Annotated in this window: 45 protein-coding genes; 19 read left to right on the plus strand and 26 right to left on the minus strand. The window is 69.5% G+C overall.

What is annotated here, in order from left to right; genetic code table 11:
- Window positions 1-348 precede the first annotated feature (348 nt).
- Entirely contained in the window at window positions 349-1,689 is a 1,341-nt protein-coding gene (locus tag A3CU_RS49420; protein WP_169739758.1) for an MFS transporter, read from the plus strand.
- Between the two features lie 129 nt (window positions 1,690-1,818).
- Here A3CU_RS49420 and A3CU_RS0142035 read toward each other — a convergent pair whose 3' ends face one another.
- From A3CU_RS0142035 to A3CU_RS0142085, 11 genes are all read right to left on the minus strand, one after another.
- Window positions 1,819-2,688, minus strand: a complete 870-nt coding sequence (locus A3CU_RS0142035) for an AAA family ATPase (RefSeq protein WP_027947284.1) — start codon at window positions 2,686-2,688, stop codon at window positions 1,819-1,821.
- An 11-nt stretch (window positions 2,689-2,699) separates the two neighbouring features.
- Window positions 2,700-3,254 (minus strand): nucleotidyltransferase family protein, encoded by a 555-nt coding sequence (locus tag A3CU_RS0142040; protein WP_245617561.1) that lies wholly within the window; start codon window positions 3,252-3,254, stop codon window positions 2,700-2,702.
- Between the two features lie 178 nt (window positions 3,255-3,432).
- Window positions 3,433-4,224, minus strand: coding sequence for an IclR family transcriptional regulator domain-containing protein (locus A3CU_RS0142045; protein ID WP_027947286.1), 792 nt, complete (start codon window positions 4,222-4,224; stop codon window positions 3,433-3,435).
- Window positions 4,225-4,423: 199 nt separating this feature from the next.
- Window positions 4,424-4,819 carry a 4-carboxymuconolactone decarboxylase gene (pcaC, locus tag A3CU_RS0142050; RefSeq protein ID WP_027947287.1) on the minus strand — a complete coding sequence of 132 codons (396 nt, stop codon included), beginning with the start codon at window positions 4,817-4,819 and terminating at the stop codon, window positions 4,424-4,426.
- A complete protein-coding gene (pcaD, locus tag A3CU_RS0142055) occupies window positions 4,812-5,591 on the minus strand; it encodes a 3-oxoadipate enol-lactonase (RefSeq protein ID WP_027947288.1) in 780 nt (259 codons plus the stop codon). Before pcaD ends, pcaC begins: the two co-directional genes overlap by 8 nt.
- Window positions 5,588-6,946 carry a class-II fumarase/aspartase family protein gene (locus tag A3CU_RS0142060; RefSeq protein ID WP_027947289.1) on the minus strand — a complete coding sequence of 453 codons (1,359 nt, stop codon included), beginning with the start codon at window positions 6,944-6,946 and terminating at the stop codon, window positions 5,588-5,590. The genes pcaD and A3CU_RS0142060 overlap by 4 nt, the downstream gene beginning before the upstream one ends.
- Window positions 6,939-7,484 (minus strand): protocatechuate 3,4-dioxygenase subunit alpha, encoded by a 546-nt coding sequence (gene pcaG / locus A3CU_RS0142065; protein WP_027947290.1) that lies wholly within the window; start codon window positions 7,482-7,484, stop codon window positions 6,939-6,941. Before pcaG ends, A3CU_RS0142060 begins: the two co-directional genes overlap by 8 nt.
- Before the next feature lie 70 nt (window positions 7,485-7,554).
- A complete protein-coding gene (pcaH, locus tag A3CU_RS0142070) occupies window positions 7,555-8,286 on the minus strand; it encodes a protocatechuate 3,4-dioxygenase subunit beta (protein ID WP_027947291.1) in 732 nt (243 codons plus the stop codon).
- Between the two features lie 60 nt (window positions 8,287-8,346).
- Window positions 8,347-9,522, minus strand: a complete 1,176-nt coding sequence (locus A3CU_RS0142075; protein WP_027947292.1) for a thiolase family protein — start codon at window positions 9,520-9,522, stop codon at window positions 8,347-8,349.
- Window positions 9,519-10,304 (minus strand): CoA-transferase subunit beta, encoded by a 786-nt coding sequence (locus A3CU_RS0142080; RefSeq protein WP_027947293.1) that lies wholly within the window; start codon window positions 10,302-10,304, stop codon window positions 9,519-9,521. The genes A3CU_RS0142075 and A3CU_RS0142080 overlap by 4 nt, the downstream gene beginning before the upstream one ends.
- Window positions 10,301-11,149, minus strand: a complete 849-nt coding sequence (locus A3CU_RS0142085; RefSeq protein WP_027947294.1) for a CoA transferase subunit A — start codon at window positions 11,147-11,149, stop codon at window positions 10,301-10,303. Before A3CU_RS0142085 ends, A3CU_RS0142080 begins: the two co-directional genes overlap by 4 nt.
- Before the next feature lie 84 nt (window positions 11,150-11,233).
- On the opposite strand from A3CU_RS0142085, the gene A3CU_RS0142090 reads away from it, so the two are divergent.
- Both A3CU_RS0142090 and A3CU_RS0142095 read left to right on the plus strand, forming a co-directional pair.
- Window positions 11,234-12,190, plus strand: coding sequence for a 2-hydroxyacid dehydrogenase (locus A3CU_RS0142090; RefSeq protein ID WP_043844366.1), 957 nt, complete (start codon window positions 11,234-11,236; stop codon window positions 12,188-12,190).
- 25 nt (window positions 12,191-12,215) lie between these two features.
- Window positions 12,216-12,908: an HAD family hydrolase gene (locus A3CU_RS0142095; protein WP_027947296.1), complete on the plus strand. Its 693-nt coding sequence runs from the start codon at window positions 12,216-12,218 to the stop codon at window positions 12,906-12,908.
- A 72-nt stretch (window positions 12,909-12,980) separates the two neighbouring features.
- Here A3CU_RS0142095 and A3CU_RS0142100 read toward each other — a convergent pair whose 3' ends face one another.
- From A3CU_RS0142100 to A3CU_RS0142115, 4 genes are all read right to left on the minus strand, one after another.
- Entirely contained in the window at window positions 12,981-13,292 is a 312-nt protein-coding gene (locus A3CU_RS0142100) for an iron-sulfur cluster biosynthesis family protein (RefSeq protein ID WP_027947297.1), read from the minus strand.
- A 202-nt stretch (window positions 13,293-13,494) separates the two neighbouring features.
- A complete protein-coding gene (locus A3CU_RS49425) occupies window positions 13,495-13,851 on the minus strand; it encodes a WhiB family transcriptional regulator (protein WP_211246648.1) in 357 nt (118 codons plus the stop codon).
- Between the two features lie 208 nt (window positions 13,852-14,059).
- Window positions 14,060-14,812 carry an SDR family NAD(P)-dependent oxidoreductase gene (locus tag A3CU_RS0142110; RefSeq protein WP_027947298.1) on the minus strand — a complete coding sequence of 251 codons (753 nt, stop codon included), beginning with the start codon at window positions 14,810-14,812 and terminating at the stop codon, window positions 14,060-14,062.
- Between the two features lie 100 nt (window positions 14,813-14,912).
- Window positions 14,913-15,389, minus strand: a complete 477-nt coding sequence (locus A3CU_RS0142115) for a GNAT family N-acetyltransferase (RefSeq protein ID WP_027947299.1) — start codon at window positions 15,387-15,389, stop codon at window positions 14,913-14,915.
- A gap of 100 nt (window positions 15,390-15,489) precedes the next feature.
- Here A3CU_RS0142115 and A3CU_RS49430 point away from each other — a divergent pair, with 100 nt between their 5' ends.
- The gene (locus A3CU_RS49430; RefSeq protein WP_052373146.1) at window positions 15,490-16,119 is read left to right on the plus strand and encodes a TetR/AcrR family transcriptional regulator; all 630 of its coding nucleotides are present in this window, start codon (window positions 15,490-15,492) and stop codon (window positions 16,117-16,119) included.
- Here the strand turns inward: A3CU_RS49430 and A3CU_RS0142125 are convergent.
- Window positions 16,067-16,567, minus strand: coding sequence for a metallophosphoesterase family protein (locus A3CU_RS0142125; protein ID WP_027947300.1), 501 nt, complete (start codon window positions 16,565-16,567; stop codon window positions 16,067-16,069). The two genes, A3CU_RS49430 and A3CU_RS0142125, sit on opposite strands and share 53 nt — an antisense overlap.
- 94 nt (window positions 16,568-16,661) lie before the next feature.
- Between A3CU_RS0142125 and A3CU_RS0142130 the strand changes: the two genes are divergently transcribed.
- Entirely contained in the window at window positions 16,662-18,434 is a 1,773-nt protein-coding gene (locus A3CU_RS0142130; RefSeq protein WP_027947301.1) for a VanW family protein, read from the plus strand.
- Between the two features lie 176 nt (window positions 18,435-18,610).
- Here the strand turns inward: A3CU_RS0142130 and A3CU_RS50500 are convergent, their stop codons facing one another.
- A complete protein-coding gene (locus A3CU_RS50500; RefSeq protein WP_027947302.1) occupies window positions 18,611-19,273 on the minus strand; it encodes a TetR/AcrR family transcriptional regulator in 663 nt (220 codons plus the stop codon).
- 107 nt (window positions 19,274-19,380) lie between these two features.
- Here A3CU_RS50500 and A3CU_RS0142140 point away from each other — a divergent pair, with 107 nt between their 5' ends.
- The gene (locus A3CU_RS0142140) at window positions 19,381-19,560 is read left to right on the plus strand and encodes a DUF5302 domain-containing protein (protein ID WP_027947303.1); all 180 of its coding nucleotides are present in this window, start codon (window positions 19,381-19,383) and stop codon (window positions 19,558-19,560) included.
- Here A3CU_RS0142140 and A3CU_RS49440 read toward each other — a convergent pair.
- Window positions 19,557-21,161, minus strand: a complete 1,605-nt coding sequence (locus A3CU_RS49440; protein ID WP_169739759.1) for an MFS transporter — start codon at window positions 21,159-21,161, stop codon at window positions 19,557-19,559. The two genes, A3CU_RS0142140 and A3CU_RS49440, sit on opposite strands and share 4 nt — an antisense overlap.
- A gap of 127 nt (window positions 21,162-21,288) precedes the next feature.
- Between A3CU_RS49440 and A3CU_RS49445 the strand changes: the two genes are divergently transcribed.
- Both A3CU_RS49445 and A3CU_RS0142155 read left to right on the plus strand, forming a co-directional pair.
- A complete protein-coding gene (locus A3CU_RS49445) occupies window positions 21,289-21,792 on the plus strand; it encodes a MarR family winged helix-turn-helix transcriptional regulator (protein ID WP_052373150.1) in 504 nt (167 codons plus the stop codon).
- Window positions 21,789-22,556, plus strand: coding sequence for an alpha/beta fold hydrolase (locus A3CU_RS0142155; protein ID WP_027947304.1), 768 nt, complete (start codon window positions 21,789-21,791; stop codon window positions 22,554-22,556). The genes A3CU_RS49445 and A3CU_RS0142155 overlap by 4 nt, the downstream gene beginning before the upstream one ends.
- Window positions 22,557-22,634: 78 nt before the next feature.
- On the opposite strand, the gene A3CU_RS0142160 is transcribed toward A3CU_RS0142155, so the two are convergent.
- Window positions 22,635-23,699 carry a Glu/Leu/Phe/Val family dehydrogenase gene (locus A3CU_RS0142160; protein ID WP_027947305.1) on the minus strand — a complete coding sequence of 355 codons (1,065 nt, stop codon included), beginning with the start codon at window positions 23,697-23,699 and terminating at the stop codon, window positions 22,635-22,637.
- A gap of 364 nt (window positions 23,700-24,063) precedes the next feature.
- Between A3CU_RS0142160 and A3CU_RS0142165 the strand changes: the two genes are divergently transcribed.
- Window positions 24,064-25,992, plus strand: a complete 1,929-nt coding sequence (locus tag A3CU_RS0142165) for a S53 family peptidase (protein WP_027947306.1) — start codon at window positions 24,064-24,066, stop codon at window positions 25,990-25,992.
- A 74-nt stretch (window positions 25,993-26,066) separates the two neighbouring features.
- On the opposite strand, the gene A3CU_RS0142170 is transcribed toward A3CU_RS0142165, so the two are convergent.
- The 3 genes from A3CU_RS0142170 to A3CU_RS0142180 all read right to left on the minus strand — a co-directional run bounded on the left by A3CU_RS0142170 (window position 26,067) and on the right by A3CU_RS0142180 (window position 28,189).
- The gene (locus A3CU_RS0142170) at window positions 26,067-26,537 is read right to left on the minus strand and encodes a carboxymuconolactone decarboxylase family protein (protein WP_027947307.1); all 471 of its coding nucleotides are present in this window, start codon (window positions 26,535-26,537) and stop codon (window positions 26,067-26,069) included.
- Between the two features lie 17 nt (window positions 26,538-26,554).
- Window positions 26,555-27,478, minus strand: a complete 924-nt coding sequence (locus A3CU_RS49450) for a sigma-70 family RNA polymerase sigma factor (RefSeq protein WP_052373152.1) — start codon at window positions 27,476-27,478, stop codon at window positions 26,555-26,557.
- A 99-nt stretch (window positions 27,479-27,577) separates the two neighbouring features.
- Window positions 27,578-28,189 (minus strand): TetR/AcrR family transcriptional regulator, encoded by a 612-nt coding sequence (locus tag A3CU_RS0142180; protein ID WP_169739760.1) that lies wholly within the window; start codon window positions 28,187-28,189, stop codon window positions 27,578-27,580.
- Between the two features lie 102 nt (window positions 28,190-28,291).
- Between A3CU_RS0142180 and A3CU_RS49455 the strand changes: the two genes are divergently transcribed.
- The gene (locus A3CU_RS49455) at window positions 28,292-28,765 is read left to right on the plus strand and encodes a nuclear transport factor 2 family protein (protein ID WP_245617562.1); all 474 of its coding nucleotides are present in this window, start codon (window positions 28,292-28,294) and stop codon (window positions 28,763-28,765) included.
- 116 nt (window positions 28,766-28,881) lie between these two features.
- Here the strand turns inward: A3CU_RS49455 and A3CU_RS0142190 are convergent, their stop codons facing one another.
- Window positions 28,882-31,674 (minus strand): FAD-binding and (Fe-S)-binding domain-containing protein, encoded by a 2,793-nt coding sequence (locus A3CU_RS0142190; RefSeq protein WP_052373155.1) that lies wholly within the window; start codon window positions 31,672-31,674, stop codon window positions 28,882-28,884.
- A 121-nt stretch (window positions 31,675-31,795) separates the two neighbouring features.
- On the opposite strand from A3CU_RS0142190, the gene A3CU_RS0142195 reads away from it, so the two are divergent.
- Complete coding sequence (locus A3CU_RS0142195) at window positions 31,796-32,593, plus strand: 2-keto-4-pentenoate hydratase (protein ID WP_027947311.1); 798 nt, start codon at window positions 31,796-31,798, stop codon at window positions 32,591-32,593.
- A gap of 403 nt (window positions 32,594-32,996) precedes the next feature.
- Here the strand turns inward: A3CU_RS0142195 and A3CU_RS0142200 are convergent, their stop codons facing one another.
- From A3CU_RS0142200 to A3CU_RS0142210, 3 genes are read right to left on the minus strand one after another with little or no spacing between them, the layout of a single operon-like run.
- Window positions 32,997-33,434: an SRPBCC family protein gene (locus A3CU_RS0142200; protein ID WP_052373156.1), complete on the minus strand. Its 438-nt coding sequence runs from the start codon at window positions 33,432-33,434 to the stop codon at window positions 32,997-32,999.
- 58 nt (window positions 33,435-33,492) lie between these two features.
- Window positions 33,493-34,191 (minus strand): response regulator, encoded by a 699-nt coding sequence (locus A3CU_RS49460; protein WP_052373158.1) that lies wholly within the window; start codon window positions 34,189-34,191, stop codon window positions 33,493-33,495.
- Window positions 34,188-35,393: a sensor histidine kinase gene (locus A3CU_RS0142210; protein ID WP_245617563.1), complete on the minus strand. Its 1,206-nt coding sequence runs from the start codon at window positions 35,391-35,393 to the stop codon at window positions 34,188-34,190. Before A3CU_RS0142210 ends, A3CU_RS49460 begins: the two co-directional genes overlap by 4 nt.
- Before the next feature lie 110 nt (window positions 35,394-35,503).
- Here A3CU_RS0142210 and A3CU_RS0142215 point away from each other — a divergent pair, with 110 nt between their 5' ends.
- The 8 genes from A3CU_RS0142215 (at window position 35,504) to A3CU_RS0142250 (ending at window position 49,127) form a co-directional block, all read left to right on the plus strand.
- Window positions 35,504-36,067 carry a hypothetical protein gene (locus A3CU_RS0142215; protein WP_027947314.1) on the plus strand — a complete coding sequence of 188 codons (564 nt, stop codon included), beginning with the start codon at window positions 35,504-35,506 and terminating at the stop codon, window positions 36,065-36,067.
- Between the two features lie 241 nt (window positions 36,068-36,308).
- On the plus strand, window positions 36,309-36,584 hold the full coding sequence (locus tag A3CU_RS0142220; protein WP_027947315.1) for a hypothetical protein: 276 nt from the start codon (window positions 36,309-36,311) through the stop codon (window positions 36,582-36,584).
- A gap of 454 nt (window positions 36,585-37,038) precedes the next feature.
- Entirely contained in the window at window positions 37,039-41,568 is a 4,530-nt protein-coding gene (gene gltB / locus A3CU_RS0142225) for a glutamate synthase large subunit (RefSeq protein ID WP_027947316.1), read from the plus strand.
- Entirely contained in the window at window positions 41,561-43,012 is a 1,452-nt protein-coding gene (locus A3CU_RS0142230; RefSeq protein ID WP_027947317.1) for a glutamate synthase subunit beta, read from the plus strand. The genes gltB and A3CU_RS0142230 overlap by 8 nt, the downstream gene beginning before the upstream one ends.
- Before the next feature lie 239 nt (window positions 43,013-43,251).
- Window positions 43,252-43,866 carry a bifunctional adenosylcobinamide kinase/adenosylcobinamide-phosphate guanylyltransferase gene (locus tag A3CU_RS0142235; RefSeq protein ID WP_027947318.1) on the plus strand — a complete coding sequence of 205 codons (615 nt, stop codon included), beginning with the start codon at window positions 43,252-43,254 and terminating at the stop codon, window positions 43,864-43,866.
- Window positions 43,863-44,879 (plus strand): nicotinate-nucleotide--dimethylbenzimidazole phosphoribosyltransferase, encoded by a 1,017-nt coding sequence (gene cobT, locus A3CU_RS0142240; protein ID WP_027947319.1) that lies wholly within the window; start codon window positions 43,863-43,865, stop codon window positions 44,877-44,879. The genes A3CU_RS0142235 and cobT overlap by 4 nt, the downstream gene beginning before the upstream one ends.
- Window positions 44,880-44,910: 31 nt before the next feature.
- The gene (locus tag A3CU_RS0142245; protein ID WP_027947320.1) at window positions 44,911-45,630 is read left to right on the plus strand and encodes an adenosylcobinamide-GDP ribazoletransferase; all 720 of its coding nucleotides are present in this window, start codon (window positions 44,911-44,913) and stop codon (window positions 45,628-45,630) included.
- Between the two features lie 284 nt (window positions 45,631-45,914).
- Window positions 45,915-49,127 (plus strand): arabinosyltransferase domain-containing protein, encoded by a 3,213-nt coding sequence (locus A3CU_RS0142250; RefSeq protein WP_084144253.1) that lies wholly within the window; start codon window positions 45,915-45,917, stop codon window positions 49,125-49,127.
- Window positions 49,128-49,275: the final 148 nt, after the last annotated feature.

The raw sequence follows: 49,275 nt of genomic DNA on the forward strand, positions 1-49,275 counted from the left end.
CGGCCCTGCCCCGCGCGTGTCCCCGCCCCAGGACGCCGTGTCCCCGGTTCAGGACGCCATGTTCCCGCTTCAGGACGCCATGTCCCCGCTTCAGGACGCCATGTCCCCGCTTCAGGACGCCATGTTCCCGGTTCAGGACGCTATGTTCCCGGTTCAGCGACCTACCGTCGAAAGCAACTCGGGCGACAGGACCGAATCCGCCAGCCTCCCGGGACGTGCCGCGGTTTCCCCATAGCGGAAGACTGGGGCGCCAACCTTCACCCAGCCTGGCCTGACGTGTTTCCCTGCTTGCACCAGTCGCTGAAGTGAGCGGGAGGACAGATGTCGGCAACGAGGCCGATGGATGCCGTGGCAGAGCTCAAAAGCGCGAAGTTCGGTCGCTTCCACGCCGTGCTCGTCGTAGGCGTCATGCTGGCCCTGATCTTCGACGGATACGACACGCTGAACCCGTCGTACGTCCTGCACTACACCTTGGGTCCGTGGCAGCTCAGCCACGGCGCGGCCGGTTTCATGGTGTCTGCGGGGCTGATCGGTTTCGGGATAGGCGCGGTCGCGCACGGGCCGCTCGCCGATCGGATCGGTCGCCGCCCCGTGCTGCTCACCGCCCTGTTCTCCGCCGGCGTGCTGAGCCTGCTCACCGCGACCATGGCGACCGGCTTCATTTCGTTCGTGCTGCTCCGCTTCCTGACCGGGCTGTTCCTCGGGGTGATCTTGCCGCTGGGCACCGCGTTCATCAACGAGTTCGCCCCGGCACGCTCGGCCAACCGGGTTGTCGCCGTGACGGTGGCGGGATACACCCTGGGTGGCGTTCTCGCGTCCCTGATCGGGATCTATTTCACGCCCGTGCACGGCTGGCCCGTTCTTTACTGGATCGGCGCGGCCTCTGCTGTACTGGCTGTGCTGCTCATTCCGGTGTTGCCCGAATCCGTGCAGTTCGACGTGTTGCGGGGGCGGCACGAAAACGTAGCGCGCACGCTGGCCAAGCTCAATCGCGGCCGGTCGTACGACGGTGTCCGGTTCATCCAGCCCCGCGAGCGCGCGTCCGCACGGGAGATGATCGCCACGGTCGTGAATCCTCACTTCCGCCGCACAAGCATCGGGCTGTGGGTATGTGCCTTTCTGACCCTCTTCTGCATCTACGGGCTTTCCGGCTGGCTGCCTTCGGTTATGGAGAGCCGGGGCAACGGTTTCGCCGCGTCGTTCCTGTTCCTCACGATCCTGCAACTGGCCGGGATCGCGGGCGGCCTCACTGTTGCCGTGGTATGTGACCGTCGCGATGGGAACATGGCCGCCGGCCTGGTCGTGCTGATGGTCATCGCGACCGTGGCCATGGCACTGGTCGGGTTCGGAGGCGGTTCGGTGCTGCCGCTCGTGTGCACCGCGTTGGCCGGCTTCGGCATCATCGGCGGACAGTCGGTGCTGAACACGTTGTCGGCACAGACTTATCCGGTCCATCTCAGAAGCACGGGCACCGGCATGATGTTCGGGGTCGGGCGCATCGGCGGCATCCTCGGCCCGTACCTGATCGGCTGGCTGCTCGACTGGACCGGGGGCGCCACGAACGCGGTGTTCATCGCGATCGTGGTCGCCACCGTGGCGGCCGCGATCGGCGGCGGCGCGCTGATCGTGTTCCGCCGCGAACTCACTCGGCAGCGAGGAGAGCGCGAGTCCCACATTCCCGTCGTGTGAGTCCCACATTCCCGTCCTGCGAGTCCCACATTCCCGTCTACCGGAATGTGGGACTCACGCGACCTGAGCGTGGGACTCGCGCGACCTGAGCGTGGGACTCGCGCTACCTGAGCGTGGGACTCGCGCTGATCAGGCCAGCAAAGCGTCGAGCTTGGCGCGGACGCGTTCCATGTCCTCCGTGTACTTCAGGACCGCGCCCAGGGTGCGGGCCGCGGTCTCGGCGTCCAGCTCGTCGCGGTCGAGGGTGAGCAGCGCCTGCGACCAGTCCAGCGACTCCGCGATGCCCGGCGGCTTGAGCAACTCCAGATCGCGCAGGCGACGGACGGCGACAGCCACCTGTGTCGCGAGGCGCTCGCCGATCCCGGGCAGGCGCCGGCGCAGGATCGCGACCTCACGGGACAGGTCGGGATGCTCCAACCAGTGATACAGGCAGCGGCGCTTGAGGGCGTCGTGCACCTCGCGGGTCCGGTTGGAGGTCAGGATCACCAGCGGCGGCTGCGCGGCCCGGATCTCGCCGAACTCCGGGATGGTCACCGCGTTCTCGTCGAGCAGTTCCAGGAGGAACGCCTCGAACTCGTCGTCGGCGCGGTCGATCTCGTCGACCAGGAGGACGCACGGTGACGCGGTCAGCGCGCGCAGCAACGGCCTGGCCAGCAGGAAACGCTCGGTGTACAGGGACTGCTCGGCCGCGTTCACGTCGAGCGTCTCGCTACCCGCCTCCAGCGCCCGCAGGTGCAGCAACTGGCGCGGGAAATCCCACTCATAGAGCGCCTGGGCGGCATCGATGCCCTCGTGGCACTGCAGCCGGATCAGTGGCAGGTCGAGGGCTTTCGCCAGAGACACCGCGAGCGAGGTCTTCCCGGTCCCGGGTTCGCCTTCGCAGAACAACGGTCGTTGCATGCGCAGGGCGAGGAAGGCGGCCGTCGCCACCCCCTCGTCGGCGAGGTAGTCCACGCGCTCCAGCAACTTCGCGAGCTCTTCGGGAGAATTGACCGTCACAGTCGTCCAGCCTACGTGGTGAGATCCGATGGGGTGTCGACGTCGGCTCCACTGCCCAGGTCCGAGCAGTCGACCAGAAGCAGGTCCTCTCGGGTGGCGAGCCAGTCCCGCGCGCCCCGGTCGCCGCGCGCGCTGTCCGCGATGTCGGTCCACCACCGGCGTCCCAAGAGCACCGGGTGGCCGGGAACCCCGCCGTAGCTCGCGCGCGCCACGACGCCCGGCGACGCGAAGGCGCGTAGCCGGGAGATCACGTTCGCGTCGATCCCGGGTAAGTCGACGAGATGGACGAGGACCGCATCAGCGGGGGCGCTGTCCCGGGACAGCGCCCGCAGGCCGGCCCGCAGGGAAGCGCCCATGCCGGTCGCCCAGTCCTCGGCGTACACCGCGATCGACGGGTCGGGCAGCAGCGCGCGGGCCTCGGCGGCCTGCGCACCGAGCACCACACGGACGGGGTCGCAGCCGCCGTCGGTCAGCACCCGGAAAGCCCGCCGCAGCAACGGTTCCCCGTCGAGTTCGACCAGTGCCTTCGGCCGTCCGAACCGTCGCCCCGCCCCGGCCGCGAGCACCAGCCCCGCGCACCGGCCGGCCCTTTCGGCCGCCCGAACCGGGAACTCACGCGCCTGAACCGAGAACTCAGACGCCGGAACCGGGAACTCAGACGCCGGAACCGGGGACACAGGCGCCTGAGACGGGGACACGACGGCCTGGGGCGGGGGCGGGGGCGGGGGGGTCTGGACCGGGAAGTCAGGCATGGCGGGCTCGGTCGGGGGCGACGGCGAGGTCGGCTTCGATGCGTTTGGCGGCGGCGAGCAGTGGCTGGACCATCTCTTCACGCACCGACTCCCGCGTGTAGCGGCTCGCGTGGGTCGAGACGTTCACCGCGGCCACCACCCGGCCCCGCCGGTCACGGATCGGCGCGGCCACCGCACGCAGGCCCTCCTCCAGTTCCTGGTCCACCAGCGCCCAGCCCCGCGCGCGCACCTCGGCCAGCGCGGCACGCAGCGCGACGGGCGAGTTGAGCGTGTGCGCGGTGAGCCGCTCCAACGGGGTCCGGTCCAGATAGGCCGCGAGCGAGTCCTCGTCGAGCCCGGCAAGCAGCACGTGCCCCATCGATGTGGCGTAGGCCGGAAAACGCGTGCCGACGTTGATGCTCACGGTCATGATCCGCGTGACCGCGACCCGCGCGACGTAGACGATGTCACTGCCGTCGAGCACCGACACCGAACTCGACTCGTGCACCTCCGCGGAAAGCCGCTCCAGGTGCGGCTGCGCGACCTCGGGCAACGTCATGCTGGACAGGAACGCGTACCCCAGTTCGAGCACCCGCGCGGTGAGCGAGAAGAACTTGCCGTCGGTCCGCACGTAGCCGAGATCGACCAGCGTGAGCAGGAACCGCCGTGCCGCCGCCCTGGTGAGGCCGGTGGCACGGGCCACATCGGACAGTGTCAGCTCGGGCGTGCCCGAACCGAACGCGCAGATCACCGCGAGACCGCGTTCCAGTGACTGCACGTGATATGCCGGGCGTGTCCCGTCCATGACTCAAATGTAACCGTGCAAGGTAGGAGCGCCGTTCAAGGTCCGTGTTGGTGCGCCGGTGAGTGGCAGGCGCGCGGCCGGAGACTTCGCGAACGCGGCTGCGGGCCGTCCGACCGGCTGGCCGAATGCGCCTTGCCCGGTCACGGTCCGTAGGCGGGTTCGTCGACGCGTTTGGGACAGCACAGCAGGCATGGTCGTTTCACTCCCGGCTCGCCGACGGCTCGCCCATCTCGGCGAGCGTCCGCTGCGCGATGGCGAATGCGGAGTTGGCCGCGGGTACCCCGGCATAGACGGCGGTGTGCAACAGCACCTCTCCGATCTCGTCGGCGGTCAGCCCGTTGCGGATCGCCGCCCGCACGTGCATCGCGATCTCGTTCTCGCAGTGCAGCGCGGTCAGCACGGCCAGGGTGATGCAGCTGCGGGTCTTGCGGTCGAGTTCCTCACGGGTCCACACCGAGCCCCAGGCCGCTCGCGTGATGTAGTCGGAGAACTTGCGGGTGAAGTCGGTGGTGTTCGCCATAGACCGGTCGACATGCTCGTCCCCGAGCACCTCGCGCCGCACGGCCATGCCCGCGTCGAAAACCTCGTCACTCATGTCCAACCGCCTTGAGGTGTTCGATGATCAACCGGCTGAACTGCTCGGGCCGCTCGACGTTGCCCAGGTGCGCGGCCGGGCCGACGAGTTCGTACCGCGCGCCCGGCACACCAGCGGCGATCAGCCGCCCGTGCTCAGGTGGCAGGGCCTGGTCGTCCGAGCCCGAGATCACCAGGGTCGGCGCGGTGATGGCCGGCAGGTCCCCGGTGAGATCGAGGTCCGCCAGCACCTCGCAGCAAGCCGCGTAGCCCGCGGCCGGTGTGCGTGCGATCATCTCCCGCATTTCCCTTGCCAGTTCGGGGTTTTCCGCGCACCAGGCCGGGGTGAACCAGCGGCCGAGGGCGCCGTCGGCGATTTCCGCCATGCCGTGTGCGCGCACCGTGGCGGCCCGGTCGAGCCACATCTGCCGGTTTCCGGGCCGCGCCGACGTGCAGCACAGCACCAGGCTGCGAACGCGTCCGGGTGCGTGCCGGCCGAGCTGGATCGCCGTCATGCCGCCCAGCGACAGGCCCACGAAATGCGCCGAGGGGACGCCGATCCGGTCCAGCAGCGCGACGACGTCCTCGCCGAGTTCGCCGATGGTGTACGGCCCCTCGGGCACTACCGACCGGCCGTGGCCGCGTGTGTCGTAGCGGACGACGCGGAACCCGTTGTCCACCAAAGGTTTCACCTGCGGGTCCCACATGTGCAGGTCGCTGCCGAGCGAGTTGCTCAACACCACGACGTCGCCGTCCTCCGGCCCGTCGATCACATACTGAACCTCGACGCTCACTTCTTCTTGTTCTCCTCTGCGTGTGCGTCCAGGGCACGTTCGACGAACACCGGCGCGCTGCCCAGGTATCGCGCCGGGTCGAGCAGGTCACGGATCCGCTCCAGGGTCAGGTGCTTGCCCACCGCCTCGTCCGCGGCGAGCAGTTCGGCCAGGTCCGCCTCGCCGGCCAGCGCCCGCCTGGTGCACGCGCTCACCGCGTCGTGCGCGGCGAGCCGCCCGATCTGGGGCGCCAGTTCGGTGGTGATGCGCTCGGACAGCAGCGCTCCCCTGGTCACGTCGAGGTTGGCCCGCATCCGTTCGGGGTCCACCACGAGCCGGTCCAGGCTGGTACGCAGCCAGTGGACCGCGGAACCCGTGCTGCGGAACAACTCCGTGAGCGGGCGCCATTCGGCGTGCCACGCCCCGGCGGCCCGCTGATGTTCCTGCGCCATCGCGCCGAAGAGGGTGCTCATCAGTCCGGGCGCCTGCTGGGCGGCGGCCAGCGCGGCGATCGCGGCCACCGGGTTCCGCTTGTGCGGCATGGTCGACGACCCGCCCGCGCCGTCGGCCTCCTCGTACACCTCGGCCACCTCGGTCTGCGCGAGCAGCACGATGGTGCGGGTGATGCCGGCGACGATCCCGCTGGTCTCACCCAGCGCCGCGGCGAGCTCGGCGATCCGGCTGCGTTCGGTGTGCCAGGGCAGGACGGGCTCGGCCAGCCCCAGCCGGGCACTGAACGCGGTGAGCACGGCCGGGCCGCGCTCACCGAGGGAGGCCAGCGTTCCGGTCGCCCCGCCGAGCTGCGCCGCCAGACGCACCGAGCGCAGGCGCGCCAGCGCGGCGTCCAATCCGGACAGCCAGCCGGCCGCGGTCAAGCCGAACGTCACCGGCAACGCCTGCTGAAGCAGCGTCCGTCCGGCTTGCACGGTCGAGGCGTGCTCACGCGCCAGCTCGCCCGCGTGGTCGGCGCATGCCAGCAAGTCCGCACGCAGCGGTTCGAGCGCCCGCCGGGCGAGCAGCATCGCGGCGCTGTCCACCACGTCCTGACTGGTTGCTCCAAAATGGACGAACCGGGCGGACTCGCCGCCGGTCTTCGCGGTGATCTCGCGGACCAGCGGCGCGGCCGGGTTGCCGACCCCGACCGACCGCGCGCCGATCTCGGCCGCCGTGAAGTCGCCTTCCCGGCAGACCTCGGCGATGCGCTCGGCGTGCTCGCGGGGGATCACGCCCGCGTCGGCTTCCGCCTCCGCGAGCGCCGCCTCCACGTCGAGCAGTGCCCGCAGCCACGCCGCGTCGTCCACCTCGTCGCGCACGCCTCCCGCGGCCAGCAGCGGATCGAACAACTCCGAAGCAAGACGAGGACGTTCACTAGACATCGAAGAATACTGTCTCGTTTGTTCCTTGAAGCCGCACGTCGAACCGGTAACCGTCGTCCGTCTTGGTGGCGACGAGGGTGCCGCGACGGTCCTCGGGAACCGAGGCGAGCACTCCGTCCGCCGCGTTCGCCGCGGTGTTCTCCGGGAAGTAGATCCGGGTGACCGTCCGGTTCAGCATGCCCCGGGCGAACACCGAAACGTCGATGTGCGGTGCCTGGTCCTTGCCGTCGTTGCCGGGAACCACGCCGGGCAGCAGGGTCAGGATCGCGTAGTTGCCGTCGGGATCGGTCGGGCACCGGCCGAATCCCCGGAACCCCTCGACCCGGCCGCGCGGGTCGTCGGGATGGTCGAAGCGGCCCGCGGGATCGGCCTGCCAGGTCTCGATCAGCGCGTCCGGCACCGGCTCGCCCACCCCGTCGAACACCGTGCCACGGATCCACACCGCGCCGGGTGTGCCTTGGGGCACCACGGTCGGCCCGTCCTCCCACGGCAACCCGATCGCCAGGTAGGGGCCCACGGTCTGGGATGGAGTCGTCACTCGTCCTCCTCGGTAACCCGCGGGGCACCCGCACCCGGTCGGACGAGCAAGCAGGGGAAAAGATTGTGGCTCACTCGTCCTCCTCGAAGACCGAAGCCTCCCGGCCACGTACGACGATGTCGAACTCGAAGCCGAGTGCCCAGTGGTCGGTGGTACGGCTGTGGTCGTACCGCGAGATCATCCGCTGCCGCGCCTTTTCGTCCGGCACCGAGTTGTAGATCGGGTCCTGGTAGAACAGCGGGTCGCCCGGGAAGTACATCTGGGTGATCAGGCGCTGGGTGAATGCCGTGCCGAACACCGAGAAATGGATGTGCGCCGGGCGCCAGGCGTTGTCGTGGTTGCGCCACGGGTAGGCGCCGGGCTTGATCGTGACGAACTCGTAGCGGCCCTCGGAGTCGGTGACCGTGCGGCCGACGCCGGTGAAGTTGGGATCCAGCGGTCCGGGCCAGTTGTCGCCGGTGTGCCGGTACCGGCCCGCCGCGTTGGCCTGCCAGATCTCCACCAGCGAGTCCGGGATCGGCCGCCCGTCGCCGTCGAGCAGCCGGCCGTGCACGATGATCCGCTGCCCGAGCGGCTCGCCCTCGTGCTGGCGAGTCAGGTCGTTGTCGAGTTCGCCGATCCGCCCCGGGCCGAGCACCGGGCCGGTCACCTCGGTCAACTGTTGCGGCAGCAGCACCAGGGGCTGCTTCGGATGCCGCAACCCCGTCGATCGGTAGCCCGGGGAATCCAGCGGCGGATGGGTGCCCGCCGGATCCTTCCGGTACCGCGGCAGGATCAGCCGGTCACTCGCGGGAGCTGCCATAACCCTGTCCCTTCTGTGTTGTTCAGAACGTGCACCGGCCATGACGTCTGGAGCGATGTCTCACGCCTCGAGGACGACCGCCAGCCCCTGCCCGACTCCGATGCAGATCGCCGCGAGACCCCAGCCGCCGCCCCGCCGGCGCAACTCGTGCGCGAGCGTGCCGAGGATGCGGCCGCCGGAGGCACCCAGCGGGTGCCCGATGGCGATCGCTCCCCCGCGCATGTTGACGATCTCCGGGTCCAGCTTCGGCCAGTCGGCCAGGCACGCCAGCGACTGCGCGGCGAACGCCTCGTTCAGCTCCACCGCGACGAGGTCGTCCCAGCCGATTCCGGCCCGCTCCAGCGCGATCTCCGCGGCGCGAACCGGACCGATGCCGAACACGTCCGGGTCGACTCCCGCCGCGCCGCGCCCGGCGATCCGCGCCAGCGGCGCCCGGCCCAGCGCCTCGGCGGCCGCCCGGTCGCCGAGCAAGACGGCCGACGCGCCGTCGTTCAGCGGCGAGGCGTTGCCCGCGGTGATCGTGCCGCCGGACCGGAACGCCGGCTTCAGCTTCGCCAGTTTGTCCACTGTGGAATCCGGGCGGATGCCCTCGTCACGGGTCAGCTCCGTGCCGGGCACGGGTACGACGTGCGTGTCGTAGAAGCCCTCGTCCCACGCCTTGGCCGCGTTGAGGTGACTGCGCAGAGCGAACTCGTCCTGCTTCTCGCGGCTGATCTGGTAGCGCTCGGCCAGGCGCTCGGTGCTTTCACCGAGCGAGATCGTCCACTGCTCGGGCATCTTCGGGTTGACCATGCGCCAGCCCAGCGTGCTGGAGTACAGCGTCTGATTGCCCGCGGCGAACGCCTTTTCCGGCTTGGGCATGACCATCGGTGCTCGGGTCATGGACTCCACGCCGCCGCTGACCACCAGCGACGCGTCGCCGGTCTCGATGGCACGGCTGGCCTGCATCGCCGCGTCCAGGCCGGACCCGCACAACCGGTTGACCGTGCTGCCCGGCACGCTGGTCGGCCAGCCGGCCAGCAGCGTGGCCATGCGAGCGACGTTGCGGTTGTCCTCACCGGCCTGGTTCGCGCCGCCCAGCACCACTTCGTCCACTGTGGAGGGATCGAGATCGTTGCGGGCGGCGAGTTCGCGCAGCACGTGCGCGGCCAGGTCGTCCGGGCGCACCCCGGACAGCGCGCCACCGTAGCGCCCGAACGGGGTGCGGATCGCGTCGAGAAGGTATGCCTCGGTCATTTCGCTGCCTTCAGCTCTCGGAGGGCCTGCAGTTCGGTCTCGGTCGGGGCGAGAGTACGGGTCAACTCCGGGGAAACCTGCAAATCCCAACCGGTCGCGGCGCGCACCTGCTCGACCTCCACCCCGGGGTGGACCTGGGTGAGCACCAGCTCGGCGGTGTCCGGGTCGGGCCGGAGCACGCCAAGGTCGGTGATCACCAGGGTCGGGCCCGCGCCGCGCAGGCCGAGCTGCTCCCGGTCGCCCTTGCCCCGCCCGTGCCCGAAGGAGGTCACGAAATCGACCCGTTCGACGAAACTGCGCCTGCTCTGCCGGACCACCACGTACACCTCGCGGCAGGACGCGGCGATCTCCGGCGCGCCGCCGGCGCCGGGCAGGCGGACCTTCGGGCGCGTGTAGTCGCTGCCGATGACCGTCGTGTTGATGTTGGCGAACTTGTCCAGCTGCGCCGCGCCGAGGAAGCCGACGTCGATCCGGCCGGGCTGCAGCCAGTAGTTGAACACCTCGGGCACGCTGATCACCGCGTCCGCGGTCTCGGCCAGGATGCCGTCGCCGATGGACGCCGGCAGGCGGCCCGGCTTCGAGCCGAGCGTGCCGGACTCGTAGATGAGTACCAGGTCCGGCGCGTGGGTGCGGCGGGCGAGGTTGGCCGCCGTGGACGGCAGGCCGATACCGACGAAGCACCGCTGGCCCGCGGAGAGCGCTCGGGCGGCGGCGATCGACATCATCTCGTCGGCGGTGAAGGCCGGCTCCGTCCGGGTCGGCGCCTTCGTCCCGGTGGTCATTTCGCTGCCTCCTTCACGGCACTCCCACCGGCGGTTTCGGCCACGGAAAACACCTTCTCGTCGAGCCACTGCTCGAACGAGTCCCGTTCCCGCCCAATGGAATCCCAATACTCGTAATACTCGTTGTCACGCTCGTAGTAGCCCTGCGCGTAGGACGGGTGGGCGCCGCGGGGCACCTCGGCGACCGCCGTGACCGCCCACCCCGGCAGCACCATCCCGCCGGGCACCGGGGTCAGCTCGTCGACGATCTCCTCGACGGTGACGAGGCTCCGGCGGGCCGCCAGCACGGCTTCCTTCTGGACGCCGACCAGGCCCCAGAGCTGCACGTTGCCCGCCCGGTCGGCGCGCTGGGCGTGGATGATCGCGACATCCGGGTTGAGCGCGGGCACGGCCGCGAGCCGCTCACCGGTGAACGGGCAGGTGATCTGCTTGATCGTGTCGGTGTGCTCGGGCAGGTCGGTGCCGGTGTACCCACGCAGTACCGCGAACGGCAGGCCGGAAGCGCCGGCGACGTAACGGTTGGCCATGCCGGCGTGGCTGTGTTCCTCGATCTCCAGCGGCACCGGCCAGGAGTTCTGCACCGCGTCCCGGAAGCGGTGCAGCGAACCGACACCGGGGTTGCCGCCCCACGAAAAGACCAGCTTGCGCGCGCAGCCCGCGCCGATGAGCTGGTCGTAGACGATGTCGGGGGTCATCCGCACCAGCGTGAGGTCCCGGCGCCGCTGGCGGATGATCTCCTGCCCGGCGGCGTGCGGGATCAGATGCGTGAACCCTTCGAGAGCGACCGTGTCGCCGTCGCGCACCAGCCTGGCGACGGCGTCACTGAGCGCCAGTATCTCGGCCATCAACAACCCCTTGCGTTCGCATCCCGAACATAAGTTCTTCATATGAACTTACGTCCCCGGGCGGCCATGATGCAAGGTGTGCACATGCGGATCGTGGTTACGGGACGGATACCCGAGGCGGCACTGGAAACCCTGCGGCAGGCGGGCGAGGTTCGGATGCCGGAGACGAACCGCCCGCTGACGCCTGGCGAACTACGCGAGGCCGTCGGCGGCGCCAGCGCGATCGTGAGCATGCTGCACGACAAGATCGACGGCTCGGTTGCCGACGCGGCCGGCCCCGGCCTGCGCGTGGTCGCCAATGTCGCGGTCGGCTATGACAACATCGACGTCGCCGCACTCGCCGAACGGGGTGTGCTGACCACCAACACGCCCGGAGTGCTCACCGACGCCACCGCGGACCTCGCGTTCGGGCTGTTGCTCGCACTCACCCGGCGGCTCGTCGAGGGCGACCGCCTGCTGCGTGCCAGGCGGCCGTGGTCGTTCCATCTCGGCTTCATGCTCGGCTCCGGCTTGCAGGGCAAGACCCTGGGCATCGTCGGCCTCGGCCAGATCGGCCGGGCCGTGGCGCGGCGAGCCCGCGCCTTCGGCATGCACATCATCTACAGTGGACGGTCGCGGTCCGCGGCGGAGAACGAACTCGATGCTCGCTTCGTCACCCAGGACGAGCTGCTGGCCACCGCCGACGTCGTGTCGCTGCACTGCCCGCTCACGCCGGAAACCCGGCACCTGATCGACGCGTCCGCCCTCGCCGCGATGAAGCCGAGCGCGGTGCTGGTGAACACCACACGCGGCCCGGTGGTCGACGAACCCGCCCTCGCCGACGCGCTCGCACGCGGGGAGATCGCGGGCGCGGCCCTGGACGTGTTCGAGAAGGAGCCCGAGGTCGAACCGCGGTTGCTGGAACTCGACAACGTCGTCCTCACCCCACACCTGGGCTCGGCGACAGTGGAGACGCGTACCGAGATGGCCCTACTGGCCGCACACAATGTGATTTCGGTCCTGGGCGGCGGCGAGCCGGTGACTCCGGTACCAGCCGGTTGACTGGTACGACAGTACCATTCTGCACATGCGGTACACCGGGCAAGTTCTGATCTGCGACGCGGACGACACGCTTTGGGAAAACAACGTCGTTTTCGAACGTGTCATCGACGACTACCTCGACTGGCTCGCGCATCCCACGCTCGACCGTGGCGAGCTACGCGCGATCCTCGACGACGTCGAACGCGCGAACTCGGAAGCACACGGGTACGGCATCAAGGTCTTCCTGCGCAGCCTGCACGACTGCTTCGCCCGCCTGCGGGAGCGCCCCGCGACGGAACGGGAACGGCAGGAGATCCTGGAGCTGGCCGACGCCCTGATCAACCACCGCGTCGAGTTGATCCCCGGTGTCGCGGACACCCTCGACGAGCTGAAGGCACGGCACGAACTGCTCCTGCTCACCAAGGGCGACCCGGAGGAGCAGCAGCGCAAGATCGACGCGTCCGGGCTGGCGGGCCACTTCCAGAACGTGTACATCGTGCGGGAAAAGCACGCCGGGACCTACCTGCGGCTCGTCGAGCAGCACGGCTTCCCGCCCGGCCGTGCCTGGATGATCGGCAACTCACCGAAGTCCGACATCCTGCCGGCCCGCCGGGCCGGTATGAACGCGGTGTTCATCCCGAACGAGAACACCTGGGCCCTGGAGGAGGACGAACTCGACCCGGCCGACGACCGCGTCCTCCAGCTGGCCCGCTTCCCCGACCTGCTGGGGCACTTCTGAACCGCGCCCAGGTTCACCTCGCGGTAGACGCGCGTTCGCCCGCGAGGTGAACCTGGGGTCGCGCGAGTCCGGTCAGACCGGGCCGTCGGTGGACGGCTGCGGCACCACGGCGAAACTCAGCTGGCCCGAGTCGTCCTGCTGGACGTCGAGCACCTTGTCGTCGAGGAACTGGGCCGCCTGCGGTTCGAGGAACACCCGGGCACCGCTCTCGGTGCCGAGCACCTGGTCCCCGGCCTCCGGCTGGTCGGCCACGGAAAGCGCCAGTTGCGCACCCGTTTCCTGCTGGGCCTGGACCGCGAACCGCAGCCCGCCCGTTTCCTGTTTGCCTTCCTGGGCGGTCAAGGCGGTGATCGCATCGGCCGCGGCATCGGTCATAGCGAGCATGTCGTGTTCTTCCCTTCGAGTTACGTGCGCTCGTACCCCGACCGTAGGGGGCGGTCGCCTCACCCGCAGAACGACCCCTCCCGGGCGCGTCACCGCCGCGTCAGGGCGCCGAGCCAGCCAGCTCGCCCATGGGGGCGGAGTTGGGGGTCTGGGCTTCCCCAGCCGTGAGTACCGGCGCGGACGCGGGGCGTCGGAGACCTGTTCAGCGGGTGGCCGAAACAAACTCCTTCTTCCGTTCGCGTTGTTCGCGCTGTTCGCGCTGTTCGCGTTCGTGCAGCAGCTGCTTGCGGCGGGTGATCGCGGCGCGCCGTTCCGTCTCGTCGAGGCCGCCCCAGACCCCGAACGGTTCCTCCGCGGTGAGCGCGTGATGCCGGCATTCCACGATGACGGGGCAGGACATGCAGATTCGCTTGGCCCGAGCCACCCGGTCGGCTCGCGCGAATCCCCTTTCCCCGTCAGGATGGAAGAACACCGAGCTGTCCAGATTGCGACAGTTCCCGCGCCGTTGCCACTCCCAGGTTTCGGCGACCGGCGTGGGTAGCCGCGACGTGTCGGCCATGTCCTCACTCACCTCCGCGACCTACGGTTGCGGAGCAGGGCTACCCACCTTCACTTCCCGCTACACCTGCCGGTTACGGCAGATGGCGTACCGAACGCAGAGACCGAGCGACCGCCGCGCGCAACGGCGAAGTGGGATGAGTGACCCGTTACTGTCGAAATCCGGCACAAACGGGTCACTCATACACTTCGTCACTCATGTACTTCGGTCAGGATGTGGCGGGGCGCAGGCGAAGTCCCTGCATCCCGCCGTCAACGCCGAGGGCGACGCCCGTGGTGGCCGACGACAGCGGGCTCGCCAGATACGCGATGGTGTGCGCGACCTCGGCGGCGGTGACCAGGCGTCCCATCGGCTGCCGTGCGGCCAGCGCCAGCCGCTCGGACTCCGGGTCGGGCGCGGCGTCGAGGAGCCGGCCCACCCACGGGGTGTCCGCCGTGCCGGGGCACACGCAGTTGACCCTGATCCCTTCGCGCACATGGTCGGCGGCCATCGCCAGGGTCAGCGACAGGACCGCGCCCTTGCTCGCGGAATACAGCGCCCGCTGCGGCAGCCCCGCCGTCGCGGCGATGGAGCACGTGTTGACGATCGCGGCGTGCGCCGAGCGTCGCAGGTATGGCAGGACCGCCCGGCTCATCCGAGCCATGCCGACCACGTTCACGTCCAGCACCCGGTGCCACTCATCGTCGCTGTTCGCGGTCACGTCGCCCTGCGCGCCGATTCCGGCGTTGTTGACCAGAATGTCGATGCCCGCGAACCGCTCCACGACCGCGCCCACCGCGGCGGTGACGCCCGCGTCGTCGGTGACGTCACAGGAGAACCCGGCGAGCGGCTCGGGCACGTCCGGGTTGAGGTCCAGCACCGCCACCCGGGCGCCACGCTCGGCGAGTGTCTCGGCGGTGGCCCGGCCGATGCCCGACGCACCCCCGGTCACCACCGCCACCAGGTCACCGAACTCGCTCATGGTCACTCCTTCTGCATTGTCGCCGACAGACATCCGATGTATAGAGCAAGATTGTGCCGAACGCCACCCCTGTTCCCGCGAAGTTCCGTGAAAGATCCGATCAGAGCAAGGCCTTCTGGAAGCAGTGATCGACATACCGTCCGGTGGTGTACGGCTCGGTCTCGACGTATCCGTGCCGGGCGTACAGGCTCTTGGCCTCGGTCAGATCCTGCCGGGTGTTGAGGCACATGACCTCAGCGCCCAGCTCACGGGCGGCCCGTTCGGCGGCGAGCAGCAACTGCGAGCCGCCACCGCTCCCGCGTGCCGCGGGGCAGATGTACAGCTTCGTCAACTCGGCCGTTCGCGCGTCCAGGAGTTTCACGCCGACGCATCCGGTGATCGCGCCGCCTGCCCTCGCCAGCAGGAAGACTCCCGAAGGCGGCACGAGGTCATCAGCCGGTTCCGCCGCCAGCGCCCGGTCGACCTCCTCGGCGGTGGCGGGCCGCCCGTAGTAGCGGCCGGCGACGTCTTCGAGGTAGTCGCGCATCACGGCGGTGGCATCGGGATGATCAACCGGGCTCGGCTCGATGGTCCACATACCGGTCATGGTGCACCCGGATGCGGCCGGATCCGAGGCTTTTTCCGGGCAGGACAACGGTGGGTTGAACAGCGTTCAACGTCCGTCCTAGAGTAGCCCCATGCCCCGACTCACCCGCGCCGAAAGCCAGGTACACACCCGTGGCCGGCTCATCGCCACCGCGACCGAACTGTTCCTCCGCGATGGCTACTCGGGGACCTCACTGGACAAGGTCGCGGAGGCGGCCGGGTACTCCAAGGGCGCGGTCTACTCCAATTTCCGCAACAAGGACGAACTCTGCCTGGCCGTGCTCGAGCGGATCCGCTCGCGCAAGGACGCGGCGATGATCGAATCACTCGCCGCTGCCGACGGACCGGAGGCGTTGCTGGACGCGTTCACGTCCTGGTGGGAATCCACGGCCGAGGACGAGCCGTGGGTGGTGCTGGAGACCGAGTACCTGGCGCACGCGCGGCGTGATCCGGAGCTACGACGGGAAGTCGCCGCCCGCAACGCGCGGATCCGCCGCGCGATGACCACGCTGCTCACCGAGCATCTCGAGCGGTGTGACATCAAGCTGCCGCTGCCCGCCGAAACGGTGGCCACGGCGCTGTCCGGCATGTCCGTCGGGCTCGGCCTGCTGCGCTCGGTGGACGACGAACTCGATCTGGGTGCGCTGCCCGCGCTGGTCGAGGTGCTGGTCACCGCCGGCCGAGCGGATGCAGCTCGACATTCCGCAGCCGGCCGGCACTGATCCGCGCGGTCAGGTAGGTGCACGCCGGCTGCCGGCGGCGGTCGGTGGGCGAACCGGGGTTGAGCAGCCGCAGCCCGCCCTCGGCAACGGAATCCCATGGGATGTGGCTGTGCCCGAAGACCAGCACGTCGGTGTCCGGAAAGGCGTGCGCGCACCGCCGCTCCCGCCCCGCGGCCGGGCCGGTCTCGTGCACCACCGCGAGCCGGAGCCCGTCGAGCTCGGCACGCGCCACGGCGGGCAGCCTCGCCCGTAGTTCGGGACCGTCGTTGTTGCCGTAGACCCCGATCACCTCGCGGCATCGCGCGACCATCTCGTCCAGCAGGCCCACCTCGACCCAGTCGCCCGCGTGTACCACCACGTCGGCCTGCTCGGCGACCCGCCAGACCTCCTCGGGCAGCGCGCGAGCCCGCTTGGGCACGTGCGTGTCGGCGATGATGAGCAACCGCATACCTCAGGGTTACCACCCGGGCGCGGTCGGCAGGAGTCCGGATCGTAGTCTTCATCCCGATTGTCTGGATGGAGTGACCACAATGCGCCCCGAAATGTCCAACGACGAACGAACCGACATCCTGGACGCGGTCACCGAAGAGCTTCCGGTGACGCGGCGCCGCCGGCCGTGGCAGAGCTTGCCGTGGCGCCACTGGCCATGGCGCCGGATCGCCCTGATCGCAGGCTCGACGTTGGGTGCGCTCGCCGCACTGTACGCGATGGATCTGCTGATCTCCCAGGGCGACGTGCCACGCGGTGTGACCGTGGCCGGCGTCGACGTGGGTGGCCTCAAACGGTCCGACGCCGAACAGCGCCTACGCGAGCAGCTCGCGCCGCGACTGGCCGAGCCCGTCGCGGTCCAGGCCGGTGACGTCACGACGACGCTCGATCCGGCCTCGGCCGGGCTGGACCTGGACTGGCCGACCACCCTGGATCAGGCCGGCGAGCAGCCGCTCAACCCGTTCACCCGCATCTCTTCGTTCTTCACCCAGCGCGAAGTCGGCGTGGTGACCCACGTCGACCAGCCAAAGGTCACCAAGGCCCTGGAGCGCCTGCGCGAGCAGACCGACCGGGCCCCGGTCGAGGGCACGATCCGGTTCGAGGACGGGCAAGCGGTCGCCGTCGAGCCGCGAGCCGGGCAGATCCTGGACGTGCCGGCGGCCATGCAGGCAGTGGTGGCGGACTGGGCGCACGGGCGCACGGTGAACCTCCCGGTCAGCACCGCTGAAGTCACCGTCAACGCCGAAGCCGTGCGAACCGCGATGGAGCAGTTCGCGCAGCCGGCCGTGTCCGGACCGGTCGTGGTCCACGGCGAGGGCGCCAACGCCCGCCTCGACCCGCGGGCGATCGGGTCCGCGCTGTCCTTCGAACCAGCCGGCGGTGCGCTGACGATGAAGATCGACAACGCGAAGCTGATCGCCGCCGCCGGACCACAGCTGAAATCCACCGAGCAGGAGGGCCGGGACGCGCGGATCGTGTTCTCCGGCGGACGGCCGGCGGTCGAGCCGTCCACCGACGGCAAGGTCGTCGACTGGGACGCGACCCTGAAACCGATGCCGGAAGTGCTGAAACAACTCGAGCGGCGGGAGGTCAACGCGAGCTACCGGACGGAGCCCGCGAAGGTGACCACGGAGCAGGCCAACGGGCTGGGCATCTCGACCGTCATCGGCGAATTCACCACCGGCGGTTTTGCCGCGGATTCCGGGACCAACATCCGGGTCGTGGCCCAGCGGGTCGACGGTGCGATCGTCAAGCCGGGAGAAACATTCAGTCTCAACGGTTTCACCGGTCCGCGCGGCGCGGCGCAGGGATACGTCGAAGCCGGGGTCATCCAGAACGGCGCACCCGGCCGGGAAATCGGCGGGGGCATCTCGCAGTTCGCGACGACCCTGTACAACGCGGCGTATTTCGCCGGGCTGAAGGACGCCGGGCACAAGGAACACAGCTACTACATCAGCCGCTATCCGGCGGCCCGGGAAGCGACGGTGTTCCAGAACCCGAACGGGTCGAGCGTAATCGACCTCAAGTTCACCAACGACTCGCAGACCGGGGTGGTGATCCAGACGATCTGGACGCCGTCGTCGATCACGGTCAAGCTGTGGGGCACCAAACGGTACGACGTGGAATCGGTGCCGGGGCCGCGGACCAATTTCGTCGATCCGGTCGAGCAGCCGGGGCCGGCGGAGAACTGCCACCCGTCCAACGGCGCGCCGGGCTTCACCACCTCGGACACCCGCATCCTGCGGGCGACCGGCACGGGCCAGGAAGTCCGGCGGGATACCCGGACGGTGCACTACAACCCGCAGCCGAAGATCGTCTGCCCGTAGTTCGCGAGTCCCCCGTTCCCGTCACGCGTGTCCCCCACTCCCGTACTGCGAGTTCCCCATTCCCGTACTGCGAGTTCCACGTTCCGGGCGACCGGAAAGTGGGACTCGCGCTACGGGAACGTGGGACACGCGCTACGGGAACGTGGGACACGCGCCGCCTTCGTAGGCCGGCCTCGCTAATCCGGCAGTTGGCGGCCTTGGAGTACGGCGAGGCGGCAGGCGACCCCGTCCAGACAGCGTTCGACGGCGTAGTCGTAGAAGTCGGCGAAATAGTTCGACTGCCGGGGCCGATCGCTGAGCTGGTCGAACGGCGAGGAGTTCTTCGACTCGACGTTGCGGCGTTGCTCGTCCTCGGCCGAGACGAACAGGCAGGCCGTGTTCAGCAGCAGACGAAAGACCGTCGGCGCCTCCTCGCCGAACCCGGCGGCCCACAACGTCCGCACACCGCGGTCGACGAGAGTGGAGGCGGCCGACGAGGTGGCTTCGTAGAGGGCCAGCCGGCGCGCCACGCCGGGATAGCCGGTCAGCACCGATCGCAGGTCGGTCAGTAGCGCCCGGAACCACTCGCGCCAGGGCAGGTCCTCCTCGGGCACCGGCAGCAACTCGATCACTCGCTCGGCCACGGCGGCCACCACGGCCTCCCGGTCGCCCACGTGGTGATAGACGACCGCGGGGTAGGCGTCGAGCGCTCCGGCCAGCTGCCGCAGGGTCCAGCCGTCCAAGCCGTGGCGCGCCGTCAGGTCGATCGCGGAGTTGATGATCTTCTCCGGGGTGACGGCGGGTAAGCCCGCGGCGTCGCGGGAACGCGGGCGGCCACGCACCGCGGCAGACTTCACCATGCCGGTAACCCTAGTCTCCTCGCCGCGAGCTTATTAGCAGGTTGCCAGTTACGTGATCTAGCGAATATCCACTGGCGGCGGCCGACCGGTGATGACAGAGTTGCGCCATGCCGGAAAACGACTCTTCGGATCCGACCGACGACGTCAAGCGCAAGTTCCGCGAAGCCCTCGAGCGCAAGCAGACGAAGGCCAGGAACGGCTCTGCCCACGACAACGGCGGCGCCAAGAACGCCCACGCGCACGGACCCGCCGCGAGCAAGCGCACCTTCCGCCGCAAGTCCGGCTAGCCGCGGATCCCAGGACCGATCACCAGTCCTGGTCCCAGCCCCACCAACACGATTCGATACCAGTTGAGTCCATGAGTGACCCGTTCATGCCGCTGGGTTGCTCGGTTTCTTGACTTGGGTGTTTCCGGTTCGGCATGGTCCGGCCGGTAGTGGCGGGGCAGCAGGAAGCCGGCTGCCAGAGCGGTGACGAGCAGGCCGATGCCCAGCCACAGTGACATGGCGAAGGCATCGCCGACGTGCCGCGCTGGGGTCGCGGTCTGGACCGCTGTCGTAGCGTCCGGTGGGCGTAGTCCGGCGAAGAACACGGTGCCGATCACGGCGACCCCGATGGCGGCGCCGAGGTGGCTGGTGGTGTTGAACAGCCCGGAGCCGGTGCCCGCGTCGGCCGGCTCGAGGTCGGTCAGGGGCAGCACGGCCAGGGGTGAAGTCGCCAGCCCCATGCCGACGGCACCGACGAGGATGCCAGGCAGCAGCGCCGCCCACCCGGTACTCGGCGTGGCACTGGTCGCGGTGACGGCGAGCAGCGCGAAGCCGGCCGCGTTGAGGACCAATCCCGCTTGGACGGTCAGCCGGCCGAACCTGGGCAGCAGCACCGCGGCCGAAAGCCCGGCCATTACGGCCACGACGACCGACCAGGGCAGCAGCGTCAGCCCGGCAGCCAGCGGGCCGTAACCGAGCCCGAGCTGGAGAAACTGCATGAACACCAGGAAGAACCCGATGATGGCGGCGAGAAAAAGCAGCTGCACCACCAGCCCGCCGGACAGCGAACGGATCGCGAGCAGCCCGATCCGCAGCAGGGGGTCTCCACCGCGCGAAGCCAGGCGACGTTGGTGGACGACGAACCCGGCCAGCACCGCCAGACCGGCGATGACCGAGGCGGTGGCCCAGCCGGGCCACTGGGGCCGGTCGGCCGCGGTGATCAGCGGGTAGAGCAACAGCAGCAGCCCGGCCGTGGAGATCCCCACCCCGGCCAGATCCAGGCGGGCGGCGTGGGTCGCGCGGGCCTCGGGCAGCAGCCGCCAGGCGACCGGCATGGCGACGAGGCCGACCAGGACGTTGACGAAGAACACCAGCCGCCACCCGGCGCCGGCGAGGTCCCAGACCACCAGCACCGGCCCCAGGACCGTACCCATTGCGGCGGCCAGCGGGACCAGCGCGGAGTACGTGGCCATCGCGGGTCCCCGCTCGGCCGGGGTGTACATCAGCTGGATCTGGGAGAGCACCTGCGGAACCATGGCCGCGGCGAACAGACCCTGCAGCACCCGTGCGAACACCAGCATGCCCGGTGTCACCGACGCCCCGCAGAGGGCCGAGGCCACGACGAATCCCGCCATACCGGCCAGGAACACCCGTTTGTGCCCAAGCCGGTCACCAGCGCGGGCACCAATGATCAATCCCAGCGCCAGGGCCAGGGTGTAGCCCGACGACATCCACTCCACGGCGCTCGGGCCGGCGCGCAGGTCGGTCTGGATGGACGGCAGGACGACATAGAGGATCGTGACGTCCATCAGGTCCATGAACGCCGCCAGCAGGATCACCAGCAGCGCGACGGTCCGCGCGCGAGGAGAGATCGGCGGCGCGGCGGTCGAAGTGGCAGGCATGATTCCCATCCCTCGGAGATAGCCAGCTAACTGCACCACACAGTTGCTGCGTCGCGCAGCAAGTGCGCGGCGCAGGTTAACCGGCTAGGGTTCGTCCTCGCAAGTCAGCGGAGAGGACGGATGGCGCATGGCCGGGAAACAGGCAGCCGCAGCAGCCCAGCGAATCCTGGGGGCCATGCCCGACTGGGGGCACGCCATCGCCCAGCTCAACGCCGTGGTCGCCGAGCGGATGGGGGTCACGCTCAGCGACCTGGACTGCCTGGACGCGCTGAACAAGCACGGTCCGGCCACCGCGAGCACGCTGGCCCGATTCGTGGACCTGACGTCCGGATCGGTGTCCCGCATGATCGACCGGCTCGACGCGGCCGGCTGCATCAAACGCGTCCAGGACCCGCACGACCGACGCAAGGTGCTGATCGAACCCACCGCCGACGGACTGGAGCGCGTCCGGTCCTACTACGCCAGCCTGGCGGCCTGCACCCTGGACGATCTCGCCGAATTCACCGAGGCCGAACTAGCCGTGGTACAGCGATTCATCGACAAGGCACGCGAGAGCACGAATGCCGAACTCACCCGGCTCCGAAAGGCGTCATCAATCCGCCCAGGAAACAAGAAGGACTCCGCACGGTGACCGGGTTGTCCGTGCGTCGATTCCCCAGCCACGACGGGCTGGAACTGGCCTATCGAGAACTGGGCACCGGCCGCCCCCTCGTGCTGCTGCACGGCTTCACCGCCCACGGACCACAACTGATCGACCCCGGCCCCGCGGGCACTATCGCCGAGCGGGGCTACCGCGTCATCCTGCCGGACCTGCGCGGCCACGGTGACAGCGCCCGGCCGCACGACCCGGTGTCCTACCCGCCCGATGTGCTGGCCGACGACGGTCTCGCCCTGATCGAGTGGCTCGGACTCGACGACTACGACCTCGGCGGCTACTCCCTGGGCGCGCGGATCGTACTGCGCGTGCTGGTCCGCGGCGCCCAGCCGGCCCGCGCGATCGTGGCTGGTCAAGGTCTCACCGCGATCAGCCGCGCGAGCAGGCAGGGCGGCCGGTACCGCCGCGTGCTGACCGCGCTGGTCAACGGGCACGCTCTCGCACCCGGATCAGCGGACGCCGAACAGGCGCACTGGATCACCCAACTCGGCGGCGACCCGCAGGCGCTCCTGCATGTCCTCGACACGCACGTCCCGACATCCGAAGCCGCGTTGTCCCGGCTCACGACCCCCACGCTGGTGGCCGTCGGCGACGAGGACCACGCTTCCGCCTCCGCCGAAGCCCTCGCCGCCACGCTGCCCAACGCGCGATTCACCAAGGTTCCGGGCAACCACTTCACCGCACTAACCAGCCCGGAACTCGCGGCCGCGATCATGGCCTTCCTCGGTCGGCCATCCTGACATCGAGGCGCTCGACGCGGAGGCCGCCGCGAAGGCAGTGGGCGTGCGGAAGCTCCGCACGCCCACTCGAAATCTCGCTCAGGGCAGCAGGATGGACCTCAACCTGCCCACCTCGGACATCCGCCGCTCGGCGAGCCGGTCCGCGGCCGTCGCGGGCGGCACCCCCTCGGCACCGGCCAGTGCGAACACGGCCTTGGTGGTGTCGAAGATCGAGCTCGCGCGCTGCTTGGCGCGCTCGAAGTCGAAGCCGTGCAACTCGTCGCTCACCTGGATCACACCACCCGCGTTGACCAGGTAGTCCGGCGCGTACAGGACACCGCGCTCGGAGAGCAGCTTGTCGATGTCGGGATGGGCGAGCTGGTTGTTCGCCGCGCCACAGACGATCTCGGCCCGCAGCCTGGGCACCGTTTGGTCGGTGAGGACACCGCCGAGCGCGCAGGGCGCGAAGATGTCCAACTGCTGGCCGATCAGGTCGTCGACGACCGTGACCTCCGGGTGCGCGGCGAGGGTGCGCTCGATCGCGGCGGCCGAGACATCGCAGACCACCACTTCGGCGCCCGCGTCCAGGAGATGACCGACCAGTATGCGCCCGACCTTGCCGACCCCGGCCACGCCGACCCGGCGGCCGGCGAGATCCGGCGTGCCCCAGCGGTGTTCGGCGCAGGCGCGCATGCCCTGGAAGACCCCGAAAGCGGTGAGCACCGAGGAGTCACCCGCCCCGCCGTTGGCGGCCGAGCGCCCGGTGACGAACCGGGTTTCCCTTGCCACTACGTCCATGTCCGCGACGTAGGTACCCACGTCACAAGCGGTGATGTAGCGGCCGCCGAGGGACTGCACGAAACGCCCGTAGGCCCGCAGCAGCGCCTCCGTCTTGGTGGTCTCCGGGTCGCCGATGATCACCGCCTTGCCGCCGCCGAGATCGAGCCCCGCCAGCGCGTTCTTGTAGGCCATCCCCTTGGCCAGCGCCAGCACGTCGTCCAGCGCCTCGCTTTCGGCCTGGTAGGGGTAGAACCGCGTGCCGCCCAGTGCTGGGCCCAGCGCGGTGGAGTAGATGGCGATGATCGCCTTGAGGCCGGTCTGCGCATCCTGGCAGAACACGACCTGCTCATGGCCGCTGCCGCGGCCGAACACGACTTCCGTCACGGTCGGTGACTCCTCTTTCGAAACGCTTGTGGCGCCTGGTATATCGCTACCACGGAAAGGTCGTTTCCGCGTCTCAACCGTGCCACGCCGGTGAAACCTCTGGCAAGATCGGGTTGCGCGCGCCGGCTCGGTCGCGACCGGGCGCCGCCGGAGCAGCACACGGGGCGGGAGAGCCGTCCCGCGCCGCCACCGGTTACGTGGTGGAACGAACCATTCATCCGTTTGCCAACCAAAGTAGGAAATTGGTCATTCTTCCGACCAAGGTATACTTTTGGCGGCTGGTTGAGTCTTTTACTTCCCCCAATCGGGTTTGGCCTTTAATCTCTGGCGGGTTCAGCCTTCAACCTCCAGAGGGGAAGTTGCAGTGCGAAGAGCTTTGACCCTGTTCTTTTCGGCCACACTCGTGACAGCGGCCGCCGCGACCCCGGCGTGGGCCGCGCAGGGGCGCGCGGTGATCCCGTCGTCGCACCCGCAGTGGGCCACCCCGCAGAGCAAGGTGGCGGATGCCAGCCCGTCGTCCCAGCTGAGCTTCCGGGTCTACCTGTCCATGCGTGACCAGGCCGGCGCGGAAGCCGCCGCGCAGGCGGTCAGCGACCCGTCGAGCGCGACTTACCGGCAGTACCTGAGCCCGGACCAGGTACGCGATCGGTTCGCCGCCACCGACGCTACGGTCGATTCGGTGCGGAACTGGTTGTCCGCGAGCGGGTTCGCCATCGGCGACGTGCCATCCAACAAGGCATATGTGCAGGCCACCGGCACCACCGGCCAGGTCGAGCAGGCGTTCGGCGTGCAACTGGCCAAGTACCGGGTGGCGGGGCAGGTGCTGCGGGCGGCGGACCGGGAGTTGTCCGTTCCGACGCCGCTGGCCCGCGACGTGCTCGGTGTGGTCGGTGTGGACCAGGCCGGCCAACTGCTCAAGCCGAACCACACCGCCGGCACCACCCCGTCCGACGTGCCACCGGAGGCCGGCTTCCGCAACGCGCCACCGTGCAGCGACTACTACGGCCAGAAGATCGACACCACCGACCCGGCCTTCGGCGGCGAGCAACGGCCGTACGCGCCGTGCGGTTACAACCCGGCCCAGCTGCGGTCGGCCTACGGTGTGGACCAGGTGCCCTCGACCGGCGCCGGCACCACCGTGGCCATTGTGGACGCTTTCGCTTCGCCGACGCTCTTCGCCGACGCGAGCGAATACGCGCGCCGCAACGACCCCGCGCATCCGTTGCGGCCGTCCCAGTTCGCCGAGCACATCTTCCCGACGAACTCCGCGCTGGAGCCGCCGGACCAGTGTGACGCGGCGGGCTGGTACGGGGAGCAGACCCTCGACGTCGAGGCCGTGCACGCGCTCGCCCCGGACGCGAACATCCTGTACGTGGGCGGTTCCGACTGCCAGGACGCATCGCTGGACGAGGCGCTGAACTGGATCGTGGCCGGCCACCACGCGGACATCATCTCCAACTCCTACGGCGACGCCGGCGAGGACGTCCCGCGCTCCGAGGTGGCGGCCTGGAACCAGATCTCGATCCAGGCGGTGCTGCAGGGCATCGGCGTCTACTTCTCCTCCGGTGACTCCGGGGACGAAGCGGCCCGGCTCGGGGCCCCAGCGGCGGACTTCCCGGCCTCCCAACCCTGGGTGACCGCGGTCGGCGGGACCAGCCTGGCGGTCGGCGAGGACGGCAAGCGCATCTTCGAAACCGGTTGGGAGACCGGCCGGAGCGTGCTGACCAACGGCGCCTACGTGCCCGGCCCGCCCGGGGCGTTCCAGTCCGGCTCCGGCGGTGGTACCAGCGTGCTCTTCGGCCAGCCCTTCTACCAGCGGGGAATCGTGCCGGACGCGCTGGCGAACCAGAACCAGCACGGCAAGAAGCGGGGCCGGGTGGTTCCGGACATCTCGACGGTCGGCGACCCGAACACCGGCTTCCTGGTCGGGCAGACGCAAACCTTCCCGGAGGGTGTCTCCTACGACCAGTACCGGCTCGGCGGCACCAGCCTGTCGTCGCCGGTGCTCGCCGGCATCATGGCGGTGTCCGACAGCCTCGTCCACTTCCACCACGGGTTCATCAACCCGCTGATCTACGCGACCGCCAAGTCGCCGTCGATCAACGACGTGCAACACGTGGAGGGCGCGGTCCAACGGGTCGACTTCGTCAACTCGACGGACGCTTCGGACGGCCTGATCGTGTCCGCCCGCAAGCTCGACTTCCCGAACCTGACCATCCACACCACTCGCGGCTACGACAACGTCACCGGCGTTGGCTCGCCCAACGGCCCGGCGTTCCTGTACCGGCCGTAGCCCGGATCCGATGACGGCCGCCTCGGGGAATTCCCTCGAGGCGGCCGTTTTGTTTCACTGTTCGTCGAGCCGGTTCACCACCCTCCGACGGGTGGCGGCTTGAGGATCTGGGCGATGTTCATCCAGAAACCGGCCGAGGCGAGCACCACGGTCAAGGTGGAAAGCGCTTTCTGGTCATAGTGCTGGGAGACCTCGGCGAACAGGTCATCGGTGACCCGCTCGTCGCCTCGCGTGTTCGGCTGGAACATGGCTTCGGTCAGCGCCAGCGCGGCCCGCTCGGCATCGGTGAAGAAGGGCGCGTCCCACCAGGTCGCCACGCTGGCGATGCGCTCCTCGGACTCCCCGGCCTGGCGCAGGTCCGCCGAGTGCCTTAGCACCTGGTAGGTGTTGCCGACGATCTGGCCGGCACGCAGGTAGCTCAGGCTGATCGTGGCCGGTGGTACCGAGCCGTTCATGGTGGCCTTCGCCAGCGCGCCGGCCACCTCCGGGATTTCCGGCACGAGCTCGTTGATATCGGGTATCCGGTTGTCCACGGTGTTCTCCATGGTCGTCGGGAATGTTGTCAGCTCTTTGAGCCTTCGGAAGCCGATGATGTGACAGACGGGCTCGCGCCACTCTCGGCGAGGACTGCGGCGGCGCGGCGGACGCGACCCGGCTCGCGGATACCGTCGATGGCGACGATCTTGTCGTCCGCGACGGTGAAGACGAGGATGGCCAGCGGCTGCCCGTCGAGGGTGATCACCACGCCCAGCGCACCGTTGACCAGTACCGGATGCAGCTGGCCGCCACGCGGGGCCCGAGCCAGCTTGGCCACCGCCGACGCACCGCGGATGACCGCCGGCCGTCCGCCGGGGCCGTAGTCGGTGCTCAGCACCACGTCGGGGTCGAGGATCTGGACCAGAGCGTCGAAGTCGCCGGCCCGCGCGGCCGCGTAGAAGGCGTCGACCACCCGCCGCTGCCGCGCCAGGTCCGGATCGGGCAACCGGATTTCCGCGCCGTTCACCCGGCGCCGTGCCCGGCTGGCCAGCTGCCGCGTGGCCGCCGGAGTACGCCCCACAATTCCGGCGATCTCGTCGAACGGCAGCTCGAACATGTCGTGCAGCACGAACGCCAATCGTTCGGCCGGATTGAGCCGGTCGAGCACCACGAGCAGGGCAAGCCCCACCGAGTCGGCCAGCAACGCTTCCTGCTCAGGGTCGAGGTCGGCGTCTGGAACGACGATCGGGTCAGGCAGCTGCGCCGCGAACGAATCCTCCCGCCGGTGCCGTCGGGAACGCAGCATGTGCAGGCACTCCCGCGCGACGACGGTGGTCAGCCACCCCTCGAGATTGCCGATCTGGCCCGCATCGGATCGGCTCAGCCGCAACCAGGCGTCCTGGACGGCGTCGTCGGCCTCGGTCCGCGAACCAAGCATCCGATACGCCACCGCCCGCAGCCGCGAGCGGTGCTGCTCGAAGCGTTCGGCCAGCCACTCGGTCTCGTCCATCGGTCACTCCATCCCTTGTCCAGGCTCATGGAGGTGAACCCGCGGACGCGTCGAATGTGACAAGCAGCGATGGGGTGGATGGTCTGCCGTGCGGCCTCGTTATCGCTGGACGCCGCCGTGACGTAGTCCGTTCACCAGGAGGGCGAGCAGGCGGTCGGCTCGAGCGGAACTGTCCGGGGCGTCCTGGGTGGCCCAGGCGATCGCGCCGATCATCTTCAACACATCCGCGTCGTCCGCATCGGCGACGATCGCTCCTGATTGCCGCGCCCGCGCCAGCAACGCGGCCCCCACCTCGAACATCTGGGCATGCCAGGTCGATACCAGGCTGTCCCCGCGATCGAGGGCCGAGTTCATCACCGTGGCCGAAAGGCCTCGATAGGTCAGGCCATGTTCGAGCGCGGCACGCAACCACGTGGACAACGCGTCGAATTCGTCCTCGGCGGTCAGCAGCCGGCGGCCAAGATCGATCAATTCGGTTATCTGCTCGGCGAGCACCGCCTCGATGAGATCCAATCTGGTGGGAAAATGTCGATACAGCGTCCCGCTGGCCACCCCTGCCCGCCGAGCGATCTCGTCCAACGAGGCGTCCACGCCGGACTCGGCGAACGCGATCTTCGCCTGCTCGACCAACTGCCCATAGTTACGCCGGGCGTCCGCACGCATCGGACGCCCGGCGCGCGACCGCGGCTCGTGATCTGCCAGCGCAACCACCACATCCTTGCTAACCGGGGGCACAGTCCGATACCGTGCCCAGCTAACCGGACTATGCCTCATCTTACCGGCATGGCCCCCAGAGCATGGAGGTCCGCTCCCATGGCGCCGACAGCACAAGACCGAACCGGCACCACCGACCTGATCAACAGGCAAGCCGCACTTGGCGAACAAGAAACCGGTCCACGTGAGGTTCTGGAGCGTTACCGTCAAGCCTCCATCAACCAGTCCGCCGACGAGATGAGGCGGATATACGCAATCCACGCGGTCCACGAGTTCCCGTTCGCGTATCCAGGCGTGCCGTCCCGGCTTGAGGGGCGGGACAAAATCGTGAACTGGATAGCTGCGGGCTGGAAGGCCAACCCGCTGAAATATGAGCGCTACCGTACTCTTGCCATCCACGACACCAAGGAAACGATCATCGTCGAACAGGAAGCCATCGGGACCAGCGCATCGACCGGCGAATTCACGCTTCCCAATATCGTCGTGCTCACCGTCCACAACGGACAGATCACCCGCCTGCGCGACTACGTCAACATCCCGGCAGCCGCGGCCGCCCTGGGACACGATATCTGAACGCGGTGTCCGGGAAGCGTATCTGCTCCCATTGCTCGCCGGTCAGGTACTGGTGGCGCGAGCACAAGGCGTGAAGGGCACCACCCTGCCCGGCAAGGTGAGGAGCAGCACACGTTTCATTTCTCCGAAACCGACCGCCGCAGCAGTTCCGCCAGGTGCACGGGGGTCTTCGCGGACGTCTGAGCGATCTGGGTCCGGCAGCTGAACCCGTCGGCGATGACCACGGTGCTGGGGCTTGCCTGCCGAACCGCGGGCAGCATGCGATCCTCCGCGCAGGCGAGGGAAACCTCGTAGTGGCCGCGCTCGAACCCGAAGTTCCCCGCCAGACCGCAACACCCGGAGTCCAGGGTGGTGTTCCGGATACCGGCCCTGGCCATCAGGCGCTCGTCGGCGTCGAAGCCGAGCACGGCGTGCTGGTGGCAGTGCACCTGGGTGATCGCGTCCACGCCGAGATCACGCAGCGGCAGTTCGGCGTCGGCGACCAGTTCCGCGAACGTGCGCGTGCGCGCCGCGAGCAGTTCGGCGGTCTCGTCGCCGGGCAGCAAGTTCTCCAGGTCTCCGCGGAACAGCGCGGTGCAGCTTGGTTCCAGCCCGACCACCTCGTATCCCGCGTCGAGATGGGGGCGCAACACCGACAGGGTCCGTGCCAGCACGCGCCGGGCGATGCCGAGCTGCCCGGTGGACACCCACGTCAGTCCACAACAGACAGACCGGTCCGGCAGCGCGACGTCGTACCCGGCCAACGTCAACACCCCGGTGGCCGCGTGCAGGATCTGCGGGGTGAAGAAGTTGTTGAACGTGTCCGGCCACAGCAGCACCGGCCGCGCTCCGGTACGGCGGCGGAGATCCCGGCGGTCACGCGTGAACGGGCGCTTGGCGAAGACGGGCAGCCGGCGCTCGGGCGCGATACCGGCGATCCGTTTCAGCATCGGCGCCAGGCGGTTCGCCGCCGTGGGCGAGAGCGCGGAAACCCGCAGCCACATCGGCAGCCAGCCCAGCGAGTAGTGCGACGCGGGCCGCACCCGACCACGGTAGTGCTGGTGAAGGAACTCCGCCTTGTAGGTCGCCATGTCGACATCGACCGGACAGTCCGACAGGCATCCCTTGCAGGACAGGCACAAGTCGAGCGCGTCAAGCACCTCGCGTGAGCGCCAGCCGTCCCTGACCAGCTCCCCGTTGATCATCTCGGCGAGCAGGTGCGCCCGCCCGCGCGTGGAATGCTTCTCGTCCCGGGTGACCCGGTAACTCGGGCACATCACCCCGCCGCCACCCGTGTTGCGGCACTTGCCGACGCCGACACAGCGCCGCATCGCCTCACCGAAACTGCCGTGGTCGCGCGGGTAGCCGAACACGGTCACCGACTCGATCTCGCGCGGCGCCCGCCGGACCCGCAGGTCGGTGTCCACCGGTCGCGGATCGACCAGCACCCCGGGGTTCATCATCCCGTCCGGGTCGAAGATCCCCTTGAACCGCGCGAACAACCTCAGCATCTCCGGGCTGTACACGCGGGGCAGCAACTCGGACCGGGCCTGACCGTCGCCGTGCTCGCCGGAGAGCGACCCGCCGTGCGCCGCGACGAGATCCGCGGCGTCTTCCAGGAACGACCGGAAACCGGCGATCCCGGGCCGGGACAGCAGGTCGAAGTCGATCCGCATGTGCAGGCAACCCTCCCCGTAATGGCCGTACACCAGGGTTTTCCGGCCGTGACGGGCGATCAGCGCCTTCAGCTCACGCAGGTAGGCGCCGAGGTTCTCCGGTGGCACCGCCGCGTCCTCCCAGCCCGGCCAAGCCTCCGAGCCGTCCGCCATGCGAGTGGACAGCCCCGCGCCCTCCTCGCGGATACGCCACAACCGCCCCTGCTCGACCGGATCGGTGAGCACGGTGTGCCCGGTCAGCCGGTCGGCGAGCGCCTTGGCCAGCTCGCCGGCCCGGTGTGCGGGCTCGCCGGGCTCCTCGCCGGGCAGCTCCACCATCAGCCAGGCCCGGCCCTCCGGCAGCGCGGAGCCGTCCCGCACCAGGCCGACGATGCCGATGTCCAGCCCCTCCACGGTCAGCGGCGACCACTTCAGGATCTCGGACACGGCGTCCGCGGCGGCGACGTCGGAGCTGAAGCCGAGCACCGCGAGCGCCTTGTGTCGCGGCAGGGCGACGAGCCGAACCGTCGCGTCTAGCACGGTCACGCAGGTTCCCTCGCTGCCGGTCAGCGCCCGCGCGAGGTTGAACCCGTTCTCCGGCAACAGGTGTTCCAAGCCGTACCCGGAACCGCGCCGCCCCCAGGTCGCCAGCTCGGTGCGCAGCAAGGCGAGGTTGCCGTCGACGAGATCCAGCAGTTCCCGGTAGACCCGGCCCTCGGTGCCCGGCAGTCGCGCCCGCCTGTCCATTTCGGACCGTGAGGCCGCCCCGGCGGTCAGCCGGGTACCGTCGGGGAGCAGCACCTCCATGCTCTCCAGGTTGTCGGCCGTGCGCCCCCACGCGACCGAGTGGGAGCCGCACGAGTTGTTCCCGATCATCCCGCCGATCGTGCAGCGGCTGTGCGTGGACGGGTCCGGCCCGAACCGCAGGCCGTGCGGAGCGGCCACCGCCTGCAGGTCGTCGAGCACCGTGCCGGGTGCCACCCGGGCCAGGTGCCCGGCTTCCTCGCGCACCCCGGTCAGGTAGCGGGAGGTGTCCAGCACCAACCCCGGGCCGATCGCGTTGCCCGCGATGCTGGTGCCGCCGCCGCGCGCGATCACCGGCACCCCGGCCTCCCGGCAGGCGGCGACCGCGGCCACCACCTCGTCCACGGTTCTCGGGAGCAGCACGCCGACCGGCACGTGCCGGTAGTTGGAGGCGTCGGCGGTGTAGAGCGCGAGGGTCCCAGGATCGAACGACACGGCCTCGCCGAGCCGTTGACGCAGTTTCTCGCGCATGGATTAACGGTAATGTCCCCTGGATAGGGCTGCCACGGCTGCGCTTCCCTGCCCCGGGTGTGCCACCCAGTGGGACAGCCGGCTTGCCCGAACCCGGCGCACCCGGGCAGAGTCCGTCGTCGTGGAACCGACACAGGTGCGTGAAGCGGCCGAGAAGTTGCTGCTGGCCCACGAAAAGGGCGAACCGATCGCCCCGATCATCGAGACCCATCCCGGCGCGACGGTGGCCGACGCGTACCGCATCCAGCAGGAGCAGGTGCGCGTGTGGACCAGCCGGGGCGATCAGGTCAAGGGCCACAAGGTGGGCCTGAGCTCGCCGGCCATGCAGCAGCAGATGGGCGTGAACCAGCCCGACTACGGCCACCTGCTGGGCGGGATGTTCCACCTCGAGCATCTGCCGATCGACGCCGGCGCCTTCCTGCAACCCCGCATCGAACCGGAGATCGCGTTCGTGCTCTCCGGGCGGCTCTCCGGACCGGGCGTGACCGCGGCGGACGCGATCCGTGCGGTGGACTTCGTGGTGCCGGCGCTGGAGATCGTGGACTCGCGCATCACGGAGTGGAAGATCTCCATTGTGGACACCATCGCGGACAACGCATCGTCGGGCGGCGTGGTGCTGGGCAGCAAACCGACACCGCTGTCCTCGGTCGACCTGCGGCTGGTCGGCTGCACGTTGCGCATCGGCGGCGAACTGGTGGCCACCGGGGCGGGCGGCGCGGTGCTCGGCTCACCGCTGAACGCCCTGGTGTGGCTGGCCAACACCCTCGGCCCGCTCGGCATCGACCTCGAACCCGGGCACGTCGTCCTGCCCGGGTCGATGACCCGCGCCTTCCCCGTCCGTCCCGGCGACGCCGTCTTCGCCGACATGGGCCCACTGGGCGGCGTCACCGCCGTGTTCGCCGCCGACGCCACGACCTGACCCTCCCACGCACGAGTCCCACACCCCCGTCACGCGAGTCCCACACCCCCGTCACGCGAGTCCCCCGTTCCGGACCCGCGAGTTCCCGGTTCAGGCGCCCGTGTCCCCGGTTCAAGCTCGCGAGTTCCCGATTCAGGCCCGCGTGTCCCCGGTTAGGTGCCCGTGTCTCCGGTCCAGGCACCTGAGTTCCCGGTCCAGGCACCTGAGTTCCCGGTTCAGGCGCCCGTGTCCCCGGCTCAAGCCCGCGAGTTCCCGATTCAAGCCCGCGAGTTCCCGGTTCAGGCCCGCGTGTCCCCGGTTAGGCGCCCGTGTCTCCGGTCCAGGCACCTGAGTTCCCGGTTCAGGCGCCCGTGTCCCCGGTTCAAGCCCGCGAGTTCCCGGTTCAGGCCCGCGAGTTCAACAGTCACTGGGCAGCGCGAGCCGCCGCCGTCGTGGCCAGGCCGTGCACAAGGCCCTTGATGAGCCGGTGCAGCGTTCGCCGGTAGAGCCAGCCGGTGCCGGGGACCTTGGGGCGGAACGTCGACCGCCAGTGGATGCGCGTACCGGTGTCCAACGGGGTGAGGTCGATTTCGGCGCGGTAGCCGCGCAGGGCCAGCCCGGAAAGCAGCTCATAGCTGAACCGGGACCCGGGCACGCTCTCGACGATCCGCTCCCGCATGGTGTAGCGGCCGGTCCTGAAGATGCGTACCGCGCCGACTCCTTCCCGTTCGGTCTCGCCCTCGGATTCCAGCTCGAACGAGCCCAGCGACGAGCATGTGGGCCAGACAGCGCCGTCCCGCAGCAGTGCGTGCACGGTCTCCGGTTTCGCCTTGGCCTCTTCGGTGATGTCGATGACCTGCATGGCCGCTCCTTCTGTGTGCCAGCTGGTACATACCATGCCCAGCCGGCCGGCCGAAGAACTACTGCTGATCGGGTGGACCAGCACCGCGGTTACCCACGCCTCGTCGTTCGTCGTGGGCCAGCCCGTTCTCTTGGGCCAGAATCGCCGCCTGCACTCGCGAGCGCAGGTTCAGCTTCCGCAGCACACGCGACACATGGGTTTTGACCGTGGTTTCACCGATGTGCAGGCGGGTTGCGATCTGCGCGTTGGACAGGCCGGTCCCGAGGCAAGCGAGTACGTCACGCTCACGGTCGGTGAGTTCGTGCAGAGCGGTGGGTGACAACGCGGATTCGCCACGCGTTTGCGCAAAGGCGGTGATGAGCTTGCGGGTCACCTGTGGTGCCAGCACGCCTTCGCCCGCGGCGACGAGTTTCACCGCCTCGATCAGCCGCGGTGCCTCGACGGACTTGAGCAGGAAGCCGGCGGCCCCGGCACGCAGCGCACCGTATACGTACTCGTCGAGGTCGAACGTGGTCAGCACGAGCACGTCGCATTGGCCTTCGGCGACGAGTTCGCGGGTCGCGGTGATGCCGTCCATGCCGGGCATCCGCACGTCCATCAGCGCGACATGGGGGCGCAGTGCGCGGACCTGCCGGATCGCGGTGATGCCGTCGCCGGCCTCACCGACGACCTCGATCCCCTCGGCGTTTTCCAGGATGAGCCGGAGCCCGGCACGGATCGCGCCGTGATCGTCGACCACCACTACCTTGACCGTCACGCCCGTCCCTTCTTCACTGGAAACTCGGCGCGGACGAGCCAGCCGCGACCGCCCGGGCCGGCGGTGAGTGTGCCACCGACGAGCCCGGCCCGCTCGCGCATGGTCGACAGCCCGTGCCCGCAGTCGCCGACGGGCGCGGCGTGCCCAACGAGCTCGTTGTCCACGGCCACGGTCAGCGAGCCGTCGCGGAGCCCGATGTCGACCTCGACCCGAGCGTCGGGCGCGTGCTTGACCGCGTTGGTCAGCGCCTCCTGGACAATCCGATAGGCGGCGAGATCGACCGCCGCGGGCACTCCGATGTCCAGAGTGGAGCGTACGGCTACCGCCGTACCGGCGGCCTCGGCGGATTGGACGAGGCGGGACAGGTCGGCCAGCCGGGGTGGCGCGGTGGTTTCCGCCTCCGCCTCACCGGGACCGAGCCCTACGCGTAACAGGTCGATCATGGCCCGCATCTCGTCCAGAGCGCTCAGGCTGTTCTCCCGCACCGCGGTCAGCACGGACCGGGTGGTCCGCGGATCGCCGTCCATGGACAGCACCGCCTCGGACTGGATCGCGATCGCCGACAGGTGACCGGCGACGATGTCGTGCAGATCACGTGCCATCCGCGCGCGCTCGGCGGCCACCGCCGCCCGCCGGTCGAGCTCGGCGATCCGCGCCACCTGGTTGGCACGGTCCCGTTCACTGTCGGCGACCTCACGCTGGCCGCGCACGTTCATCGCCCACCACACCGGAACCATCACCAGCGACAGCAGCCCGAGCGCGGCGGGCACAGTACCTTCCGAAGACCGGGCCAGCAGGACCGTGACGGCCAGCAGGAACACGACCGCGACCGCGGCGATCCCGACCATGATCCGGCTGGCCAGCCGGGAGCCGTACAGGGTCGCCGCGTAGAGAAAATCGGTATAGACCACGACTACCGGTAGCGACGCGCCGAGCGCGAGGTCGGCCGCCAGCACCGCGGTGGCCAGGAGGATGCCGCCGGGCACCCGGCGGCGCAGCAACTGCGCGCCACACAGCGCGACGAGCTCGACCAGCCGCACCCACAGCCCGGCCCGGTCCGCGCCGGGCGCCAGCCGGTAGGTCCCGGTGAAGTAGATCGCGAGCACGACCATGAAAGTGACCACGGCGATCACGCCGTCCTGCCGCCACGCCGGTAACGCCCGGTAGGCCGCAACGACCGACTTACCGATCCCCTTGCGCACGAACCCGATGACACCACAGCGCCGCGGTGACCGCGTCCTCCGAAATGATGAGTGCCCAGTCACGCTCTTCGCGGACGCGCGCGACCCGGTGGCGTGCCCAGTATGAAGCCATGAACTTCCTCGCGCAGCATCCCGCCACGCTGGCGATCATCATCGGCGAGATCGCCTTCTGGCTGTTCCTGCTGGGTGGGCTGATCGCCCGGTACCCGATGAAGATGGCGCGGACCAGCGTCGTGCTGCTGACCGCCGTGCCGCTGGTCGACCTCGCCGTGCTCATCGCCTCCGTGATCGACCTGGCCCGCGGGACCCCGGCGAACTTCTCCCACGGCCTCGCCGCCGTCTATCTCGGTTTCAGCATCGTGTTCGGCCCCAGCATGATCCGCTGGGCCGACGGCCGGTTCGCGCACCGGTTCGCCGACGGCCCGAAACCTCGCAAACCCGAAGGCCGGGAGAAAATCCGGCGCGAGTGGCTGGACTGGGGCAAATGCGTGGCGTCCTGCGCGATCGCGGCAGTCCTGCTCCTGGCCGCGATCTTCATCATGGGCGAACCACAACAGGTCGCGCCGCTGTGGGAGTGGATGCCCCGCCTCGGCGGCATCACCGTGGCCTGGCTTCTCCTCGGGCCGGTCTGGACGGAAACCTTCCGCCGCAAGACCCGCGCCCCCCAGCCATGACCGGTGGCGCTCGCGCCACCCACGCGCGCGCCTTCTGTTCCACCATCCGGGAACCGACACAGGATCATAGGCAAGGCCGTCACAGTCACCCGAAGGTGCGTCCCACGACTCGGGAAACCCAGGCACTGTGCCAAATCTCTCCACCCACGATGGGGTGCCCGCCGGTTTTAATGCAATTCAGGCGGAAACCCAGACTCCCCGGCCGCGGCCGCCGGCCCGGCCGGAGGGAGAGGCGGGGGCCATGGATGTCGAATTGAACCATCGGGAAAGAGCCACGCTGAAGGCGGTCGCCTCCGGTCATGCCGAGATCACCTGTAGCAGCGAACCGGACCTGTTCTTCGACGGCCTGACCTGTTGCGACCAGACAACCGCGCACCGGCTGGCCAACCTCGGCCTCATCGCGCCGGCCCACGACGGCCGTCCGGGCGAGCGAGTGCCGGCCGTGCTCACCGACACCGGCCGCGCCGCTTTCACCGCACTTTCCCCAACTCTCACCCGAGCGTCAAATGCGATGTGACACCACACTCAAGATCAGTTTAATTCGATGTGCGGGTAGCCGGGGCCGCCGCCGATAGTCATGATGTTTTCGTAACGGCTTGGTCACCGTCTGCCAGCCGGTGGATCGATCCGACGCACCTGCCGGCGGATATTTACGCAGGTCAGCCCGCTGGATACCAGCAAACGCCGTCCGTCAACTCTCACGTGGCATTTCCCACGCATGCAGGCGGCCTATTTCGGTGACAGTCAATTCACACTACTGTCATAAGACCGGCGACCCCGGGACAAACATGCGCGCACATACCCCAAACCTGAACGGCTGGCCATCGACGCCTGGCCGCTACCGTTGCCTGTCCACGATCAGGCCACTCGCACGTTTCTTCTCGACTGACCACCCACACCGCGAATGCCGCTGGGACGCCCCGCATCAGGGGAGGGCTTCGCGGTGACGACGCCAGAGGAGGCGGCCAGCCGTGACCCGCCACAGCCCGAACAAGCCGGAAGGCTTGTATGACGCACAGTTCGAACACGACGCCTGCGGAGTAGCTTTCGTCGCCGATCTTGCCGGTCGGAGAGATCACGACATCGTCCGCAAGGCGCTGGTCGCACTGCGCAATCTCGAGCATCGTGGCGCAAGAGGGGCGGAACCGGAAACCGGGGACGGAGCGGGCATTTTGCTCCAGGTTCCGGACGCCTTCTACCGCGAGATGGTCGATTTCGAATTACCGAAGCCGGGCCGGTACGCGGTGGGCACGGCCTTTCTGCCCACTGACGCGAAGAACCGCGGACGCGCGATGAGCGCGGTCGAGAGCATTGCCGCGGAGGAGGGCATGCGTGTCCTCGGCTGGCGCGAACTGCCCGTCGACGCGGAGGGCATCGGGCGCACCGCAGCGGCCTGCATGCCGCACTTCACGCAGCTCTTTCTCGCTCCCCGCAACGAAAACATCACCGGACTGGCGCTCGAACGAGCCGCGTTCTGTGTCCGCAAACGGGCCGAGCACGCGCTGGAGCCGGAGGGGGTCTACTTCCCCAGCCTGTCCTCCCGCACCATCGTCTACAAAGGAATGCTCACCGAGCCTCAGGTGGAGCGGTTCTTCCCGGATCTGCGCGACGAGCGGGTGACGAGCGCCATCGGCCTCGTCCACTCCAGGTTCTCCACCAACACCTTCCCGTCGTGGCCACTGGCACACCCCTACCGCTACATCGCGCACAACGGCGAGATCAACACGTTGCGGGGCAACCGGAACTGGATGGACGCGCGCGAGTCGATGCTCGCCAGCGACCTGGTTCCCGGTGACCTGGCGCGGATTTACCCGGTCATCACCCGCGGCGCGAGCGACTCGGCGTCCTTCGACGAGGTCCTCGAACTGCTGCATCTCGGGGGCCGGAGCCTGCCGCACGCGGTGCTCATGATGATCCCGGAGGCGTGGGAAAACCACGAAGAGATGGACCCGGCGCGCCGGGCCTTCTACGAGTTCCACTCGACGCTGATGGAGCCGTGGGACGGCCCGGCGCTGGTCGCGTTCACCGACGGGACACAGATCGGCGCCGTGCTGGACCGCAACGGCCTGCGTCCGGCGCGCTACTGGGTCACCGAGGACGGGCTCGTCGTGCTGGCCAGCGAGGTCGGTGTGCTGGACCTCGACCAGGCGAGCATCGTGCGCAAGGGCCGCCTCGAACCGGGCCGGATGTTCCTGGTGGACACCGCGGCCGGGCGGATCGTCGACGACGACGAGATCAAGAGCGAACTGGCCGCCGAACACCCGTACGGCGAATGGCTCGGCGCCGGGCTGCTCCACCTGGAGGAACTGCCCGAGCGCGACCGCGAAATGCCCACGCATGCGTCGCTGGTGCAGCGCCAGCAGGCCGCCGGGTACACCGCAGAAGAGCTGGAGACCCTGCTGGAACCGATGGCCCGCACCGGCGCCGAGCCGATCGGATCGATGGGCAACGACTCGCCGCTGGCCACCCTCTCCAGCCGGCCGCGGCAGCTCTTCGACTACTTCACCCAGCTGTTCGCGCAGGTCACCAACCCGCCGCTGGACGCGATCCGGGAGGAACTGGTGACCTCGCTGGGCACGCAGCTGGGCGCCGAACCGAACCTCCTGGAAGCCGGGCCGAAGCACTGCCGCAAGATCGTGCTGCCCTTCCCGGTGCTGGACAACGACGAGCTGGCCAAGCTCGTGCACATCAACGACGACGGCGACCTGCCCGAGTTCCAGTCGGTCACCGTGCCCGGTCTGTTCGAAGTGGACGGTGGCGGCAGGGCGCTGGTGCGCCGGCTCGACGAGATCCGCACCGAGGTGTCCGAGGCGATCGCCGACGGCGCCCGCCTGATCGTGCTCTCCGACCGCGGCGCCGACGACCGGCATGCCGCGATCCCGTCGCTGCTGCTCGCCGGTGCGGTGCACCACCACCTGATCCGGCGGAAGACCCGCACCCAGGTCGGCCTGATCGTGGAGGCCGCCGACGCCCGCGAGGTGCACCACATCGCGCTGCTCATCGGGTACGGGGTGGCCGCGGTGAACCCGTACCTGGCGATGGCCACCGTCGAGGAGCTGGCCGGCCAGGGCAAGATCGGCGGCGTCACCCCGAAACAGGCCACCCGGAACCTGATCAAGGCGCTGGGCAAGGGCGTGCGCAAGACCATGTCGAAGATGGGAGTGTCCACAGTGGCCTCCTACACCGGAGCGCAGATCTTCGAGGCGATCGGTCTCGGCGAAGAGGTCGTCGACGCCTGCTTCACCGGAACCACATCGCGTCTCGGCGGCGTCGGGTTCGACACACTGGCCGAGGAAGTCGCGCAGCGGCACCGGCACGCCTACCCGCGCGACGGGCGCCGGGCGACCCACCGCGAGCTGGAAACGGGCGGGGACTACCAGTGGCGGCGCGAAGGCGAGCAGCACCTGTTCAATCCGCACACCGTGTTCAAGCTCCAGCACTCCACCCGCGCCGGAAAGTACGAGGTCTTCAAGGAGTACACCCGCGCGGTCGATGAGCAGTCCGAGAAGCTGCTGACGCTGCGCGGGCTGTTCGAGTTCACCGAGGGCCTGCGGCCACCCGTGCCGATCGAGGAGGTCGAGCCGGTCTCGGAGATCGTCAAGCGGTTCGCCACCGGGGCCATCTCCTACGGCTCGATCTCGCAGGAGATGCACCAGACCCTGGCGATCGCGATGAACCGGCTCGGCGGCAAGTCGAACACCGGTGAAGGCGGCGAGGACCCGGACCGGCTCTACGATCCCGAGCGCCGTTCCGCGGTGAAGCAGGTCGCAAGTGGACGGTTCGGCGTGACCAGCGAGTACCTGGTCAACGCCGACGACATCCAGATCAAGATGGCGCAGGGCGCCAAGCCCGGCGAGGGCGGGCAACTGCCGGGCGCCAAGGTTTACCCGTGGATCGCGAAAACCCGCTATTCCACGCCGGGAGTCGGGCTCATCTCCCCGCCGCCGCACCACGACATCTACTCGATCGAGGACCTGGCGCAGCTGATCCACGACCTGAAGAACGCCAACCCGGCCGCGCGTATACACGTGAAGCTGGTGTCGGAGGTCGGCGTCGGCACGGTCGCGGCGGGCGTTTCCAAGGCGCACGCCGACGTCGTGCTCATCTCGGGCCACGACGGCGGAACCGGTGCTTCCCCGCTGTCGTCGATCAAGCACGCGGGCGCCCCGTGGGAGCTGGGGCTCGCCGAGACCCAGCAGACCCTGCTGGCCAACCGGTTGCGGGACCGGATCGTGGTGCAGACCGACGGGCAGCTCAAGACCGGACGGGACGTGGTGATCGCCGCGCTGCTGGGCGCCGAGGAGTTCGGGTTCGCCACCGCGCCGCTGGTCGTGTCGGGCTGCATCATGATGCGGGTGTGCCACCTGGACACCTGCCCGGTCGGGGTGGCCACGCAGAACCCGAAGCTGCGCGAGAAGTTCGACGGCAAGGCCGAATACCTGGTGAACTTCTTCGAGTTCATCGCCCAGGAGGTACGGGAGTACCTGGCGCGCCTGGGTTTCCGGTCGATCGCCGAGGCCGTCGGGCACGCCGAGGTGCTGGACAAGCGACGTGCGATCGACCACTGGAAGGCGGCCGGGCTGGACCTTTCGCCGATCTTCCACGTACCCGACCTGCCTCCACGGGCGGCCCGGCACCGGACCGTCGCGCAGGACCACGGCTTGGACAAGGCACTGGACAACACGCTGATCCAGCTGGCCGAGGGCGCGTTGAGCTCGGGCGACCGGGTGCGGCTGGAGCTGCCGGTGCGCAACGTGAACCGCACCGTCGGCACCATGCTCGGTTCGGAGTTGACCAAGCGCTGGGGCGGCGAAGGCCTCCCCGACGACACGATCGACGTGACGTTCACCGGCACGGCCGGCCAGTCCTTCGGCGCGTTCCTGCCACGCGGGATCACGTTGCGGTTGTTCGGTGACGCCAACGACTACGTGGGCAAGGGCCTGTCCGGCGGGCGGATCGTCGTCCGGCCGCCACGCGATGCCACGTTCGCCGCCGAGGAGCACATCATCGCCGGCAACGTGATCTGCTACGGCGCGACCGGTGGCGAGATCTTCCTGCGGGGCAAGGTCGGTGAGCGGTTCTGTGTGCGGAATTCCGGCGCGGTCGCGGTCGTCGAGGGCGTGGGCGACCACGGGTGCGAGTACATGACCGGCGGCCGGGTCGTGGTGCTCGGGCCGACCGGGCGGAACTTCGCGGCCGGCATGTCCGGTGGCATCGCGTACGTGCTCGATCTGGCCGGAGTCCGGGTCAACCGGGAAATGGTGGACCTCGACCCGCTCGACGACGAGGACATCGAATTCCTGCGGGAAACGGTGGAACGGCATTACGTGGCAACGCAATCCGCGGTGGCGCGCGTGTTGCTGGCCGACTGGGACGTTGCGGTGGAACGGTTCGGCAAGGTGATGCCGAAGGACTACAAGCGCGTGCTGCACGCGCAGGCGGCCGCCGAACGGGATGGCCGCGATGTGAACGAAGCGATCATGGAGGCGGCTCATGGGTGACCCGAAGGGTTTTCTGACCACGCGCCGGGAGACCCCGAAGGGCCGGCCCGTGTTTCTTCGCCTGCAGGACTGGCACGAGGTCTACCAGGACTTCCCCACCGACCGCCTGGAGAAGCAGGCGAGCCGGTGCATGGACTGCGGGATTCCGTTCTGCCATCAGGGTTGCCCGCTGGGCAACCTGATCCCGGAGTGGAACACCCTGGTGTGGAACCAGGATTGGCAGGACGCGAGCGAACGGCTGCATGCGACGAACAACTTCCCGGAGTTCACCGGGACGTTGTGCCCGGCCCCGTGCGAGACCGCTTGCGTGCTCGGTATAAACGACGATCCGGTCACGATCAAGCGCGTTGAGCTCTCGATCGTCGACCGTGCCTGGGAATCCGGGTGGATCCGTCCCGTCCGGCCGTCGGCCCGCACCGGCCGGACGGTCGCCGTGGTGGGGTCCGGTCCGTCGGGTCTGGCCGCCGCGCAGCAGCTGACCCGTGCCGGGCACACGGTGACCGTGTTCGAGCGGGCGGATGCGATCGGCGGGCTCCTGCGGTACGGGATTCCCGAGTTCAAAATGGAGAAATGGCGGCTGGACCGGCGGCTGGACCAGATGCGCGCGGAGGGCACCGAATTCCGGGCCGGGGTCAACGTCGGTGTGGATGTGCCGACCGCGGACCTGCTTTCGTCGTTCGACGCCGTGCTGCTCGCGGGCGGCGCGACGGCGTGGCGGGACCTGCCGATTCCGGGCCGGGACCTGCCCGGCGTCCATCAGGCCATGGAATACCTGCCGCCTGCCAACCGGGTTTCCGCCGGTGAGCTGGCGGAATCGCCGATTTCCGCCGAGGGAAAGCAGGTCGTGGTCATCGGCGGCGGTGACACCGGCGCGGACTGCGTCGGCACGGCGCACCGGCAGGGCGCGGCTTCGGTGACCCAGCTGGAGATCATGCCGAGGCCGCCGGAGCACCGTTCGGCGGCGCACCCGTGGCCGACGTACCCGATGATCTACCGGGTGTCCTCGGCGCACGAGGAAGGCGGGGACCGGCTCTACTCGGTCAACACGCAGGAGTTCCTGCCCGGCGAGGACGGCGCCGTGCGTGCGTTGCGGCTGGCCGAGGTCCGCAACGAGGACGGCCGGTTCGTGCCGGTCGAGGGCACCGAGCGGGAGCTGCCCGCCCAGTTGGTCCTGCTGGCCATGGGTTTCGTGGGCCCGCAGCGCGAGGGCCTGCTTGCCGAGTTGGACGTGGCGCTGGACGCACGCGGCAACGTGGCCCGTGACGCCTCGTTCAAGACGAGTGTGGACAAGGTGTTCGTCGCCGGTGACATGGGCCGCGGCCAGTCGCTGATCGTCTGGGCCATCGCCGAGGGCCGGTCCGCGGCGGCCGCGGTGGACGCCTACCTGATGGGGGGCTCCCCGCTGCCTTCGCCGATCGCGCCCACCGACCGGCCGATTTCGTGACTACCGCGCGAGTCCCACACTCCCGTAACGCGAGTCCCACACTCCCGTAACGCGAGTCCCACACTCCCGTAACGCGAGTTCCACACTCCGGTCGACCGGAACGCGGAACTCGCGCGACCAGAACGTGGGACACGCACGACGGGAACGTGGGACACGCACGACGGGAACGTGGGACACGCGTCAGCACGGTAACCGGATCTTTCCCCGCGCGCTCTCCTGCGTACAGCAGAATGCCCCCTATGACGATGCTGACCCAGCGGCTCGCGGCCTCGCTGGAGGCCACCGCCCGGCTGCTTCGCCGCGGCGGCGACACCAAGGTGCTCGTACTCGGCGGGGTCCGCTCGGGCAAGTCGAGGCACGCGGAACGCCTGATGGCGCCCCATCCGGAGGTGGTTTACGTCGCGCCCGGCCCGCCGGCCGGGAACGGCGACCCGGAGTGGGCCGAGCGCATCGCGCGGCACCGTGCCCGGCGGCCGGGCAACTGGCGGACCCTGGAGACCACCGACCTCGCGACCACCCTGCGCAAGGCCTCCAGACCCTTGCTCATCGACTGCCTCGGCACCTGGGTGAGCCAGGTGCTGGGCGAGGTCGGCGCGTGGGACGCGGCCGACGGCTGGGAACTGCGGCTGGACGAGCGCATGGAGGATTTCCTCGCCGCGTTCTCGGCGGCCCACGTGCCGGTGGTCGTCGTCAGCAACGAGGCCGGCATGGGCGTGGTGCCCGCAACGTTCTCCGGCCGCGTGTTCCGCGACGTCCTGGGAACGTTGAACAACCGGGTCGGCGCGCTGGTCGACAGCGTGCAACTGGTGATGGCCGGGCGCGTGGTGCGGTTGCGGGAACGGGCATATCAATGAGGTTTCCGGTGCCGGACGCCGATGCCTACGCCGCGGCACGGACCCGCCTGGACGCGCTGGTCAAGCCGGTCGGCGCGCTGGGCAGGCTGGAAGACCTCGCGGCCTGGCTGTCCGCCGCGCACGGCGTGGTGCCGCCGCGCCCGCTGGACGACGTCCGGGTGGTGATCTTCGCCGGGGACCACGGGGTTCGGAATGTGTCGGCGTATCCGCGGGAAGTCACCGCGGCGATGGTGCGGGTGTTCCTGGCCGGCAAGAGCGGTGTCAACGTGCTGGCGCGGCAGGTCGGCGCCCGGGTGCGGGTGCTGGACATCGCGGTGGACGACGATCTCGACGGCGTGCCGGAAGCCGTGCGGGCACACAAGATCCGCCGCGGCTCGGGCGCGATCGACACCGCCGACGCGCTGGCGCCGGGCGAGGCCGAACGCGCCTACGCCGCGGGCCGGGCGGTGGCCGACGAGGAGGTCGACGCGGGCGCGGACCTGGTGATCCCCGGGGACATGGGCATCGGCAACACGACGGTGGCCGCCGCGCTGGTCGCCGCCTGTCTCGACCTGCCCGCCGAGGAGGTGGTGGGCACCGGCACCGGAATCGACCCGGCGGGGCGGGCGCACAAGGTCGACGTGGTCACCGCCGCGCTGACCCGCTCCGCCGGCCGGATCGCCGACCCGTTCTCCCTGCTCACGACGCTGGGCAGCGCGTGCGCCGCGGCGACCGCGGGCTTCCTGGTACAGGCCGCCGCACGCGGGGTGCCGGTGCTGCTGGACGGGGTGTTCTCGGGCGCGGCGGCGCTGGTGGCACACCGGATCGAGCCGGCTGCCGCGCGGTGGTGGCTGGCCGGGCACCGCTCGGCCGAACCGTCCCACTCCCTCGCCCTGGACGCGCTGGGCCTGACGCCGGTCCTCGACCTCGGGCTGCGGCTGGGCGAGGGCAGCGGCGCCGTCCAGGCCGTCCCCACCCTCCGCGCCGCCCGCGCCGTCCTGGCCGAGATGGGCCTGCTGGCCGACCTCGGTTGAGCTGCCGGTGCGAGAAGTGAACGCGTTGCGGATGGCGGTGGGCACGCTGACGGCGTTGCCGGTGAAGCCACCGAGGGTGATCAACCGCCGGGTGGCGGCCGGCGCGATGGTGCTCGCACCGCTGGCGGTGGTACCGCTGGCCGTCCTGGCCGCGGCGACGACGCTGCTTCCGCTGCCCCCACTGGTTTCCGCCGCGCTGGCGGTCGGCCTGGTCGCCCTGGGCAGCCGGGGACTGCATCTGGACGGGCTCGCCGACACCGCAGACGGGCTCGCTGCCTCCTACGACCGTGAGCGTGCCCTGGAAATCATGCGACGCGGCGACTCCGGTCCGGCGGGGGTCGCCACGGTGACTCTGCTCCTGATCGTCCAATGTGGAGCGTTGGCGGGCGCGATCGGCGCGGGGCACGGGGCGGCGACGGCCGGGGTCGCCGTCATCGCCGGCCGGTGCGTGCTCTCCGCCTGCTGCGCGCGGGGCCTGCCCGCGGCGCGCCCGGAGGGGCTGGGCGCCACGGTGGCCGGAGCCGTGCCGGTCGCCGTGGCCGCGCTGGTCTTCCTGCTCGCCGCGGCACTGGCCGCCGTGGTTCCCGGCTGGCCGTGGTGGCGGGGACCACTGGCCGTGGCGGTCGCCTACCTCGTTGGCGGGTTGGTGTGTTGGCGCTGTGTCCGCCGGTTCGGCGGTATCACCGGCGACGTTCTGGGCGCCTGCGTGGAAAGCGCCTTCACCGCCGCCCTCGTCGCCCTCTGCGCCTGACTGTGTTGTCGAATGGCCCTCCAACCGCGCGAATCGCCGAAAACCGCCCGGACCGGGCGACGACTCGCCGACCTGGCGGGCCTGACCGCGCTTACGTGGCCGGCAAGCACAGAATGGCCCCATGAACGAACCGAGCCACTCCGTGTCACCCGCCCCGCCCCGCCCGGACCGGCCGGCCGCCACGCACCTGGCCAGGTTCACCGCAAGTAAGCGGGCATAATGCGGTGAGCATCGAGCCCGACGAAACCCCGACCCCCCAAGGCGATAGCGTTCGTTCAATGTGGATGGCCAGCAGGACATCAACCGTAACCCGCACCGAGGTGACCGCGGAAGATCAGCCGACGCCGCAGACCGCGGACGTGAGCCGGCCGCGAACCCTCCTCTGGCGGACGCTGGCCATCGTGCTCGGCTTGTTCGCCGCCGCCTCCGCGATCGCGTATCCACTGCTGCCGGTGGTACAGGACACCGCGCGGATCGTGTGGCCCGTGGGCAGTGACACCCGGGCGGTGAACGCCCCGCTGACCGGGTACTGGGCGCAGGACATGCAGGTCACCGTGCCGTGCCGGACGATCGAGTCCATCGGCGCACGCCAGCCCGGCGGTGCGCTGCTGTTCTCCACGGTCCCGGGCGCGCGCACCGGCAACGGCGCGGGAATGCAGTTGCGGGTGGAAAACGGCGAACTCGTCGCGTTCAACCGGGGCGAACAGGTGGCCCGCCAGCCGTTGCCCGCCACCGGCTGTGACATCGAATACCGCTCGACCGCGACGCACACCACACTCACGGTCGCCGGCACCCCGGTCTACGACGCGGGCGGCGACGTCCGGGCCCGTGTGATCGGCATTTACACCGACATCACCTCCGCCAAGGACCCCATTGACGGGCTGAGCGTGTCGATCACTCCGGACACGCGCTACGAGTCTTCGCCGACGGGCTGGAAGGTCGGCATCGGCGTGTTCGGCGTGCTATCGCTGATCGGCTGCCTGGTCGCGGTGAACCGGCTCGACGCGAAGGGCGCCCGCAGCGCCCCCCGGTGGGCGCCGATCGGCTGGTGGAAGCTCACCGCGCGCGACCTGACCGTGGTCGGCGCGCTCGGCGCCTGGGTGTTCATCGGCCCGGTGACCTCCGACGACGGCTACATCCTCACCATGGCCCGGGTCGCCGACCAAGTCGGCTACCTGACCAACTACTACCGCTGGTTCGGCGTCGCCGAGGCGCCGTTCGGCTGGAACGACCACATCTACGAGCTGATGGCCCAGGTCTCCACGGTGCCGCCGTGGATCCGGCTCCCGTCGTTCCTGCTGGGCGTGATCAGCTGGCTGCTGATCAGCCGCGAGGTGATGCCGCGGTTGGGTACGCGGATGCGCAACAGCCGGGCTGCCGGCTGGGCGGCGGCCATGGTGTTCCTGGTGTGGTGGATGCCGTTCAACAACGGCGTGCGTCCCGAACCGTGGGCCGCGCTGGGTTCGCTCATCGCGCTCTGCGCGGTGGAACGAACGCTGGTGACCCGTCGGCTGCTCCCCCTGTGCCTCGGCCTGATCGGCGCCGCGTTCGCGCTGGCCGCCACGCCCACCGCACTGATCGCGGTGGCGCCGTTCCTGGTCGCCGCCCGGCCGCTGTTCCAGATGCTGCGCGCCCGCGCCCGCGACGGTGGCTGGCTACCGGTCCTCGCGCCGATCGCCGCCGCCGGGTTGATCGTGCTGATCGTCGTCTTCGCCGACCAGACCTTCGCCACAGTGGCCGAGGCGACCCGGCTGCGTGGCCAGGTCGGGCCGAACCTTCCGTGGTACGACGAGCTTTCCCGGTACGAGCTGTTGTTCGCCGATAGCGCGGACGGCTCGATGACCCGCCGTTTCCCCGTGCTGCTCCTCATCCTGTGCACCGGCGCCTGCCTGGTCGTCCTGCTGCGGCGGGGCCGGATCCAGGGCGCGGCGCTCGGCCCCGCCCGGCGGCTGATCGGCACCACCGCGCTGTTCTTCCTGCTGCTCGCGCTGACCCCGACCAAGTGGACGCACCACTTCGGCGCGTTCGCCGCGGTCGGCTCGGCGATGGCCGCGCTGACCGCGCTGGCGACCAGCACGACGGTGCTGCGGTCCAAACGCAACCAGGCGGCCTTCACCGCGGGGCTGCTCGTGGTCTCCGCGCTGGCCGCTACCGGGCCGAACGCCTACTGGTTCGTGTCCAGCATCGGCGTGCCATGGTTCGACAAGGCGCCGTCGTTCCACGGCATCCACCTGTCCACCGTGCTGCTGATCGCCGCGGCCGTCGCGACGGTGGTCGCGTTCGTGGAGAACGTGCGCGCCCAGCGACCGGGCCTGCCCCCGCCGGTGACCGAGCGCCGCGGCCTCGCGCTACGGCTCGGTTCGATCTCCCTGGTCGTGGTGTGTGGTCTGGTCGTGGCGTTCGAGTTCGCCAGCATGGGTAAGGCGATCCAGAAGCAGGCCCACAGCTACAGCCTGGGCGCGGCGAACGTGTCCCACCTGTTCACGACCAGCTGCAACCTGTCCGACCACGTGATGGTCGAGCAGGACCCGGTGTCCAGCGTGCTCAAGCCGGTGAACCTCGCGACGGTGCCCGAAGAGCAGACGTCCCAGGCCAATTTCACGTTGCCCCCGCTGGACCAGGACAACGGCAAGACCGACGTCGGCTTCCACGACGACCCGCGCGGCGACGGCGGCGACCCACTGAGCGAACCGCCGCACGGCTTCACTCTCTCGACGGTGCCGATGTGGAGCAGCTACAACGACACCAAGGGCCCGACGGGACGGCTGCGCACCGACTGGTTCGCGCTGCCGGAGGACCGCTCCGGTGACCAGGTCGCGGTGGCGGTGGCGGCTCCGCCGCACAAGGCGACGAACGTGTCGCTGCAGTTCGGCACGCAAACGCCGCAGGGCGTCCGGGTGGTCAAGACCGAGCAGGTACTGGGCAACGGCGCCGGCACGCCGCAGAAGACCGGCGACGACGCGGGCAAGTGGACCTGGGTCGACCAGCGAGTGCAGATCGGCGACCTGCCGAAGGACGTGACCGTGGTCCGCGTGGTGGCCCGCGACGACGACGTCACCGACGACGGGTGGGTGGCCGTCAGCGCGCCGCGCCTGCCGACGTTCACCACGCTCACCCAGCGTGTCGGCAACGCGCCGGTGTACACGGACTGGCCGGCGGGGTTCGTCTACCCCTGCATGAACCCGGTGGTCTCGCATGATGGCATCACGGAGATTCCCGCCTACCGGATCACGGCGGGCGACTTGTCCTCCGAAGCCGGCGTCACCGACAACATCGGCGGCGGACCGCTCGGCTGGCTCGAGGAGGTCGCCAAGGAGCCCGAGGTGCCCAGCTACCTGCAGGGCGACCCGGGACAGTCGTGGGGCAAGCTGATCCAGGTCGAGCCCTACACCGAGGGTGTCGCGCCGCACGTGGTGCGCGGTCAGCAGGTCCAGTGGGGCTGGTGGTCACCGGGGCCCGGCCCGCAACAACCGAACGGATCCACCGCGACCCACTGATACCGGCAACTCCTCGAAGACCTCCTGACCGCACCCCGGTCAGGAGGTCTTCTCTTTCCCCAGCGCGAGTCCCACGTTCCCGACGCGCGAGTCCCACGTTCCCGACGCGCGAGTCCCACGTTCCCGACGCGCGAGTCCCACGTTCCCG

This window comes from Amycolatopsis taiwanensis DSM 45107, assembly GCF_000519205.1.
GTDB lineage: Bacteria > Actinomycetota > Actinomycetes > Mycobacteriales > Pseudonocardiaceae > Amycolatopsis_E > Amycolatopsis_E taiwanensis.

Bases quoted from the DNA above. Each gene is read 5' to 3' on its own strand.
- A3CU_RS0142045 (WP_027947286.1), bottom strand. From the start codon at position 4,224: ATGGACGGGACACGCCCGGCATATCACGTGCAGTCACTGGAACGCGGT.
- pcaC (WP_027947287.1), bottom strand. From the start codon at position 4,819: ATGAGTGACGAGGTTTTCGACGCGGGCATGGCCGTGCGGCGCGAGGTG.
- A3CU_RS0142060 (WP_027947289.1), bottom strand. From the start codon at position 6,946: ATGTCTAGTGAACGTCCTCGTCTTGCTTCGGAGTTGTTCGATCCGCTG.
- pcaH (WP_027947291.1), bottom strand. From the start codon at position 8,286: ATGGCAGCTCCCGCGAGTGACCGGCTGATCCTGCCGCGGTACCGGAAG.
- A3CU_RS0142075 (WP_027947292.1), bottom strand. From the start codon at position 9,522: ATGACCGAGGCATACCTTCTCGACGCGATCCGCACCCCGTTCGGGCGC.
- A3CU_RS0142080 (WP_027947293.1), bottom strand. From the start codon at position 10,304: ATGACCACCGGGACGAAGGCGCCGACCCGGACGGAGCCGGCCTTCACC.
- A3CU_RS0142085 (WP_027947294.1), bottom strand. From the start codon at position 11,149: ATGGCCGAGATACTGGCGCTCAGTGACGCCGTCGCCAGGCTGGTGCGC.
- A3CU_RS0142090 (WP_043844366.1), top strand. From the start codon at position 11,234: ATGCGGATCGTGGTTACGGGACGGATACCCGAGGCGGCACTGGAAACC.
- A3CU_RS0142095 (WP_027947296.1), top strand. From the start codon at position 12,216: ATGCGGTACACCGGGCAAGTTCTGATCTGCGACGCGGACGACACGCTT.
- A3CU_RS0142100 (WP_027947297.1), bottom strand. From the start codon at position 13,292: ATGCTCGCTATGACCGATGCCGCGGCCGATGCGATCACCGCCTTGACC.
- A3CU_RS49425 (WP_211246648.1), bottom strand. From the start codon at position 13,851: ATGGCCGACACGTCGCGGCTACCCACGCCGGTCGCCGAAACCTGGGAG.
- A3CU_RS0142110 (WP_027947298.1), bottom strand. From the start codon at position 14,812: ATGAGCGAGTTCGGTGACCTGGTGGCGGTGGTGACCGGGGGTGCGTCG.
- A3CU_RS0142115 (WP_027947299.1), bottom strand. From the start codon at position 15,389: ATGTGGACCATCGAGCCGAGCCCGGTTGATCATCCCGATGCCACCGCC.
- A3CU_RS49430 (WP_052373146.1), top strand. From the start codon at position 15,490: ATGCCCCGACTCACCCGCGCCGAAAGCCAGGTACACACCCGTGGCCGG.
- A3CU_RS0142125 (WP_027947300.1), bottom strand. From the start codon at position 16,567: ATGCGGTTGCTCATCATCGCCGACACGCACGTGCCCAAGCGGGCTCGC.
- A3CU_RS0142130 (WP_027947301.1), top strand. From the start codon at position 16,662: ATGTCCAACGACGAACGAACCGACATCCTGGACGCGGTCACCGAAGAG.
- A3CU_RS50500 (WP_027947302.1), bottom strand. From the start codon at position 19,273: ATGGTGAAGTCTGCCGCGGTGCGTGGCCGCCCGCGTTCCCGCGACGCC.
- A3CU_RS0142140 (WP_027947303.1), top strand. From the start codon at position 19,381: ATGCCGGAAAACGACTCTTCGGATCCGACCGACGACGTCAAGCGCAAG.
- A3CU_RS49440 (WP_169739759.1), bottom strand. From the start codon at position 21,161: ATGCCTGCCACTTCGACCGCCGCGCCGCCGATCTCTCCTCGCGCGCGG.
- A3CU_RS49445 (WP_052373150.1), top strand. From the start codon at position 21,289: ATGGCCGGGAAACAGGCAGCCGCAGCAGCCCAGCGAATCCTGGGGGCC.
- A3CU_RS0142170 (WP_027947307.1), bottom strand. From the start codon at position 26,537: ATGGAGAACACCGTGGACAACCGGATACCCGATATCAACGAGCTCGTG.
- A3CU_RS49450 (WP_052373152.1), bottom strand. From the start codon at position 27,478: ATGGACGAGACCGAGTGGCTGGCCGAACGCTTCGAGCAGCACCGCTCG.
- A3CU_RS49455 (WP_245617562.1), top strand. From the start codon at position 28,292: ATGGCGCCGACAGCACAAGACCGAACCGGCACCACCGACCTGATCAAC.
- A3CU_RS0142190 (WP_052373155.1), bottom strand. From the start codon at position 31,674: ATGCGCGAGAAACTGCGTCAACGGCTCGGCGAGGCCGTGTCGTTCGAT.
- A3CU_RS0142200 (WP_052373156.1), bottom strand. From the start codon at position 33,434: ATGCAGGTCATCGACATCACCGAAGAGGCCAAGGCGAAACCGGAGACC.
- A3CU_RS0142215 (WP_027947314.1), top strand. From the start codon at position 35,504: ATGAACTTCCTCGCGCAGCATCCCGCCACGCTGGCGATCATCATCGGC.
- A3CU_RS0142220 (WP_027947315.1), top strand. From the start codon at position 36,309: ATGGATGTCGAATTGAACCATCGGGAAAGAGCCACGCTGAAGGCGGTC.
- A3CU_RS0142230 (WP_027947317.1), top strand. From the start codon at position 41,561: ATGGGTGACCCGAAGGGTTTTCTGACCACGCGCCGGGAGACCCCGAAG.
- A3CU_RS0142235 (WP_027947318.1), top strand. From the start codon at position 43,252: ATGACGATGCTGACCCAGCGGCTCGCGGCCTCGCTGGAGGCCACCGCC.
- cobT (WP_027947319.1), top strand. From the start codon at position 43,863: ATGAGGTTTCCGGTGCCGGACGCCGATGCCTACGCCGCGGCACGGACC.
- A3CU_RS0142245 (WP_027947320.1), top strand. From the start codon at position 44,911: ATGGCGGTGGGCACGCTGACGGCGTTGCCGGTGAAGCCACCGAGGGTG.
- A3CU_RS0142250 (WP_084144253.1), top strand. From the start codon at position 45,915: ATGGCCAGCAGGACATCAACCGTAACCCGCACCGAGGTGACCGCGGAA.